Below are 57,671 nucleotides of genomic sequence, written 5' to 3'. Positions count from 1 at the left end.
GGCATTGATAGCACGGTCAACATCTTTGAAATTTCCAGATGGAATCTTAGCGATTACTTCCTCCGTAGCTGGATTTAATACTTTAAGATGTTCGTGATTAAGATGTTCTTCAAACTCCCCGTTTATGAACATTTTTAAAATTTTAACTTCAGTCATAGTAGTTCTCCTTTAAGATATGATTTTAAAAGTAAACGTTATCATTACTTTTTATAAAATTATATCGTAAAAAATTTTAAAAAACAAATATTTTGTTTGTTATTTATTAGATATTTGGTTATTTAAAGTAAAATGATAGTGATTTTAGTAAAAAATTTAGTATATAACTGTAAATAAAAAAACATGTATCATTATTTTTTTGCTTTGTTCTATAATTGTTTATTATTGTATGATTGTATATTTTTTAAAATATTATTATATAGATTATAGTAAAAAATTTTTTGAGCAAAATTGTTACCACAAATATTGTATTTAGTGGTATAATTTAAAAGTAAGAAAAACTAGGAGGTTTAGTAATGAAACAAAATATCGGAGTTATCGGATTATCGGTAATGGGAAGTAATTTAGCGTTAAATATTGCTGATAATGGATTTAAAGTAGCGGTGTTCAATAGAACAACATCTGTTGTTGATAAAATGTTAGAGGAACATCCACATAAAAATGTTGTAGGAAGATATTCTTTACAAGAATTAGTAGATGGATTAGAAAAACCAAGAAAAGTTGTCTTAATGGTAAAAGCAGGTTTTGCTGTTGATAGTCTTATTGATCAACTTACTCCGATCCTAGACAAAGGGGATATTATTATTGACGGAGGTAACTCTTTCTTCAAAGATACACAAAGAAGATATGACTTGCTATTAGAAAAAGGAATTAATTATTTTGGTGTTGGAGTTTCTGGCGGAGAAGAAGGGGCTAGATTTGGTCCTGCTTTAATGCCTGGTGGCGATGAAAAAGCATATGAAGAGATTCGACCAATTTTAGAAGCAATTGCGGCAAAAGTTAATGGAATTCCATGTTGTAGTTATACTTCAACAGGAGGAGCTGGACATTATGTAAAAATGGTTCATAATGGTATTGAGTATGGAGATATGCAACTTATCTCAGAAGCTTACAAAGTCTTAAAACACTTAGGAGGCTTTACTAATGAAGAGTTACAACAAACTTTTGAAGAGTGGAATAAAGGTGAATTAGAATCATACTTAATAGAAATTACAGCCAATATTTTCAAAGTTAAAGAAGAAGATGGAAGTTATTTAGTAGATAAAATTTTAGACAAATCTCAACAAAAAGGTACAGGGAAATGGACTAACGAGCAAGCTATCGATTTAGGAATTGATGTTTCTGTAATTACAGCTGCCCTAAATGGTCGTTATATGTCTAATCTTAAAGAAGAGCGCGTTCGTGCAGAAAAAGAATTCGCTCGTAAACCTTATGCAATTGTTGAAGATAAAGAACATCTTAAAGAGATTGTTCGTGATGCATTATTTATTTCAAAAATTGTTTCTTATGCTCAAGGATTTAAACTTCTTCAAGCTGCAGAAAAAGAATACAACTGGACTTTTGATTATTCACAAATTGCAAAAATTTTCCGCGGTGGATGTATTATTCAAGCAAAAATTCTTCAAAATATTATCGAAGCATACCAAAATAATCCGGAGTTAGCTAACTTAATATTTGATCCATTTTTCAAAAATGTTATTGAAACAAGACAAGACAATTTACGTGAAGTAGCAGCATTAGCTATTACGAATAGATTACCATTAAGTGCTATGACTTCAGCTATTTCTTACTTAGATATTTATACTACTGCTGAAAGTGGAGCTAATTTAATTCAAGCACAACGAGATTACTTCGGAGCGCACACTTTTGAAAGAACAGATAAAGAAGGAAATTATCATTATGACTGGGTTGGGAACAATGAAAAATAAAAGTGCAATTACATTATTTGGTGGGACAGGAGATTTAACTTATAGAAAGTTATTGCCAGCCTTATATAATTTAGATGTTCTAGGAAAATTAGATAAAGAATTCAAAATTATTGTAATTGGTCGTCGTTCATATAGTCAAGAAGATTATATTAATATAGTTCGCGGTTGGGTAAAAGAGCATGCTCGAACTAAGTTTCACGATAATGATTTCCAAAACTATTCTTCAAGAATTATCTACTTTAAGATGGAGATGACCAATATAGAAGATTATAAACTACTACAAGAGTTTTATATAGAACAAGGAATTACAGAACATATTTATTATTATGCTGTTGCTCCATCGTTCTTTATAACTATTACTAATGGATTGAAGAAATATTGTTCAGAAAATAATGCTAAGGTTATAATAGAAAAACCATTTGGAGAAAATCTAGAAAAAGCAGGAGAACTTAATGATAAGTTGGCAGAATTCTTCAGTCAAGAGGAAATTTATCATATAGATCATTATCTAGGAAAAGAAATGATTCAAAACATTTTATCTTTACGTTTCAAAAACATTATTTTCAAAGGTGTTTGGAATAAAGATTTCATAGAAAATGTACAAATTACAGCAGCAGAGGCAGTTGGTGTGGGGACCCGTGCTAGTTATTATGATAAGAGTGGCGCTGTTAAAGATATGGTGCAAAATCATCTATTACAAGTTTTATCGATAGTAGCCATGGAAGAACCGAAGGAAGAAGGAAGTCGTGGAATTCACGATAGTCAATACAATCTTCTTTCTAAATTAGTGCCTATTACTAATGTGAATGATAGTCTAGTGATGGCGCAATATGAAGGTTATTTGGATGAAGAAAATATTTCTAAAGATTCTAAGACTGAGACTTATGCAGCATTAAAATTATTTATTGACAATGAGCGTTGGCAAGGGGTGCCGTTCTTTATTAGAACAGGTAAGAAAATGGGAGGCCGTGAAACTCAGGTTGTTGTTCAATTTAAAGCTGTAGGTGATATCCCTGGTAATGTGTTGATAATTAAGATTCAACCAGATGAAGGTGTTTATTTCCAATTTAATGCGAAAAAACCAGGAACGGAACAAGAACTTCAACAGATTTCTCTAGATTTTTGTCAGAGTTGTATTCTGGAAAATAGAATAAATACACCTGAAGCGTATGAGAGGTTATTAGATGCTTGCTTTAAAGGAGATCGTGCATTATTCTCTCAATGGGATCAAATAGTTGTATCATGGACTTTTGTTAATGATTTATTAGCGAAGTACTATAAACAAGGAGCGCCATTATATACTTACAAACAAGGTTCAATGGGGCCAAAAGAAGCAGATGAATTTGTTGATTGGATAAAATAAAAAGAAAAGATGTGTTACATAAAAGTAATGCATCTTTTTTAGAAAATAAAATGCTTCATTTTGAAGTTTACGCAAAACTATAAGTATAGTATAATAAAATGTGGATAAGATTGATTTAATAAAGAATAGTTAAGGGGATAGCGATGAAGTTACTAGATTCTATGTTAGAGTACAATAAATATTTTGTGAAGTTTGAGGAATATCAAAAATATAAAACAGAAGATAAATATCCTGCTAAAAGGGTGGTAATGTTCACTTGTATGGATACTCGTCTCTTGGAGCTTGCGACAAAATCTCTGAATTTAGCTCCAGGAGATGTTAAGGTAGTGAAAAACGCAGGTGCAATACTCACACATCCGTTTGGGTCAGTTATGCGTAGCTTGATTATGGCTGTTTATATGCTAAAGGCTGATGAGATTATCGTTATGGGGCACCATGACTGTGGTATGCAAAGTATCGATCCTAATTTGGTTTTGGAGAAAATGAAAGAAAGAGGAATATCAAATGAGACTTTAGATATATTACAATATTCAGGCATAGATTTAAACAAATGGTTACATGGTTTTGATGATGTTTTTGAAAGTGTTAGTCATGATGTTAATATGATAATAAATCATCCATTAATGCCAAAGGATATACCAGTGCATGGATTGGTAATCAATCCAGAAGATGGTAAAGTTGAAGTTGTTGTGAATGGTTATAGTAACATGAAAGATTAGTTAAGGAGAGGGTTAGTTTGAAAAAAATATTAATATTAAACACTGGGGGAACGATTTCTATGAGTGAGGATCATACAACAGGAAAAGTTTCTCCGACAGAAAATAATCCTATAAGCATAGGAGAAGGTATTTTTTCTCATATAGCTCACATATATATGGAAAATTTGTATAATCTTCCATCACCTCACATTACAGAATTTGAAATGTTTGAATTAAAACAGCGTATTATGCAAGCTATTGATGAAGGGTATGAAGGTGTCGTAATAACTCATGGAACAGACACTTTAGAAGAGACAGCGTATTATTTAGAATTAACTTTAGATGTTGAGATTCCTGTAGTTATAACAGGTGCGATGCGTTCTAGCAATGAAATAGGTGCAGATGGCTTGGCGAATCTTAGAAGTTCTTTAGTTGTTGCGGTTAGCGACGAAAGTAGCGATAAAGGAGTGCTTGTCGTAATGAATGATGAAGCTCATACAGCAACTTACGTAACTAAAACTCACACTACTAATGTAGCTACATTCCAAACTCCAACTTTTGGGCCTATAGGCTTAGTATCAAAAAATGAAGTTATTTATTTCCAAAAATTACTAAAGGAAGAACATTATGAAGTAAATAGTGTTTCAAAAAAAGTCTATCTTTTAAAAGCATATGCAGGAATGGGTGGGGAATTAATTGACGCTATCCGAAACTTAGGAGCAGATGGTTTAGTTATAGAAGCACTCGGTGCGGGGAATCTTCCGCCTAAAACTTTACCTGCAATAAAACAACTCCTTGATGACAATATTCCTGTGGTTTTCGTTTCTAGAGCGTTTAATGGAGTAACACAAGATGTTTATGACTATGTTGGTGGCGGAAAAAGATTTTGTCAAGATGGCGTTATTTTTACAACAGGATTAAGTGGCCAAAAAGCTCGTATAAAACTTTTGGTTTTATTAGAAGCGAATATAGATAAATGTAAACTAGAAGAATTGTTTTAGTATTTTTACTTTTAAAGTAGGGTTGAATAATTTTAGGAAATGTGTTAGTATAATAAGGAATTTTATAGGGAAAGAGGTTTAATTTTGAAATTCAAATATCATAAATCATATAAAGGTTTTTATTTATTGGATGGTAGCAAGTTTAAGAGACCTTACCAAAAATTAGATGAAGAAAAAACGTTAGAAAACTTAGCTAACAGAGTAGAATTTAAGCAAGATGAAGCTATTGAAATAGAAGATAAATGTGTAGCTTTTCTACAAAAAGAGAAAACTAATGAAGTACCTCAAAAAACTTCTCCATTAGTGAAAGAAAAGAAAGTTTCAAAAATTGATTTTAATAAATTAGAACTTAATTATAAGATACCAAGAATACTTTTGGAAAATTTATACAATGTGATTTCAAAAGATCAATCGTTCTCAGAAGAAGAATTATTATCGATTCTGGCATCAATAGAAAATATTATATTATTAGACGGATTGTTTTTTTCAAAAGTTCAAAAAATATTTTATTATAACGCAGAGGAACTTAATTTAGTTCTTAATAGATATAATTTTTGTAATTTAGATGTAGAAAAATTAAAAAAAGATATTGAACTAAATTATCCTAGTCAGTATATTTCTAATTTACCGGTTGATTATAAGGAATATGAGATGATTTTTGTGTTTTACTTTATAATCTTGGTAGAATTATTATCAATTTTAAAATAAAAAATAAATTTTTTGATGATATTATAATAAAAATCCTTGATTTTTTCAAAAGGGTTTGTTATAATCTAATCAGAAAGTTTATTTTTTTTGGTGTTAGATGGTCAAAAAGTGACCGAGCAGGACGTAAGACGTCCAAACAAATAAATTTTCAATAAATAGGGGAATAAGAAATATGGATATTTTACATTTGTTACATATACAAAGTAGACTTGTACCCGAAATGGTTATGAAATTCAATAGTCGTTATGAATTGTTGATTACAATAAAAATTAATCAACCAGTCGGAAGAAAGACGCTATTAAATTTTATAAATATGACAGAAAGGCAATTACGAACAGAATGTGATATATTATCTGATTTGGGTTTAATTACTAAACACACAACAGGGATGAATATTACGGAAAAAGGAGAAGAATTTCTTTCGGAAGTAAAATCATCTTTAGTAAATGACACGTTTGTTAAAGAAAGAAATCTAATAAAAAAACATTTCTCAATAAGACAAGTTCATGTTGTAGCAGGAGATTTTGTTAGTAGTGAAGTTACTCGAGCAGAGATGACGGAATTACTTTTAGATAAGGTCAATAAACAAATAACCAAAGAATGTGTTATTGGAGTTAGTGGAGGCAGTACAATGTACTATGTGGCTGGAAAAGCTAATGAAACATTTGGTTATAAAAAAAATGTTATTATAACACCTATAAGAGGAGGGTTATCTGTTGTTAATACGGAATATCAGGCAAATGATATTGCGGCAAAAATGGCTAATAACTCCGGACATGATTATCAACTATTGCATGCTCCGGATAACATAGGGAAAAAAGCATTAGAAGAACTCGTAAAAGAGCCTGTTGTAAAAAATGCTCTTGATGTTATAGATAGGACATCTATAATAATCCATAGTATAGGGAATGCTTTTGAAATGGCTCATAGAAGAAAGTCTTCTATGGAGGTTTTGAAAGTGTTGGAAGATAAAAAGGCCGTTTCTGAATCATTTGGTAGTTATTTTGATAAGGACGGAAATGAAATATTTAAAACGTCTACCATAGGTATGAGTTTTAAAGATGTTGATGGCATTAATAATGTCTTTACAATAGTAGGTGGAGAAAAAAAAGCGGATGCAGTATATAGTTATCTATGTACAAAACCCGCCAATGCGACACTAATTATTGATGAGGCTATTTGCAAAAAAATTATAAAAAAGTTAGTATAAATTTTAGGAGGAACTAAAAATGACAGTAAAAGTAGCAATTAACGGATTTGGACGTATCGGAAGATTAGCATTAAGAAGAATTCAAAACGTAGAAGGAATTGAAGTAGTAGCGATTAACGACTTAACACCAGTTAATCAATTAGTACACTTATTAAAATATGATACAACTCAAGGACGCTTTAAAGGTGAAGTTGTAGAGAAAAACGGAAGCTTAGTAGTAAATGGAAAAGAAATCAAAGGATTTGCTAATGCAAACCCAGCTGAATTACCATGGGGAGAATTAGGAATCGATGTAGTATTAGAATGTACTGGTTTCTTCACTTCTAAAGAAAAAGCAGAAGCTCATATTCAAGCAGGAGCTAAAAAAGTTGTTATTTCAGCTCCAGGTGGAAACGATGTTAAAACTATCGTATACAATGTAAACCACGAAACTTTAGATGGAACGGAAACAGTTATCTCAGGTGCTTCATGTACAACTAACTGTTTAGCTCCAATGGCTAAAGCTTTACACGATAACTTTACAGTAGTTGAAGGATTAATGACTACAATTCACGGATATACTGGAGATCAAAATACACTAGACGCTCCTCACCGTGGTGGAGATTTACGTCGTGCTCGTGCAGCAGCTGAAAACATCGTACCTAACACAACTGGTGCTGCTAAAGCAATCGGATTAGTAATTCCAGAATTAAACGGAAAATTAGATGGAGCTGCACAACGTGTACCAGTACCAACAGGTTCATTAACAGAATTAGTAGCAGTAGTTGAAAAAACTGTTACAGCTGAAGAAGTTAATGCTGCAATGCAAGCTGCTTCTAACGAATCATTTGGATACAATGTTGATCCAATCGTTTCTTCAGATATCGTAGGAATCGAATACGGTTCATTATTTGATGCAACACAAACAAAAGTATTAACAGTTGGAGACAAACAATTAGTTAAAGTTGTTTCTTGGTACGACAACGAAATGTCTTACACATCTCAATTAGTAAGAACATTAAAATACTTTGCAGGATTAATAAAATAATCTATAATAGATAATAGGAAGAATAGATAAGATATAAGTTTACTAAACTTATATCTTGTCTCATATATTCTAATAAATTTTTAAAAAGGAGCTTTCCATGAAAAAATCTATCAAAGACTTAGGTAATTTACAAGGGAAAACGGTTTTAATGCGTGTTGATTTCAACGTACCTTTAAAAGATGGAAAAATTACTAACGATAACCGCATTACAGCGGCGTTACCAACAATAGAGTATGCACTGAATCAAGGTGCGAAAGTTGTTGCATTTTCTCATTTAGGACGTGTGAAAGAAGAAGCAGATAAAGCTTCTAAGAGTTTAGCGCCAGTAGCTGTAAGATTATCAGAATTATTAGGTAAAGAAGTAAAATTCATTCCTGAGACTCGTGGAGCTGAATTAGAAGCGGCGATAAAAGGATTAAGAGATGGCGAAATCTTAATGTTCGAAAATACTCGTTTTGAAGATGTAGATGGTAAAAAAGAATCTAAAAATGATCCTGAGCTTGCAAAATACTGGGCTTCACTAGGTGATGTATATGTTAATGATGCTTTCGGGACAGCACACCGTGCCCACGCATCTAACGTTGGTATAGCATCTAATATTGGTGAAGGTAACTCTGCTTCTGGATTTTTAGTTGATAAGGAAATTAAATTTATCGGTGGGGCAGTAGATAATCCAGAGCGTCCGTTGGTAGCAATTTTAGGTGGAGCTAAAGTTTCTGATAAAATTGCTGTTATTGAAAACTTATTAGAAAAAGCGGATAAAGTAATTATCGGTGGAGGTATGGCTTATACTTTCATGAAGGCACAAGGTAAGGAAATTGGTATGTCACTTTGTGAAAATGATAAAGTTGAATATGCTCGTGAACTTATGGCTAAAGCAGGCGATAAACTAGTTTTACCTATTGATACGGTAGTTGTTAAAGAATTTTCTAATGATGCACCTAGTCGTATAGCAGAAAGTGATATTCAAGCAGATGAAGAAGGATTGGATATTGGTCCAAAATCTGTTGAACTATTCAAGAAAACTCTTGAAGGAGCAAAAACAGTAATTTGGAATGGTCCTATGGGTGTCTTTGAAATGCCAAACTTTGCTAAAGGGACTATTGGAGTTTGTGAAGCAATTGCAAACTTAGAAGGTGCTACTACTATTATCGGTGGTGGAGATAGTGCAACAGCTGCTATTTCTTTAGGATATGCTGAAAAATTCTCTCATATCTCAACAGGTGGAGGAGCATCTTTAGAGTATCTTGAAGGGAAAGTATTACCTGGTATCGATTCATTATCAAACAAATAATTTTTTAAAAATTCAAGGAGAGTAACGTTATGTCAAGAATCCCATTTATCGCAGGAAATTGGAAAATGAATTTAACAGTAAAAGAAGCGCGTGAATTTGCTAAAGAAGTTGCAACAAAGGTCCCAGCAGCATCTTCAGTAGAATCAGCTATTTGTGCACCAGCTACTCATTTAGAAGCCTTAGTAGAATTAACTAAAGGTAGTGAATTAGCAATCGGCGCTGAAAACTGTCACTTTGAAAAAAGTGGAGCATTCACAGGAGAAACTTCTCCTTATGTATTAAACGATTTAGGTGTTAAATATGTAATATTAGGTCACTCTGAAAGACGTGAATACTTTGGGGAAACTGATGAATTAATCAACAAAAAAACTATTGCTGCATTCGAAAATGGTTTAGTACCTATCGTATGTTGTGGTGAAACTCTAGAAGAGTATGAAGCTGGAAGAGTGGTAGAAGTTATTACTTCTCAACTACGAGTTGACCTTGCTGGTTTAACAAAAGAGCAAGCGGAGAAACTTGTTGTTGCTTACGAACCAATTTGGGCAATCGGAACTGGAAAATCTGCAACTAAAGAAGATGCACAAAAAATGTGTAAAGCAGTACGTGATATTGTAGAAGGTCTTTACGGAAAAGAAGTTGCTGACAAAGTACGTGTTCAATACGGTGGATCAGTTAAACCTGAGAATGTAAAAGAATACCTAGCTTGCCCAGATGTAGATGGAGCATTAGTAGGTGGAGCATCGCTTAAAGTTGATTCATTCTTAGCGCTTTTAGAAGGCGGAAAGTTAGCTTAATTTTAGCAAAACAAAATAAATTATAGTATAATAAAAGTATAAATTAAATAATAAGGAGAAAGTTAATGTTAGCAAAAACATTTGATATTATCGCAGAAGTATATGCAAGAGAAGTTTTAGATTCACGTGGTAACCCAACTGTAGAAGTTGAAGTAACAACTGAATCAGGAGCATTTGGACGTGCATTAGTACCATCAGGAGCTTCAACAGGTCAATACGAAGCTGTTGAATTACGTGACGGAGATAAAGGACGCTACTTAGGTAAAGGTGTTTCTAAAGCTGTAACTAACGTTAATGAAGAAATCGCACCTTTATTAGAAGGGAAATTTGATATTTTTGATCAAGTAGCTATTGACTACGCTATGATCGAACTTGACGGTACTGAAAACAAAGGACGTCTAGGAGCTAACGCTATTTTAGGTGTATCTTTAGCAGTAGCGCACGCTGCAGCAGATTCATTAGGAGTACCTCTATATAGATATTTAGGAGGAACTAACTCTAAAGAATTACCAACTCCAATGATGAACATCGTTAATGGTGGATCTCACTCAGATGCTCCAATTGCATTCCAAGAGTTCATGATCTTACCAGTAGGAGCACCTACATTTAAAGAAGCATTACGTTGGGGAGCTGAAGTGTTCCACAACTTAGCTAAATTATTACATGCTCGTGGTTTATCAACTGCAGTAGGTGATGAAGGTGGATTCGCTCCAACATTTGAAGGAACTGAAGATGCCGTAGAAACTATCTTAGAAGCTATTAAAGCTGCTGGACTTGAGCCAGGTAAAGATGTATTCTTAGGATTTGACTGTGCGTCATCAGAATTCTACGAAAACGGAGTTTACAACTATGCTAAATTCGAAGGAGAAGGTGGAGCACACCGTACTTCAGCTGAGCAAGTTGATTACTTAGAAGAATTAGTAAATAAATATCCAATTATTACTATCGAAGATGGTATGGATGAAAACGACTGGGATGGATGGGAACTTCTTACTGACCGTATCGGTGACCGCGTACAATTAGTAGGGGATGATTTATTCGTAACAAACACTAAAAAATTATCTCAAGGTATCGAACAAGGTGTTGGTAACTCAATCTTAATTAAAGTTAACCAAATTGGTACTTTAACTGAAACTCTAAACGCTATTGAAATGGCTAAACGTGCTCGTTACACAGCAGTTATTTCTCACCGTTCTGGAGAAACTGAAGATTCAACAATCTCAGATATCGCAGTAGCGACAAATGCTGGACAAATTAAAACAGGTTCTCTTAGCCGTACAGACCGTATTGCTAAATATAACCAATTATTACGTATTGAAGATGAGTTATATGAAACAGCTGAATACCCAGGTGTTCGTGCATTCTACAATATTAAGCGATAATAAATATAAAAAGCTAATGAGTAAAATCATTAGCTTTTTTTATATATTTTACCATGATGAATATATAAGTGTGATTTAAAACTAATATAAAAAGTTGTAAAAAATAAGTTGATTTGTATTAGTAATTAAGATTTTGGATTCTATATTTGACAAAGACACTAAGTATTTATATAATATGTGAGAAAATAATATGAACTAATATCTGAAAATATAGTGAATGTTATTCTTATAAGTAAGTTACTAGTTCAAAGTTATTAGATAAATTAAGAAAGACGGGGATTAATCATGAAAAAAGGTAGTTTGGTATCAAAATTATTTAATAGATACTTTATTGTGGCGTTGAACGGAATGGCGCTAGGGTTGTTTTGTACACTTATAATAGGACTTATTATAAAGCAAATAGCTATAAATTTAAGTGGAGGTGTAGCAACATTTCTAGTAGCTGTATCTACCATAGCTATGGCGCTTACTGGTCCTGTGATAGGGATAGGTGTAGCATATGCGTTAAAAGCCCCTAGATTAGTGGTCTTGGCATCAGGGGTAGTTGGTTTTCTAGGTGCTTTTGGTTCTAATTTAGGGACAAATAGTCTTATTCAGCAAGGGAAATTAGTTATAAGTGGTTCTGGTGACCCATTAGGTGCGTTTATAGCTGTAGTTGTAGCGGCGGAAATCGGGAGGTTAGTTTCTGGAAAAACTAAGATCGATATAATAGTCACACCGTTTGTGACAATTATTATTGGTGGAATAGTTGGTTATTTCACTGGACCATATTTAAAAAATGGAATGACAATGTTAGGGACGTTTATACGAGAAGCTACAGAATTACAACCATTTATAATGGGTATAGTGGTATCTGTTGTAATGGGTATTATATTAACGCTACCTATAAGTTCTGCTGCGTTATCTATTATCTTGGGATTATCGGGAATAGCAGCGGGTGCGTCTACGGTAGGGTGTGCAGCTCAAATGGTTGGATTTGCAGTAATAAGTTTTAAAGCGAATCGTTGGAATGGACTTCTGGCACAAGGACTAGGTACATCTATGCTACAAGTTCCTAATATAATGAGAAAACCGATTATTTGGATTCCGCCGATAGTTGCAAGTGCTATACTTGGTCCAATAGCGACATTAGTATGTAAAATGGAAAACAATCCAGCAGGCGGTGGAATGGGGACTTCAGGGCTTGTAGGGCAACTTATGACATGGCAGACAATGTCAAGTTACACAAATCATGCAGTGTTGTTAGCAGAAATAGTAATGCTTCATTTTATATTGCCAGCGTTATTATCTTATGCTGTATACTATTACATGGAAAAGAAAAATTATGTTAAACCAGAAGACTATAAATTGAATTTATAATCTCTGCTTAAAATATAACTTTAAACATAGTAAAAAGATAGGTATCACATAGATATCTATCTTTTTTGTTTAATAATAGTTAAAAATATTAAACATATATAGTTAACGAGCAATCTAGGTAAAGTTGGATGTATTGTAGATATAAAAAGAAATTTTTAAACTCCTATATTTATTTTTTATATTTTATATAACAAAATAATGGTAAAATAATTTTTAAAATAAGAGTTCTATGTAACATTAATATAGTAGGGAAAATAGAGGATAACTAAATGTATTATTAGATAACTAAAGTCGTCATTATATAATATTAATAAATAATAAGTTTTACAAAAAAGATCTAAAAAATTAAATTAAAACGATTTCATACAAAGGTATTAGAATTAAGATTTATCAAAGAAGAATCCAATAAACGAAGTTTAATGTGTTAATTTTTGTTTCTAAATTATAAACTTAAATATAAGAATATGAATTGTATTACACTTTTATTTGTTTTTGTTCGTTTTGAAGACAAAATTTCGAAAAAAGACACTAAAAGGCTTTGTTGTAGATGCTAATAGTTTGCTAATTGTTCTATTAAAATATGAAAATAATAAAACAGCTACAGAAAAAATGTTGTGACAGAAAGAAATAAAGCCTTTACAAAATAAAAATTATATGTTAATATGTGGTTGACACATTAAATATACAATAAAAAATTAGGAGGTCAGAATGGCAAGTTTATCACTTAAAAAAATATATAAAAAATATGATAATGGATTTTGCGCCGTAACAGACTTTAATTTAGAAGTAGCAGACAAGGAATTTGTTGTATTTGTTGGTCCATCTGGATGTGGTAAGTCTACAACTCTTAGAATGATTGCAGGACTTGAAGATATTACTGAAGGAGAGTTTTATATTGGAGATAAATTAGTTAATGATGTAGAACCAAAAGATAGAGATATCGCGATGGTATTCCAAAGTTATGCTTTATATCCACATATGACTGTTTTCGATAATATGGCTTTTGCGTTAAAACTTAGAAAAGTTCCTAAAGAAGAAATAAAAGCAAAAGTAGAAGAAGCTGCTAAGATTTTAGGATTAGAGGAATTATTAGATAGAAAACCTAAAGCCTTATCAGGTGGACAAAGACAAAGGGTTGCACTTGGACGCGCAATAGTTAGAAGTCCAAAAGTATTCTTAATGGACGAACCTTTATCAAACTTAGATGCTAAGCTTAGAAGTAACATGAGAGCTGAAATCATCAAAATTCACAATACTTTAGGAGCAACAACAATTTATGTAACGCACGACCAAACAGAGGCGATGACAATGGCGGACAGAATTGTAGTAATGAAACAAGGTATTGTTCAACAAGTAGGAAGTCCAAAAGATATTTATGATCACCCAGAAAACCTTTTTGTTGCAGGATTTATCGGTGCGCCAACAATGAACTTTTTAAGAGGAAAAATTGTTGAGCACAATTTCCAAACGAAAGATGGAGGAACTATAGAAATTCCTGAAGGACATTATGCTAGATTAAAAGAATTAGGATATGAAGGTAAAGAAGTTGTTTTAGGTATTAGACCGGAAAACATCTCTAACGATCCGCTAGTTCTTGAAACATATTCACATGCGAAAATAACTTCAAAAGTTATAGTAGCTGAATTATTAGGGTCTGAGTACATTGTCCACACTGATCTTAATGGTGAAAATGTAAAAGCAATTGTGCATTCAAGACAAAATATCAAAATGGGTGATGAAATTACATTCGCTCTTGATATGAACAGAGCGCACTACTTTGATGCAGAAACTGAATTAAGTATTTTAGAATAATTACAGTTTCAAAAAAATATTTTAACTTAGACGTCAAATTTTATAAAAAACAAAAACTTAAGGAGGACTCAAATTATGAGAAAGATAAACAAACTGTTAGTTGCAGCGACTACGACTGCATTAATTCTTACAGGGTGTGTAGGAGGAAAAAAAGAGGAACAAAAAGCAGATCCTAATAAAAAAGTAGAAATTACTTACTGGGATTTCCCTCAATTTACAAAAGATAAAGAATTTACTAAAACAGAGGATTTTGATGCAGCATTAATCAAAGCATTCGAAGCTAAACATCCTAATATTAAAGTAAATTATCAAAAAATTGAATTTACAGATGGACCTGCTAAGATTGAAACAGCAATTCAATCTAAAACTGCTCCAGACGTAATTTACGATGCTCCAGGACGTGTTATCGCTTGGGCAGCAAAAGATTTATTATTACCTCTAGATGATGTAGATAAATCAAAATTAAACGAAGCAGCAGTTAAAGCTTCAAGTTACAAAGATAAACTTTACATGTACCCACAAGGGGTAGCACCATTCTTAATGGGTGTTAACAAAGATTTAACTGACAAACTTGGAGTAACAAACTTACTACCTTTAGACAAACCAGGTAGAAACTGGACAGTAGAAGAATATGAAAAATTCTTAAAAGCTGTTAAAGCAAAAGATCCAAACGTTACACCAGCTTTATTCTATACTAAATCACAAGCAGGAGACCAAGGACCAAGAGCATTTGTTTCTAACCTTTTCAACTCATGGATGACGGACAAAGAGATTTCTAAATACACTATTAACGATGAAAATGGTGTTAAAGGATTAGAGTGGGTTAAAAAAGCTTACGATGAAGGTCTATTAGGACAAGGTGTTGCATTAGAAGCTAAAGATGCATTAGAAGCGTTTAAATCAGGAAGAGCAGCAACTACAATCTTATTCTCTCCAGGTACAGCAGCATCACACGCTAGTGGATTCAACTACAAATTCTTACCTTTCCCTAACAATAGTGGAAAAGCTCAATATGAATATTTAGTAGCTGGACCAGCTATCTTTGATAACGGAGATGCAGATAAAGCAGCAGCAGCTAAGAAATTCGTTGACTTCATGGTTAATGATAAAGATTGGGGTAAACGTACTCTATTAGCTTCTGGTAACTTTTCAGCTAAGAAGGACGAAAAAGGATTATACGATTCAGAAGAACTTAAATTTGCAGAAGGTTTAACAGATCAATTTGGACCTTACTACAACACAATACCTGGATTTGCTAAAATGAGACCTCTATGGTTCAACATGGTTCAAGGTGTGTTAAATGGAAAAACTACACCTAAAGAAGGTTTAGATAAATTTGTAGCAGATGCAAATAAAACTATAAAAGAAGCATTATAATTTGACGATGAAGGGATAGACTTGCTTCTATCCCTTCTTTATATAAAATAATTGATATATTTGAGGAGGTCCTATGAAAGCTATAAAGAAAAAAAGAAAAATAGACTTCAGCGCATATTTGTTTATACTGCCAGTTAGTTTGTTTTTTATAACATTTGTTTTAGTTCCAATGTTGCGTGGATTACAATTGTCATTATATAGTTTTGCCAAAAAGAACCCAGTGTTCGTTGGCTTAAAACACTATTCAGATTTGCTTTTCAGTGGTAATGGAGCAACAATTCATGAACCATTTATGAAATCTCTTATTAATACGGTTATTGTAACAGTAGTGGCAGTACCAATAGTAGTTGTTGTATCGATTTTTGTTGCAGTAACTATTTATAATAAGAGTGCGGTTGTAAGATCGTTCTTCCGTGGAGTATTCTATATTCCTGCTATTTCATCAGTAGTATCAGTAACAGTTGTATGGGCATGGATTTATCACCCAGAATATGGTATTTTAAACTATGTGTTTAAATCTATGCATTTGATTAGTGAAAATGTTGACTGGTTAGGTAACCCTAAAACTGCATTATATGCGATTATAACGATACTTATTACAACATCATTAGGTCAACCAATAATTCTATATGTTGCAGCGCTTGGTAACGTTCCAAAAGAACTATTAGAAGCATCAGAAATTGATGGTGCAACTAAGTGGCAAGTATTTACAAAAATAACTTGGCCTTTAATTAAGCCTACAACATTATATATTGTTGTTGTGACAACAATTAACTCATTCCAGATCTTTGCGTTAATCCAGCTTTTAACAGCAGGAGGACCAAACTATGGAACAAGTACAATCATGTATTTAGTATATGAAGCAGCTATTAAGAATGGTAACCATGGTGTTGCAAGTGCGATGGGTATTATACTTGCAGTTATTATAGGTATAATCTCTATCCTACAATTCAAATTCTTATCTAGCGAAGATGATTAGGAGGAAGAAGCATGAAAAATATTAGTATTTTTAAAATCGTATCTATGATTATATTATTAGGTTTAACGATATTCTTTATCTTCCCGTTTTATTGGATAGCTACAGGATCGTTTAAACTACAAGATGTGGCGATTACTATTCCGCCAGAATGGTGGCCAACATCTCCAACATTAGAAAACTATGGAAAATTATTCACACCAAATACACTAAGATGGTTCTTTAACTCAGTATTTATCTCAGTTATGACAACACTTTTAGTGTGTATAACATCTGCATTAGCAGGGTATGCGTTAGCTAAAAAACAATTCCCAGGGGTGAAAGTAATATTTATGGTATTTGTTGCAGCTATGGCATTACCAAAACAAGTTATTTTAATTCCTTTATTAAACTTAATTACTGAATTTGGTTTAATGAATACTTACTATGCATTAATATTACCAGCAGTAGGATGGCCTTTTGGGGTATTCTTAATGAGACAGTTCTCTCAAGCTATTCCTCGTGAATTACTTGAATCTGCAAGAATTGATGGTTGTGGTGAAGTTAGAACATTTACAAATATTGCATTACCTATTATTAAACCAGGTATAGGGGCATTAGCGATTTTCACATTTATCGCTAGCTGGAACGATTACTTCTCTCAACTTATTTTCTCTAATACACCTGATATGTCAACATTACCACTAGGTCTTGCAGCTTTAGCTCAAGGTCAAGAGTTCTCAAATGACTATGGTTTATTAATGGCAGGGGCATCACTTGCATCTCTACCAATGATAATTGTGTTTATTTGTTTCCAAAATTACTTTACTCAAGGGGTTACTTTGGGAGCCGTGAAAGGATAAGATTATGGATAAAAAAGAATTATATGAATATCTGCGTGGAGAGCTTATAGTTTCTTGTCAAGCATTACCAGGAGAGCCTCTTTATCGTGAAGAAGGTGGAGTAATGTGCCTTATGGCCCAGGCAGCAAAAAATGCTGGGGTAAAAGCTATTCGAGCTCAAGGCATTGTAGATATAAAACAAATAAAAGAACAAACGAATTTACCAGTTATTGGAATAATTAAAAAATCTTATCCAGGGTATGCAACATATATAACAGCTACTATGGATGAAGTAGATAAACTTGTAGAAGCAGGTTCTGATATCATAGCGCTTGATTGTACAAATAGAGAGCGTGGAGATGGAAAAACACCAAGCGAGTTTGTTAAAGAGATAAAAGAAAAATATCCAAACATAGTTCTTATGGCGGATATCTCAAATCTAGAAGAAGCTATTGAAGCAGAAAAAGCAGGGGTAGATTTTGTTGGGACTACAATGAATGGCTACACACCATATACTACAGTATCAAAAAAATTTGATCCTAGTTTAGTAAAAGAAATAGTGAAAAATGTAAAAATACCAGTTATAGCTGAAGGAAAAATTCATGAACCAAAAGAAGCAAAAGCTGCGTTAGAAGCTGGTGCTCATTGCATGGTAGTAGGTGGAGCTATAACAAGGCCCCAAGAAATCACCTCAAGATTTTTAGCGGAGCTTAAATAATGTATATTTTGTATCTACTTGCATATTGGTATACATATAGTAAATGGTATATATTAGGATCATGGTTTATAACGCATATTCTGAATATTGCTTTTAAAAAATTGTGGTTATCTCCACTTTTAATAAATGCTGTGGCCTTAATAGTATTAGCTTTAGGTATATATTTCAAAATGATACAAGGTAAAGAAGTTGGGGCATCGGTTTTAAACGTATATATGCCGGTGGTATTTGCTAGTATTGTAATGAATATAATAGTATATCTATATAGAAGGATAAAACAAAAAATAAAAAGTAGGTAAAGATTAAAACAAGGTACTTATATAACATTTGTTATATAAGTACCTTGTTATTATATAAATAAAATAAAAGTCCTAAAACATATAGTAATAGGACTTTTATTTATACTCTTATTATCGAATTTCTTTGATACGAGCAGCTTTACCACGTAAGTTACGTAGGTAGTATAATTTAGCACGTCTAACTTTACCTTTACGTACAACTTCAATTCTTTCAACTTTTGGAGTGTGAACAGGGAATGTTCTTTCAACCCCAACACCGTTTGAAATTTTACGTACAGTATAAGTAGCAGAGATTCCTCCACCACGACGTTTGATAACTACTCCTTCGAATTGTTGGATACGCTCACGTCCACCTTCAACGATACGAACGTGTACTCTTACTGTATCCCCAGCTTTAAATTCAGGAATGTCTGTTCTTAATTGCGATTTAGTGATCGCTTCAATGATTTTGCTCATTTTTCTTTCTCCTTTTTTTACAAAATGCTCATTACTAATACTTGATTAACAGAGGAACATCGTAATTTAATGTTTTCACATCTTCTCAATTATAACATTTTTTATATCAAATAGCAATAGAAATTATATTATTTTTCTTATAAAAGTGCAGTTTCCCAAGTTTCTTCTTTGAAACCTAATAATAAGATATCATTTTCAAAGTCAAAAGCAAGCGGGCGTTTTATTAACATACCATTATTATGTAATAATTCTAATGCTTCATCAAGTGATAAAGTATCCAGTTTATTTTTAAGATCCAGTTCTTTATATACCAATCCACTTGTATTAAATAGTTTTTTTAGTGGTAAATCAAAAGTCTCAATTATCTTTTTAAAAGTATCAACTGTTGGTGTAGCTTCTTTTACATTAAAGTATGTAGCTTCTATGTTGTGAGTAGTTAATAATTTTTTAGCTTTTTTACATGTTGAGCATGTAGGGTATTCATAAATATAAAGCACAATACAAGCCTCCTTTCAAGTTTTTTTAGTAAATTTAAATTATAGGTCTTTGTTATTATAATACTATTAAATATTCATGTAAAGAAATCTGTTTAAGATGAATTTTTAAATGTTTTTCCTCGGTTTAAAAGCATCTGTCAAGAGGATTAACAGGCTATTATGATATAATATAATAAAGACACAAAGGAGTAAGAGGTATGAGAAAGATAATAGTTAGTGATTTAGTAAAGGAATATGGAGCATCTGATAATAAAGTCATGGCTAATGACAGACTCAGTTTTGAAATAGAAGAAGGTGAGTTTGTCGTTATCCTTGGTCCTAGCGGAGCAGGGAAGAGTACCTTATTAAACATACTAGGTGGAATGGACAGTGCTACTTCTGGAAGTGTGAATGTCTTTGGTAAAGAAATAGTTGGACTTGATGAAAAAGATTTGACTGAATACCGTCGACAAGATATTGGCTTTGTGTTTCAATTTTATAATTTAATACCTAATCTTAGTGTTTTAGAAAATGTAGAATTAGCTAATCAAATAGTAAAAAAATCTAAAGATGCATTAGAGATTTTAAAATTAGTTGGTTTAGAAAACAGGGTTAATAATTTTCCAAGCCAAATTTCTGGAGGAGAGCAACAACGTGTAGCGATAGCGCGTGCGATTGCTAAAAATCCTAAAATATTACTTTGTGATGAGCCTACTGGAGCTTTGGATTATAAAACAGGGAAGAATATTTTAAAAATTTTAAAAGAATATTGCAAAAACGAGAAAAAAACCGTTATAGTAATTACTCATAATAGTTCAATAGCGCAAACAGCGGATAAAGTAATAGAAATTTATGATGCAAAAGTAAAGAGTGTTTTTGTTAATCAAATACCGAAAAATATAGATGAAATTGAGTGGTAGAAGTTATGAGAGCATTAAATAAAGATATAATACGAGAAATTTCAAAAACAAAATCTAAATTTGTATCAATTATGATTATAATGTTTTTAGGTGTTTTTGTTTTTATAGGGCTTAAAGAAACAACACCAGCGATGGTAAATACCTATAATAAGACATTAGAACAACATAATATATATGATTTAAGGGTAACTAATAACTTTGGAATCAATAATGGTGATATTGAAGAAATAAGAAAATTAGAAAATATAGATAAACTAGAAACATATAACAAAAAAAATTATAAGCTAGAAAATAGTACTAATAGTATTGATATAGAGACTCTACCAAAAGAATTAGCTACACCGAAGGTAATTAAGGGGAAATTACCTACAACTAATAATGAGATAGCCGTAGTAGATTCATTGGAAAAAACTTATAAAATTGGCGATACTATAAACTTAGTAGATGATAAAAGCGAAGAAAAAAAATTAAAGAATTATTCATATAAAGTTGTAGGGTATGTCCATGGTGCAGATCATACTGAAGTATCAAGTAATAATCCTACAAATAATAGTTATTTTGGCTATATAAATAGAGAAAATTTTCAATTTGATAATGAAACAGGAGTTAATATAAAGCTAAAAGGTATATCATATAAATATAGCGATAGAAAATATATAGAAGAAGTTAATAAGAGTCGCGATCAACTTATAGATATATTAAAGGAAAGAAAACTAGTTGATGAAAAAAATTATAAGTCTAACACATCTCAAAAAATTAAAGAGAGCGAAGAAAGATTAGCTTCTATAGAAAAGGAATTAGCCTCTAATTTGGAGAGATTAGAACTGTTAAAAAACGTTGATATCCAAAGATATGCTGAACAAAGTTCAAAATTGAATGAAGCGAAAAAACAATTACAAGATAATAAAAAAAAATTGGAAGTTTCTAAAAGGGCATTTGAGGAAACTAATTATCCTAGGTTTAATGTTGAAAATATTAGAGGATTGGTTCATTATGCAGAGTTTATTGATTCAGCAGGAAGTTTATCATTCTTGGCGAATGTCTTTTCAATATTTTTATTTTCAGTATCTGTTTTAGTATCATTGACAACCCTAACTAGAATGGTAGATGAAAATAGAACCAGTATAGGAACATTGAAAGCATTAGGATATTCTAATAGAGATATTTTTAAAAAATATTATATTTACGGCGGAGTGTCAACTGTAATAGGAACAATTCTAGGGATTATTGCAGGGTATTTAGTTATTGTTCCAATAATATATAATTCATATTCGAGATTTTTTACACTGAAAGAACCGTATATAGTTTATAATTTACACATCATAGCCTTAGCATTTTTAATATCTATTTTGTGTATATTATTGGCGGTGTTTATCCCACTTCGGAAAAATCTTAAAGAAAGAAGTGCTTATTTATTACGTCCTAAAGCACCTAGTAGTGGAAGTAGAATATTTTTAGAAAATGTAAGTTTTATTTGGAAGAGGTTATCATTTTTAAGGAAAGTAACCTTTAGAAATATTTTTCGTTATAAAGTTCGTATGTTTATGACTATATTTGGGGTTATGGGGTGTCTGACATTAATGTTTATTGGATTTGCTATTCGTTTTGGTGTTATAGATATTTCTAATGAACAATTTAAAATAATTAATAAAATTGATGTTTTAGCGACGTATAACCCTTATGCAGAAAAAGAAGACATCGATAAGATTTCTAAAGAAATAGGAAGCAATTCTAATGTAGAAAACTTTACGAAGGTCAATGTTCAAAAAGCTACAGTAGAAAAAAATAATGAGGTATTAGATACAGCTCAATTAGTAACCTTAGATAGAAATAATTATAAAGATTATATAACGTTAATGGATAATAGAAGTAATATAGAATTACCTAAAGATTCCATTGTAATAAATGAAAAATTAGCCTATTTATATAATTTATCAGTAGGTGATAATTTCAAAGTTATTATAAATGAAAAAGAATATACATTAAAGATAGGAGCCATTAATAAAAATTATTTTGGGAATATCTTATATATGGATAGAGAATACTTTTCTAAAGTATTTGATAAAACATACTCTGACAATAGTTTTATAATAAAAATGAATAATTCAGATGAAGTAGAAAAAATGGCGAGTAAACTTCAAGATAATCCCTATGTAGTGAATGTGAGTGATAATTCAAAAATCCAAGAAAATCTTGATAATTTTATTAGTGGATTAGATATAATAGTTGTTGTTATGGTCTTATGTTCATTAGCCCTTGCGCTTGTGGTGCTTTATAATTTAATAAATGTTAATGTTTCAGAACGTCAAAGAGAATTATCAACAATTAAAGTTCTTGGTTTTTATCCGCGTGAAGTAACAATTTACGTATTTAGGGAGATATTTTATTTGAGCATAATAGGTATTGTTATTGGTAATTATATAGCGTACAGACTATACTTGAAAATAATATTAGAATTAGCAAGTAGAACTATGATGTTTAGTAGTAGGGTGCCTATTGCAGTATATGCATTATCAACTGGAGTAACATTAGTAATAATAATATTTGTTATGGCTATAATGCATAGAAGATTAAAAAAAGTAAATATGGTAGAATCGCTAAAAGCGATAGAATAGAGGTATATAGTATGGAAATAAGAATTACAGAAAAAGCACAGCAATTTTTAAAAGCACAAAATAAAAAACAAATAATTTGTATCTATTACGAGCAATTTTGCTGAGGTGGTAGAGTAAATAGAACTGTTGAGGTTTCAACAATAGAAAACTTTATTAGAGATACTTATATGAAATATGAGGTTGATGATTTTGAGGTATACATAGATCCTAGGTTGAATTTTGAAAGAGACGAGATAATTATCGATTTAGAGAATTTCTTCTTTTTAAAACGACTAACACAAAAAGGATTATCTATATAAATTAAGAATAAAAGAATTCGAAGAAATAATTATGATTTCTTCGAATTCTTTTTGAATTTATTAGTTTTCAGAAGCTTTAAGTTCTTCTTCTTTTTTATGCTTATCATTATAAACCCTTTGCATAATACCGATAACGATAGATAATGCAAATAAGCACATTAGTCCGATAAATAAGTTACGGACACCACCAGATAATGTTCCGCCTACATAAGAGTAAACGATTGTTGCTGGAAGTTGACCGATCCCTGTTGCAATAAAGAATCTCCAGAATCCCATGTTAGTAAGACCTGCAGCATAACTTACAAAGTCGAATGATACGAATGGTAATAGACGACATATAAGGATAGCTTTATCACCATAACGTTCGAAGAATACGTCTATACTTGCCATAGCTCCTTTACTTGTTAATCTTTCAACAACGTCACGACCAAGTCCTCTCGCAATGTAGAAACATACAGCAGCTCCAACCATAGCTGATGACCAAGAAAGAATAGCTCCAATAACCCAGCCGAAGATTGCAGCATTAGATAAAGTAATTAAGAATGCTGGAATAGGTGCGGCAACAGATTGTAGAACCATAAGGATACTAGAAACAACAGCAGCCCAAGCTCCCCAACCTCGTAAATATTCAATAACTGCATTAGTATCAAATTGTGATAAAGTAGCGAATGCTGTATTAATACCTTGTTTGAAACTTGGAACAGTAAAGTAAACTAAGAAGAAAATAGCAAAAGCAGCAATAGTGATATAACGAGCTGTTTTGCGTTGAGCTTTTTCTTTTTTCAGTTCTTCTGGGTTTACTTCACGAAGGTCACTAAGTTTAACTTCTTTTTCTTTTAAAGCTTTTCTTTCTTCTTTAGTGTAAACTTTTTGGTATTTAGGAAGAGTCATAATAATGTAAATATTGATTAAGTTGACAATTGCTAAACCAATTAAGAAAGGAACTTTTATCTGACTCAAGCTACCAGCGTGTAGTACTTCACGCGCTATATAAAGTAAGGTGGTAGTTTTCCCAGTAATAAGAGCAGCCCCAATAATAATACCTTCTATAATAAAGAATGTGTATTTGCGATTAATACGTTTGAAATATAATCCGGTCATAATTCCATAAACTGTCCAAACAAATATAACAAGAGTTTGGTCGGCTAACATTTCAAATTGAACAAAGAAGAACAATAGAAATGCGAAGAAGTATCCAATTGCGATACCGACACTTGTAAAATAAAATAATAATCTTAAACGTTTCATTAAATCTCTCCTAAGCTTTATTTATACAATAGCCAGAGTATTGATTCAACTCTGACTATTGTTAGGTGTCTATTTTTTTATACTGTAAATAGTTGCGATATATGCTCCATCTTCAGGAAGAACATTGTCAATACCAGTGAATTTAACTTCTTTTCTAGTTTCTACCGCTCCATAAGTATAAGCATCATTAGAGATAATACCTACTGGACAGCTATCTAAACAAGATAAGCAACCAGTGTTTTTTTCTTTAGCCATAGCTAAGTTTCCACCGAAACGGAAGTTGATTTGTTTACCGTTGCTATCTTTTACTACTTCATTTATATCATAGTTTCTTCCAGCACCTTTCCAAGTTACTTCAACTTTTATAGGTGTACCTTCAACGTGAGTAGTAGTAGCATTATTCATAGTCATGTTTTCCCCTGGTTTAGCACCGATTTCGATAAGAGCATTGTAGAAATCTTCAGGTTTAACATATGCAGTGAAAACAGATTTAGCACCATTTGTTCCACTTTGTTCTACAGAGTTGTGGCGAGTAGGTTCATTAAAATATTTACCATTAACTTTAGTAAGAACTGTAACAGTTCCGGCTTCTTTATCAACTTTTAATGGTTTATCTAGTGATACCCCTGCTACAAAGTCAGCTGGTTCATTTGAAGATGATTTGCTACCGCATCCTGCTGCTGTAAAAACTAATCCTGCAGCTATAAAAACTGATAATAATTTTTTAAGTTTCATAATAAAAAGCTCCTCCAAAAATAATAATTTTTATATTTGTATTATAACATTTTAATAAGTTTGTAACAATAAAATATGGGAAAATAACAAGTTTATAGCATACTAAGTTAGAATAAAGAGAAAAGCCAACAATAAATATTTTCTTATAACTATTTGCAGGAAAAGTGATGTATTTATTAAGTTTATTAAAAAAAGATATTAAGTAGAACTTAAATAAAATTATATAAAAATTATATTTAGAAATATAAAAAATAAAATTGACTTTCTAGAAATTAACTGAGAATAAATATCAATTAAAATAAAACTAAAATTTGAGGAAAAGTGTTGTGAATATTAGCGTTTTAAAGTGTATTATGATATAATATTTCAGTTATGGTGAAAAATGAAAAATAAAGAAAGGAGATAGAGTGTGTTAATTCAGCTAAACAATGTAACAAAGAACTTCGTAGTTAATGAAGTTTTTTCTAATGTTAAAATGGAAATCAATGATAAAGATAGAGTTGCTATTGTAGGGCGTAATGGAGCAGGGAAGAGTACATTGCTAAAAATTATTTCTGGTGAAATTGATTTTGATAATGGAGAAAGAACTGTTTCAAAAGATACAACAATAGGTTATTTATCACAAGAATTTATAGTAAGAGAAGATTTATCTATATATGAAGAAATGATAACTTGTTTTAATGAGATTATAGAACTTGAAAAAGAGTTAGAGAAAATATCGCATGAATTAACTTCAGAAAATATAGAAAACAACCCAGGGTTATTAGATAAATATGATAGATTGCAAAATCAAGTTTTAACACATAAAGATTATCATTATAAAAGTAAAATAGATAGTGTTTTGTATGGATTAGATTTTGATAAAGAAGTTTTTGATAAAAAAATAAGTACTTTTTCTGGTGGAGAAAAAACCAGGTTATCAATGGCGAAACTTCTTTTAAGTGAACCAGATTTATTAATATTAGACGAACCGACTAACCATCTTGATATGGAAAATGTTGCATGGTTAGAAAATTATTTATCATCTTACAATGGAGCGATAGTTATAGTTAGTCATGATAGATATTTTATTGATAAGGTGGTCAATGTTGTTTATAATTTAGAATTTGGTAAATTGAAGAAGTATGTAGGAAATTACTCTAATTTCTTACGCCAATATGAAGAAGATTACGAAAAGAATTTAAAAGAATATGTTAGCCAGCAAAAAGATATAAAACGTCTTGAAGAGTTCGTTCAAAAGAATATAGCTAGAGCTTCTACTAGTAAGATGGCAAAAAGTCGCCAAAAAGTCTTGGATAAGATGGAGATTATCGATAATCCTAGAAAAGATGATAAAGCAGCTAATATAGAATTTAGAATTAAAGAACAGAGCGGACGGGATGTACTAATAATTAACGATTTACAGGTTGGTTACGAGGAACAAGTAGGTCAAAAATATAATTTTTCAGTCTATAAAGGAGACAGACTAGCCATTGTAGGAAAAAATGGTATAGGAAAATCTACCTTGATTAAGACTATTGCAAAAAAACAAAAAAAACTTGGTGGAAACATTCAATATGGAAGCAAAGTATCATTAGGTTACTATGATCAAAAACAAGCAGAATTCGAATCATCAAAGACTATTTTAAATGAGCTTTGGGATGAGTATCCTCTTATGAAAGAAGCGGAAGTAAGAACAGTACTAGGGCGCTTCTTATTTAGAGGTGACGATGTTCTTAAAATCGTAAGAGATTTATCAGGTGGTGAAAAAGCTAGATTGGAACTTGCAAAACTAATGCTAGAAAAAAATAACTTATTAATACTAGATGAGCCGACTAACCATCTTGATATAACTAGTAAACAAGTTTTAGAAGAAGCGCTTGAAAACTACGAAGGAACTATTCTTTTTGTCAGCCACGATAGATACTTTATTAATAAAATAGCTAATAAAGTTTTTGATATCACAGAAGAGGGATATAATATATACTTAGGAAATTACGATTACTACTTGGAAAAGCGCGAGCAGGAAAAAATCGCTAAGAGATTAAAAGAAGAAAAAATTGCTGAAGCAGTTGTTAAAGAAGTAAATGATTATGTTCTGAGTAAAGAAGAAAAACGCCGTATAAGGAAGTTAGAGAGAACTCGCGATGAACTTATTGTGCAAATTGACGAATTAGAGAGTAAGATTAAAATAGTTAACGAAGAGTTAATGAAAGAAGAGGTCTATACTGATGCGGTTAAAACGCAGGAATGGAATGGAAAGTTAAAAAAATTAACTTCGGAACTAGAGGAAAAGAATAATTCGTGGCTAGAAATAGAGGAAGAATTAGAAAGTATACAATAAAATATGGAAATAAAAATAACAACATATGTAGATAATGAAAAAGCACTTGAAGAAAAGTATGTAGGAGAATATATAGTAGCAAATACTTATGAAAAAATACAATATATTGACAAAAATAAGAAAAAAATAAAAATTTTTATTGACAAAATGAAAGAAAGTGTTAGTATAGAGAAAGACAATTCAAAAATGTCTATAGAATATAGTCGTAAAAGTAGTGACTATACAACGGTTTATGGCATTATGAAATTAGATACTCAGCTCGTAAAAATAAATAAACTGGCAAGAAATAATCTAGTTATGCATGAGATTATTTATAATATATTTTTTGATCAAGAAAAACAACAAAATAAATTGAAAATATTAGTGAAAAATAGTGGTAATTAAGTAAGGAGGTTACTTTAGTGAAAAACAAAATAGTAGAATTGCTACAAAATTCCTTGAAAACATTGGAAATAGATGGAGTTGATATCTATGTAGAAACACCTAAAAATACTGATAATGGTGATTTTTCTTCTAATGTTGCAATGCAATTAACGAGGGTATTGAGAAAAAATCCACGAGTTATTGCCGAGGAAATAATAGCAAATATTCCTGCAGATGATGCGGTAGAGAAGGTAGAAATTGCAGGACCAGGATTTATTAACTTTTATGTAAAAAAATCAAGTTTAGGAAGTATAATTCAGAAAATTCTAGCAGATGATTGTAAATATGGAGAAAATAATACAGGGCAAGGTAAGAAAGTTCTTTTAGAGTATGTATCTGCTAATCCAACAGGAACTCTTCATGTAGGGCATGCTCGAAATGCCGCATATTCAGATTCATTAGCTAGAATTATGAAAAAATCAGGATATGATATTTCACGTGAATATTATATAAATGACGCAGGAAACCAAATTAATAACTTAGTAATTTCAGCGATAGTTCGTTACAAACAAGCTTTAGGATTAGAAGCGGAAATGCCAGAAGATGCATATCATGGAGAAGATATAAAATTACTAGGACAAAAATTAAAAGATGAATTTTCAGATTCATTACTAGAAAGAGAAGATTTAGAGAGTTTTATTCGTGACTATGCGGTTGCGTATGAAATGGATAATATTAAAAAAGATTTAGGTGATTTTGGTCTAGAGTATGATGTTTATTTTAGTGAAAAATCACTATATGAAGATGGCTTAGTAGATAAAGCTATGGCTTCTTTACGTGAACAAGGATTTGTTTATGAAAAGGATGGAGCTCTTTGGTTAGAGACAACAGCACTAGGAACAGGTGATGATAAAGACCGTGTTCTTATTAAAGCTGATGGTACACTTACATACTTAACAAGTGACATTGCTTACCACAAAAATAAACTAGATCGTGGGTTTGATTTATTAATAGATGTACTTGGAGCTGATCATCATGGTTATATCGCTCGTCTTAAAGCGAGTATTGTTGCGATGGGGTATAAAGCTGATCAGTTAGAAGTTCTTATTATGCAAATGGTGCAACTTTTAAATAATGGTGAAGTAGTTAAGATGAGTAAGAGAACAGGTAAGGCTATTACTCTTCGTGACCTAATTGATGAAGTAGGAGCAGATGCAGCTAGATATTTCTTGGTAATGAGAAGTGCAGATAGTCACTTAGACTTTGATTTTGCTGTGGCTAAGGAACAATCAAGTGATAATCCACTATATTATGTTCAATATGCTCATGCGCGTATTTGTTCAATTTTACGCCAGGCAGCAGAACAAGAAAATTATAATTTAGATAAGTGTGATTATGAGTTGTTAACAGATGAATATTCAGTAGAATTACTAAAAACATTGGCCTATTATCCAGAAATAGTGGCGCAAGCGGCAACTAATTATGAGCCGCACAGAATATGCAACTATTTGCAGAATTTAGCGAGTGCATTCCATAAGTTCTACAATAACAATAAAGTTATAACAGAGAATGCAGAACAAACACAAAGTTATTTAGCGTTAATAACAGCTGTAAAAATAACTTTAAGAAATGCTTTGGAATTAATCGGGGTTTCAGCTCCGGAAAAAATGTAGATATATTTTGATGAAGGGAATTATTTTATAGATGGTAAAATTAAATGAATTAAGCACAGAACAAGTAAAGGCGATGTCATTAGTTGACTTATGCTATGCATATATGGTAGAAGAAAATATTGAAAAATTAAATATTTATGATTTTTTAGATTATATTAAGCCTCTAAGAGGTGTTGATGAAGAAGAATTTTCATCACAAGCAGCGTATTTTTATACAGATTTAAACTTAGATGGACGTTTTATATGTGTAGAAGATGGAAGTTGGAAACTTCGCGACAGTTTATTTGTAGAAGATATTAAAACTTTTGTTGAGCCAAGTGTTCAAAAATTTGAAATTGATGATGAAGAGTTAGAAGAATTAGGAGAAGATGAACAAGAAGATGTTCATGATGAAGTTGATGCTCTTGTAGAAGAGGAAGATATGGAAGAAAATGAAGATGTTTATGATTTTGATAATGATGGAATAGTATCGAAATATAATATCACGAGTGAAGATGAAGAATTTTAAAATTATAAAAGCCCTTAGGGGTTTTTTATAATTTTAAAAGTTAGAAATAGAATCTAAAGTAATTCTTATAAGAAATAAATTATTATAGACAAACAAGCTGGAGACTTATAAAATTTAAAAGTGAAATTATTTTGAAATTAAAAGTCTTTTCAGTTGCTTATACTTGTAATATAGGTTATAATTATTAAAATCAATAAAAGATATAGTAATAATTGTAATACAGATTTTAAGTTTTTTAAGTGAACGACAGTAAGACCCATTTATTTTATTTATTATCTTTGCCAGCAAGAATACGATTGATTATTGATAATAAATTAAAATAAAAGGAGATTGTAACTTATGAAACAAGGTACAGTAAAATGGTTTAACGAAGAAAAAGGATTTGGATTTATCGCAGTAGAAGGTGAAAAAGATGTATTTGTTCACTTCTCTAGTATTCAAAAAGATGGTTTTAAAACTTTAAAAGAAGGCGATAAAGTAGAATTTGAAGTTGAAGATGGTGCACGTGGACCACAAGCAGCTAACGTAGTTGTACTTTAATTTTAGTAGTTATAATAATGAGAAACCCTATTAATTAAATAGGGTTTCTTTTTATAATTTAAAAAGATGTTAAATAGAAATAAAATTGCTAAGTATTTTCATTAGATAGGATTAATATAAAATAAATAGTAAAATATATGTAGAAAGATTATTTTTATTGATTAAGATATTTTGAAACAGATTGATTTTAAAATAGAGATAGTATATAATGAAAGCGTAAACATAATAAAAAATTTAAGGAGGATAATAGTATGGAAAAAACGGGGAAAATGAAACATCCTAAGGGACTTCATCTGGTAAATATCACTACTGTTATGCAAAATTTATATGCTTATGGAATTATAGGATTCCTAATTTTGTTCTTCACAACAGGAACAGCAGAAGGTGGATTAGGTCTTGAAAAAGGATTTGCCGTGACCCTATATGGATATTATGGTGCAGCGGGGTATATGATGGCCCTTCTTGGAGGATGGCTAGCAGATAAATATCTAGGTCTTCAAAAATCTATTATATTAGGAACATTATTCAGCTGCTTTGGTTACATAGCTTTATATTTCTCAACTGGTGCATTATGGACAGTTATTGCCAGCTTAGCATTATTACTTGTTGCAGCGGGGATTGGTAAAGGAAATATTAGTGCTATGGTTGGTGCGCTTTATGAACGTGACCAAGTAACCATGAAGGATGCAGCATATAGTATTTATTATATGGCAATTAATATTGGTAGCTTATTTGGTCCAATTATTTTTGGTTTAGTTACAGATAGTTGGTTTGCAAAAGTAGCTAATGATGGGAAAATCATTTCTTATGGATATCGTGTTGGATTCTTAGTAGCAGCGGCTATTGCATTCTTACAATTTGTAGTATTTGCATTTTTTGCACCTACTTGGATAAAAGATAAAGGTAAATATCCAACAGCAAGTAAAACGGCTAAAAAATCTGTTAACCACCCACTAACTCAAATTGATAAAGATAGAATGAAAGCTATGGCTGTTATGTTCGTATTCTCTACTTTATTCTGGTCAGCTTGGTTCCAAACGCAAACATCATTTGCTATTCTTACTCAAAAAGCAGTAGATAGAACAATTTTCGGATGGACAATTCCAACTCCATGGTTAGTATCATTCAACGGATTGCTATGTGTTATATTAGCTCCAACATTTGGTGCTCTATGGGTAAAACTTAGTAAAACAAAACGTGGTGACTGGGATACAGGTACTAAAATGGGTCTAGGAATGATTATTTCTGGTTTGGCTTTTGTAGTTATGATTTTTGGGTTAAACACAATAAATGGTAATGTGGAAAGTGGATTGAAAATTAATATACTTTATATTTTACTTACTTACGTATTATTAACAGTAGGAGAATTATTCCTATCTCCAATCGGAATGGCGATGTTTAATAAACTTGCTCCAGCTAAATACGCATCATTAGCAATGGGTATTTGGTACCTAACATTCTCATTAGCAAATATTATTTCAGGATATCTTGCAAAACTAACAGTTAGATTAAATTACACACAAGTATTCACATACATCGGTGGAGTTGTAATAGTTTTAGGAGTGATATTAATCTTGCTTAAAGGTTACTTGAATAAATTCATGCATATAGATAAATTAGAAGAAGAAGCTAAAGCTATTGCGGAAGCTGAAAGAGAATAATAAAGTATTAGTATCTTATAAAAATATGAGAGTTAATCTTTAGTTGTTATTCTAGTATATATATAGAAAAATTTAAGGGTGAGCTGTATGTTGATATAGCTCACTCTATTTGAGTAAAATAATTTTATACCTTATAATATAAGTTATTAATGATAAAGGAGAACTTTAAAATGGAAATTAAAAAAATAAATACAGAAAAAGCTCCTAAGGCTATAGGACCATATGTTCAAGCTAATAAAGTGGGAGAACTTATTTTTTGTTCTGGACAACTAGGAATTAATCCTGAAACTGGAAAATTAGTAGATGGTGGTGTGTTAGAAGAAGCTAAACAAGTATTTAAAAATATTCAAGCTATATTAGAAGAAGCGGGAAGTTCAATGAATCATGTTGTAAAAACATTAGTTTTACTAAAAGATATTGCAGATTTTGCAGAAGTTAATAAAGTATACGCTGAACAATTCAATGATGTATTACCTGCAAGATCAGCTTTCCAGGTTGCAGCTTTACCATTAAACGGTAATATAGAAATAGAAGTAATTGCTGTAGAAAAATAAAAAACAATGGTTAGCAGTTTGCTAACCATTGTTTTTTGCATTGTATCTTGCGATAGCTTCATCTATTTGCTCATTAGTGAAATTTGCGATATCACCTTTTAATTCGTTTTCTATAATATTTCTACTCGTACTACCCTCTTGAGTAAATCTAATAGTATTATATGTTTCAGGTACTTGTTGACCTACGATGCGTGGATGGATTTGAGTATTAGGTTTTGAAGAGGTTTTTTTATTACTAGATGCTTCTTTATTTTTTGTGTTCGTATTTTTCTTTTTGCCATCGCGAGTATGTGCAGCTTTATTTTTGTTATTTAAGTCAAGTAAAGTATCACGAATATTACTATAATCAAAATGATATTTGTTGACAATTTTTTCTATTTGTTCATCTAAATTATTCGCTGTTTCATCTAATTCTTCAATTTCATTTTTAGCTTTATTATAGTTTTCTATATTAGTATTAAAATATGCAATGGCTTTGTCAAAAACTTTATTGGTATCTAATTTTTTTGCTTCCTCAAGTAAGTCTTTGGCAAAATCTATATCAGTATTTTTAAGTTGATTATCAATATTTTTCAAATTGCTTGCAATTTCTACTTCTTGATCGATATATTTTAAAGTTTCTTTTGCTTTTTCTGTAGTAAGAGATTCTAACCCTTTTAATCCAGTCGTAAAATCATGATTATCATTTATTAATGCCAAATACTTAGAGTGTTCCTCTTTAAAGTTTTTACTCCCGGAATTAATATAGAAATATGTTCCGCCCACTAGTAAAAATATTGATAAAATCGGGATTAGAATAGAAATAAATTTTTTCAATAATATTGAGGCTCCTTTCTGTTGTCTATATACCCCTTATTTTATACTGTTTAAGAAGAAAAATCAAGATAGAGTGTTTCTCTGTTTAAAATTCTTGAAATCGAATAGTCAAAATCTATAGTAATATCTTGACAATGTGGTAAGTTTGGTATAATATATTTAAATATACTGTGACAATTTATAAAGTAAAAAGAATGTTATTTCATGTTTTTATGAAAGAGAGTCTAATCCTTGGGCTGGAAGATTGGATATGAATGATTGAAGTAAGAAACACTTTTTATAAAATTGAAGAAGATTTTAATGAGATATCAGTATTCTGATATAAATTAGGGTGGCACCACGAAGTTAGCAATCGTCCCATGTAGTCAAATGACTATGAGGGGCGATTTTTATATTAGAGTACGTTAATAGAACAAGTAATTAAGTAATGAGAGGAGCTTTAATATGGTAATATCGATGCCTAGAGGAACTCAAGATATTTTGCCTGAGGAAAGTAGAAAATGGCAATATATTGAAGAAAAATTAAGAAAAATAAGTAGTGATTTTTGTTATGAAGAAATAAGAACGCCAATGTTTGAGTCTACTGAACTTTTTAGTAGAGGTGTTGGGGATACAACAGATATAGTCCAAAAAGAAATGTATACTTTTATGGATAAAAGTGATCGATCTTTAACTTTGAGACCAGAAGGAACTGCAGGGACAGTCCGCTCTTATATAGAAAATAAACTTTTTGCACAAACAATTCAACCGCAAAAATTATACTACATAGGACCAATGTTTAGATATGAAAGAAAACAAAAAGGGCGTTACCGTCAATTTGTTCAATATGGAGTTGAAGTTATAGGGGATGAAAGTCCAAAAATTGATGCGGAGGTTATTAGTTTAGCTTATAACATATATAAAATGTTTGGAATTGAAAATATTAAAGTGAGTATTAATTCACTTGGGAATCCAGAAGAACGTAGGGCATATAATGAGGCATTAATTAAGCATTTTGAACCTAGAATTCATGAATTTGATGAAGACTGTAATAATCGACTTTATAAAAATCCAATGAGAATATTGGATTGTAAAGTAGATGCTAATCATGAACTTGTAAAAACAGCGCCTAGGTTATTAGAGTATTTAGGAGAAGAATCAAAAGCTTATTTTGCAGAAGTACTTAGACATCTAGATGCGCTAGGTGTTAAGTACGAAATAGATCATAATTTAGTTCGTGGACTGGATTACTATACGCATACAGCATTTGAGATTATGATAGATAACCCAGAAGTAGAGTTGAAAACTCTTTGTGGTGGTGGCCGTTATAATGGCTTAGTTAAATTATTGGATGGTCCAGAAGATAAAAAAGGTATCGGATTTGCTTTAAGTATAGAAAGATTATTGCTTGCGTTAGAGAGTGAGAACATCACACTTCCTATCGATGATACAATTGACTTATTTGTTGTATCAATGGGAGAAAAAGCTGGTGATGCAGCGGTAAAACTTACGAATGATTTGCGCTTAGCAGGATACAAAGCTCAAAATGATTATTTCGATAAGAAAATGAAAGCGCAGATGAAGATTGCTGATCGTTACAAAGCGAAACTTTCTATAATAATAGGAGAAAGTGAATTAGAAAATGATGAATATGTTGTAAAAGATATGGAATCATTTAATCAAAAAACTGTGAAAAGAGAAAATATTATAAAATATTTAGAAGAAAAGCTGAGAGGAGAAAAGTAATGAGTGCATACGGAAGAACAGAATATGCAGGACGTATTGATGAAAAATATGTTGGGAAGAAAGTAGTAGTAAAAGGTTGGGTAAGTAAGCGTCGGGACCTAGGTAATTTAATTTTTATAGATGTAAGAGATAGAATGGGTGTAGTGCAATGTGTCTTTTCTGGTGAAAAAAATAATGAATTACATGAACTTGCTTCTACACTAAGAAATGAATTTGTTATTTCTATTGAAGGAGAAGTTGTATTAAGAAATGAAAACACAGTAAATGATAAAATTGCAACTGGTAAAGTAGAAATTATTGCTGATAAATTAGAAATATTATCAAAAGCAAAAACTCTACCATTCGTATTAGATGATGCTTCATTATCTAGTGAAGAGTTACGTCTAAAATATCGTTACTTAGATTTAAGAAGAACGGAACTTGCTGAAGTATTACACTTACGTTCAAAAATTACTAAAGCAACAAGAGACTATTTAGATAATAATATGTTTGTTGATGTCGAAACACCTATTTTAACAAAATCTACTCCTGAGGGAGCGCGTGATTATCTTGTTCCAAGTAGGGTTCATCCAGGTGAGTTTTACGCTTTACCACAGTCACCACAATTATTTAAGCAATTATTAATGGTAGCAGGATTTGACAGATACTATCAAGTTGCTCGTTGTTTCCGTGATGAAGATTTACGTGCTGATAGACAACCAGACTTTACTCAAATTGATATGGAAATGAGTTTTATGTCGCAAGAAGAAATTCTTACTATGATTGAAGGCCTTATTGCACATGTTATGAAAGAAGTAAAAGGAATTGATGTCGTAACGCCATTCCCAAGATTAGATTACGAAGAAGCAATGGAAAGATTTGGTAGTGATAAACCAGATACTCGTTTTGGAATGGAATTAAAAGATGTTAGTGATTTAGTTAAAAACTTAGACTTCAAAGTATTCTCTAATGCAGTTGAGCAAGGTGGAGCTGTTAAGTGTATCGTAGCAAAAGGATGTGCGGAGCAGTATTCAAGAAAAGATATAGATGCATTAGGTAAATATGTAGCTAACTATGGCGCTAAAGGATTAGCTTGGGTGAAAGTAACAGAAGAAGGATTAAATGGAGCGATTGCAAAATTTTTCACAGATGAAGTTGCTCAAGAATTAGTAGTGCGTGTTGATGCAGAAGTAGGAGATATTATTCTATTTGCAGCTGATAGCAAAAAAGTATGTTACGCATCTTTAGGGGCATTACGTCAAAAACTTGCAGCTGATTTAGACTTAATTGATAAAGATAAATACAATTATCTATGGGTTGTGAATTGGCCTTTATTAGAATATGATGAAGAACGTGGGAAATACAGTGCAGCTCACCATCCATTCACAATGCCAAAAATAGAAGATGTAGAGTTATTAGGAACTGCTCCAGAAAAAGCTTATGCCCAAGCATATGATATAGTCTTAAATGGCTATGAACTTGGGGGAGGAAGTATCCGTATTTACGATAAAGACGTTCAATCATCAATGTTCAAAGCGTTAGGATTTAGTGAAGAAGAAGCGAAATCTCAATTTGGTTTCTTATTAGATGCCTTTGAATATGGAGTTCCACCACATGGAGGGTGTGCATTAGGGTTAGATAGATTTGTAATGTTACTTGCAGGCCGTGATAATTTACGAGATACTATTGCGTTCCCTAAAACAGCAGCAGCTGCAGATCCAATGACTCAAGCTCCATCACCAGTAGACTTAGAACAATTATTAGAGCTTAACATTGCGTTATTAAGAAAATAATAAATTTAAGACAAGGGAGCAGGTAGAATATATTTCATTTTACCTGCTCTTTAATTTAAAAAGTTTCACATTATTATAGAAAGAATTTCATTTGTTTTTAAAAATCGAACAATCGATTATTTATATAGTGTAAATGTTAAGAAAAAAGAAGAAACGACCTTGACAAAGGGAAAAGTAGATGATAGAATAGAAAAGTCTTGAAGAAAGACGAAGTCATTTTAAAATAAGTTAAAAAAAGTTTAAAAAAACTATTGACAAAAAAAAATAAAAATGATAAGATATAAAAGTTGCTAACGCAACAAACTTGAACATTGAAAACTAAACGAATTAAGTCAACGTTAATTCCAAAAAGGACAGTTTTGAAAAGAAACTATAAAACTTTTTAAAGAGCTAATCAAGCTAAACAATTATTTGGAGAGTTTGATCCTGGCTCAGGACGAACGCTGGCGGCGTGCCTAATACATGCAAGTCGAGCGAAGTTTTTCTGGTGCTTGCACTAGAAAAACTTAGCGGCGAACGGGTGAGTAACACGTAAAGAACCTGCCTCATAGACTGGGACAACTATTGGAAACGATAGCTAATACCGGATAACAGTATTTCTCGCATGAGAGATATTTAAAAGTTGGTTATGCTAACACTATGAGATGGCTTTGCGGTGCATTAGCTAGTTGGTGGGGTAAAGGCCCACCAAGGCGACGATGCATAGCCGACCTGAGAGGGTGATCGGCCACACTGGGACTGAGACACGGCCCAGACTCCTACGGGAGGCAGCAGTAGGGAATCTTCCGCAATGGGCGAAAGCCTGACGGAGCAACGCCGCGTGAGTGAAGAAGGATTTCGGTTCGTAAAGCTCTGTTGTTAGGGAAGAATGGATATGTAGTAACTATACATGTAAGAGACGGTACCTAACCAGAAAGCCACGGCTAACTACGTGCCAGCAGCCGCGGTAATACGTAGGTGGCAAGCGTTGTCCGGAATTATTGGGCGTAAAGCGCGCGCAGGTGGTTTAATAAGTCTGATGTGAAAGCCCACGGCTCAACCGTGGAGGGTCATTGGAAACTGTTAAACTTGAGTGCAGGAGAGAAAAGTGGAATTCCTAGTGTAGCGGTGAAATGCGTAGAGATTAGGAGGAACACCAGTGGCGAAGGCGGCTTTTTGGCCTGTAACTGACACTGAGGCGCGAAAGCGTGGGGAGCAAACAGGATTAGATACCCTGGTAGTCCACGCCGTAAACGATGAGTGCTAAGTGTTGGTCTCATAAGAGATCAGTGCTGCAGCTAACGCATTAAGCACTCCGCCTGGGGAGTACGACCGCAAGGTTGAAACTCAAAGGAATTGACGGGGACCCGCACAAGCGGTGGAGCATGTGGTTTAATTCGAAGCAACGCGAAGAACCTTACCAAGTCTTGACATACTGTGAGGACACAAGAGATTGTGTTGTTCTGACCTTTGGTTAGACACAGATACAGGTGGTGCATGGTTGTCGTCAGCTCGTGTCGTGAGATGTTGGGTTAAGTCCCGCAACGAGCGCAACCCTTATATCTAGTTGCCAGCAGTAAGATGGGGACTCTAGATAGACTGCCAGTGATAAACTGGAGGAAGGTGGGGATGACGTCAAATCATCATGCCCCTTATGACTTGGGCTACACACGTGCTACAATGGATAGGAACAAAGAGAAGCGAGCTCGCGAGAGTCAGCCAACCTCATAAAACTATTCTCAGTTCGGATTGTAGTCTGCAACTCGACTACATGAAGCTGGAATCGCTAGTAATCGCGAATCAGAATGTCGCGGTGAATACGTTCCCGGGTCTTGTACACACCGCCCGTCACACCACGAGAGTTTGTAACACCCGAAGACGGTGGCCTAACCTTTAAGGAGGGAGCCGGTCACGGTGGGACAGATGATTGGGGTGAAGTCGTAACAAGGTAGCCGTATCGGAAGGTGCGGCTGGATCACCTCCTTTCTAAGGATAAGGAATACGTTGGCAATTCGTTTAGTTTTGAGTGTTCAAGGAATACTCAAGCACAATGAAAACTGAATATATATATTAGATCAAAGATAATTTTCTATAAGTAAAGAAACAGATTTACAAAACCGAGAAAAAAGTAAGTAAGTTGAAAAACTTATTCACAAGAGTTCAAGGAAGAAGAACGAAGCGTAAAAGCTACACACGATTAAGTAGTAAAGGGCGCACGGAGGATGCCTTGGCACTAGGAGCCGAAGAAGGACGTGACAAACGACGAAACGCTACGGGGAGCTGTAAGTAAGCAAAGATCCGTAGATATCCGAATGGGGGAACCCACCGCTTTTAAAAGGGCGGTACGCGAAAGCGAGGTAACGCAGGGAACTGAAACATCTAAGTACCTGCAGGAAGAGAAAGAAAAATCGATTTCCTAAGTAGCGGCGAGCGAAAGGGAAAGAGCCCAAACCAATGTGCATGCATATTGGGGTTGTAGGACTCTCAACAAAGCGTATGACGAAGTATAGTAGAACAATTTGGAAAGATAGACCATAGAAGGTAAAAGTCCTGTATACGAAATGCTAAGTTGGCGTGAGAGAGCACCTGAGTACGGCGGAACACGAGGAATTCCGTCGGAATCTACCAGGACCATCTGGTAAGGCTAAATACTACCTAGTGACCGATAGTGAACCAGTACCGTGAGGGAAAGGTGAAAAGAACCCCGGGAGGGGAGTGAAAGAGAACCTGAAACCGTGTGCTTACAAGTAGTCAGAGCCCTTTAGGGGGTGATGGCGTGCCTTTTGTAGAATGAACCGGCGAGTTACTTTATCATGCGAGGTTAAGTGGAAGACATGGAGCCGAAGCGAAAGCGAGTCTTAATAGGGCGAAATAGTATGATGGAGTAGACCCGAAACCAAGTGATCTACCCATGACCAGGTTGAAGTTTAGGTAACACTGAATGGAGGACCGAACCAGGACACGTTGAAAAGTGTTTGGATGAGCTGTGGGTAGCGGAGAAATTCCAATCGAACTTGGAAATAGCTGGTTCTCTCCGAAATAGCTTTAGGGCTAGCCTCGTTGTGAGTTTACTGGAGGTAGAGCACTGTTTGGACTAGGGGCCCATCCCGGGTTACCGAATTCAGACAAACTCCGAATGCCAGATAAATATCAACGGGAGTCAGACTGCGGGTGATAAGGTTCGTAGTCGAAAGGGAAACAGCCCAGACCGCCAGCTAAGGTCCCAAATTGTATGTTAAGTGGAAAAGGATGTGATGATGCACAGACAACCAGGATGTTGGCTTAGAAGCAGCCACCATTTAAAGAGTGCGTAATAGCTCACTGGTCGAGTGACATCGCGCCGAAAATGTACCGGGGCTAAACATACAACCGAAGCTGCGGATATAACTAATGTTATATGGTAGGAGAGCGTTCTAACATCATAGAAGCTGAGCTGGAAGGCGAGGTGGAGAGGTTAGAAGTGAGAATGCCGGTGTGAGTAGCGAAAGATAGGTGAGAATCCTATCCACCGAAAGACTAAGGTTTCCAGAGGAAGGCTCGTCCGCTCTGGGTAAGTCGGGACCTAAGGTGAAGCCGATAGGTGAAGCCGATGGACAACAGGTAGAAATTCCTGTACCACCAAATATCGATTGAGAGAAGTGGGGACAGAGGAGGCTAATTGATCGTCCTGATGGAATAGGACGTCTAAGCACAAAGGTTGAGTAGTAGGCAAATCCGCTGCTCATAAGACTGAAGTGTGATGGGGAGCGAAATTAAAGTAGCGAAGTCAATGAAGCCAAACTCTCAAGAAAAGCCGCTATCGAGATAAGAGGTGCCCGTACCGCAAACCGACACAGGTAGTTGGGAAGAGAATTCTAAGGTGAGCGAGAGAACCATCGTTAAGGAACTCGGCAAAATGACCCCGTAACTTCGGGAGAAGGGGTGCCTACGAGAGTAGGCCGCAGTGAATAGGCCCAAGCGACTGTTTAACAAAAACACAGGTCTCTGCAAAACCGAAAGGTGAAGTATAGGGGCTGACGCCTGCCCGGTGCTGGAAGGTTAAGAGGAGTGCTTAGGAGAAATCCGAAGGTATGAATTGAAGCCCCAGTAAACGGCGGCCGTAACTATAACGGTCCTAAGGTAGCGAAATTCCTTGTCGGGTAAGTTCCGACCCGCACGAAAGGCGTAACGATTTGGGCACTGTCTCAACGATGGACTCGGTGAAATCATAGTACCTGTGAAGATGCAGGTTACCCGCGACAGGACGGAAAGACCCCATGGAGCTTTACTGTAGCTTGATATTGAATTTTGATGCAGTATGTACAGGATAGGTAGGAGCCTAAGAATCATGCACGCCAGTGTATGAGGAGGCGCTGTTGGGATACTACCCTTGCTGTATTGAAATTCTAACCCTCGGCAAAGACCGGGAGACAGTGTCAGGTGGGCAGTTTGACTGGGGCGGTCGCCTCCCAAAGAGTAACGGAGGCGTTCAAAGGTTCCCTCAGAATGGTTGGAAATCATTTGCAGAGTGTAAAGGCACAAGGGAGCTTGACTGTGAGACTTACAAGTCGAGCAGGTGCGAAAGCAGGACTTAGTGATCCGGTGGTTCCGCATGGAAGGGCCATCGCTCAACGGATAAAAGCTACCCTGGGGATAACAGGCTTATCTCCCCCAAGAGTCCACATCGACGGGGAGGTTTGGCACCTCGATGTCGGCTCATCGCATCCTGGGGCTGTAGTCGGTCCCAAGGGTTGGGCTGTTCGCCCATTAAAGCGGTACGCGAGCTGGGTTCAGAACGTCGTGAGACAGTTCGGTCCCTATCCGTCGTGGGCGTAGGAAATTTGAGAGGAGCTGTCCTTAGTACGAGAGGACCGGGATGGACGTATCAATGGTGTACCAGTTGTCACGCCAGTGGCATAGCTGGGTAGCTAAATACGGAAGGGATAAGAGCTGAAAGCATCTAAGCATGAAGCCCCCCTCGAGATGAGATTTCCCACGGATATTAAGACCCCTTGAAGACGACAAGGAGAATAGGTTAGGAGTGTAAGTGTGGTAACACATGTAGCTGACTAAAACTAATAGGTCGAGGACTTAATCAAGTGAAGTTCTGAAAAATTTGTTGACAAGAGAAGAAAAGATGATATAATATATGTATGAAGTTTTCGTCTGGTGGCGATAGCGAAGAGGACACACCTGTACCCATACCGAACACAGAAGTTAAGCTCTTTAGCGTCGAATGTAGTTGGGTTTACGCCCTGCAAGACTAGAACGTTGCCAGGCTTTTGAAGTCTTTAGCAAATGCTTTAGACTTATTATTCCACAGTAGCTCAGTTGGTAGTAGCATCTGACTGTTAATCAGAGGGTCGCAGGTTCGAGTCCTGCCTGTGGAGCCATTTTTTGGCCCGTTGGTCAAGTGGTTAAGACACCGCCCTTTCACGGCGGTAACACGGGTTCGAATCCCGTACGGGTCACCATTTGAACGGAGGTTTAGCTCAGCTGGGAGAGCACTTGCCTTACAAGCAAGGGGTCAGCGGTTCGATCCCGTTAACCTCCACCATTTTAATAGTCGGGAAGATAGCGAAGAGGCTAAACGCGGCGGACTGTAAATCCGCTCCTTAGGGTTCAGTGGTTCGAATCCACTTCTTCCCACCATTCTTTTATAACATTGGGATATAGCCAAGCGGTAAGGCAACGGACTTTGACTCCGTCATTCCCCTGGTTCGAATCCAGGTATCCCAGCCATGAGCCATTAGCTCAGTTGGTAGAGCATTTGACTTTTAATCAAAGGGTCGAAGGTTCGAGTCCTTCATGGCTCATTTATTATATAAAAGGCTTAACAGCCTTTTATATTTTTTGGCCCGTTGGTCAAGTGGTTAAGACACCGCCCTTTCACGGCGGTAACACGGGTTCGAATCCCGTACGGGTCATCTTGACTTGAAAGCTACAATTAATTTTGTGGCTTTTTCTATTTATTAAGTTCTTTTGCAGTAAAGCTAAGTGGAAGTACTTCTTCAAAGAAGTTATAAACCTCATATGAATTGTTAGCTGTACCTAGTATTAGCTCGAAGTCATTATCAGCGAATTCAGCTATTACTTGACGACATACTCCACATGGTGGGCAGTAATTTTCTAGATTACCATTTGGGCCACCTACTACTGCTATTTTCTTGAATTTTGTCACACCTTCACTTACTGCTTTGAATATAGCTGTACGCTCAGCACAGTTAGTAGGGGAGTAACTAGCATTTTCTATATTACAACCTGTGTATATTTTTCCATTATCAGCTAAGATAGCAGCCCCAACTTTAAAGTTAGAATAAGGAACATAAGCAAAATTAGTGGCTTCAATAGCGGCTTCAACTAATTTTGTATTTATGTCTTTATGAAGATGTGGATTTTCTTCTTGTAGAATTTTTGTTACTGTATCAGCAACACCACTTTCTAAATTTGGTTTATCCGTAATATATCTTGATATTTTTTTTAATTCAGGAACGGCATTCTCCATGGCAACACTATATTTTACTAATTTAAGCATTGATTCATCGTTAAGATTATCACCTATAGCAAGTATATTATCGAGTGGTATAGCGTATATCTCAGATATTTGTTTAAGGGCATGCCCTTTTGTAGCATTTTTATCCATAATTTCTATGTTGTTTGGCCCAGATGAGGTTACAGTTATATTTGTATTATCTGCTAATAATTCTTTTGCTTTTTTTAGTTTTTCTAAGTCGTTAGAAATTCCTATAACTTTAATAGGTGGGTTATCTTTTTTATTGAAGAATAATTCAATATCATCTACTTCAGTAACGTGGCCTGCTTTTAGTTTTTCATCCGCTACCTTTCGTAGATATTCGATATTAGGTGTTTGACCTGTAGCTCTAATTAAATCAGCATAACCTTGAATATCAGTCTCTATACTGTTTGTATAAATAGTATTTTTTGTATATAGTTGAAAGTTTATATCTAAGCTTTTAAGTACAGATGTAGTGTAGTATAAATCCTTTAGCGCGATTGGAGTTATACTAATAAGGTTACCATTTTTATCATAAACTATACCACCATTAAAACTAATGACATCACAATCTATATTTTTTTCATTTAATGAAGGAAGAGCCTCATAGTAAGCGCGCCCCGTAGCGACTATAAATATAATATTATTTTCTTGAGCATAGTTTATTAAGTCAACATTTTCTTGAGAAATTCTATGTTCATTATCTAGCAGTGTTCCATCCATATCGCTAGCAATTAATTTTATCATAAATTGTATTAGAAATGATAATAGCCATTTCTATCTCCTTTCATAATGTATAATTAGATTATATCATAACCACAGATTTATTGTAAGAGTAATTGAAAATATTTACTTAGAGATTAATTTCTATTATAATTGAAAGTTTTGTGATAATATAAAGAGTAATTAGATTATTTATAGAAAGTGATATAGTATGAAAATAAAAGAAATTATTAAAGAAAATAATTTAGAAGAATTATTTTCTAAAGTGAAAATCGGTTTAGAAAAAGAGGGACAAAGAGTTCTTAAAGACGGAACTATATCGAAAACTCCTCACCCAAAAATTTTTGGTCACAGACATGATCATCCATATATCCAAACTGATTTTGCAGAATCTCAATTAGAATTAATTACAACACCAGAGAATAGCGAAAAAGACGTTATAAGAATTTTAAACGCAATTCATGAAGTGGTATTAAAAAATTTACCAGAAGATGAATATATTTGGTCATTAAGTATGCCAAGTATTTTGCCGAACGAGGAAGATATACAAGTAGCTCAGTTTGCTAATGAATGGGATATAAGATATAGGGAATATCTTGTAGAAAAGTATGGAAAATACAAGCAAATGGTTTCAGGAATTCACTATAATTTTCAAATAGATGATGAGCTTATGAAAAAAATTTCTGAAATAACGAATACCCCTTTAGTTGAAGTTAAGAATAGTGTTTACATGAAACTTGCAAGACAATTTCTTCGCTATCAGTGGTTGTTAGTATATTTATATGGAGCTTCTCCTATGGCAGAGTCTAAGTACTTTTCAGATGATAAGAAACCTGGAGAGTTTGTTCGTAGTTTAAGAACAAGCCAATATGGTTATGTGAATGAACAGGATATTGTTGTCTCGTATAATAGTTTGGAAGATTATATAAAAGATTTAACAGGATATGTAAAAAATAAAAAACTTATTGCTGAAAAAGAGTTTTACTCTAGTGTAAGATTCAGAGGTGAGGATACTGTAGCAAAATTTCCTGAAAAAGGTATTAAATATATCGAATTTAGGCTATTTGACTTAAATCCTTTTGCACCATTTGGTATTTTAGAAAAAGATGTAAGGTTTATCCATTTATTTTTAAAAACTTTAGTTTGGATAGAAGAAGCTGATAGAAATAATTCTCAAAAGATAGGTTATGAATATAGTGAAAGAACAGCGTTATCTCATCCATTGTTGCAGTCAGAATATTTAGAAGAAGGATTGTGGATTCTTAAACAAATGAAAGAATTAGCAGAAGAACTTTGTTTACCAGAATCCGATAAGCTACTTATCGAAGAAAAAGAGAATGAGCTTAAGGATCCATCGATGACTATTGCAGCTCAACTAATAAAAAGATATCAAGAAACTGATAGTGTTACTGTAGGTATGGAGTTAGCCAAACAATATAAAAAAGAAGCATTAAAAGAAAATTATTCATTAAATGCCTATGCCAATATGGAACTTTCTACACAAGCTGTAATAGAAGATGCGATAAAAATAGGCCTAAAAGTTCAAGTAATAGATGAGAATGATCAATTTCTTCGTATAGAGTACAAAGATAAGGTAGAATATGTAAAAAATGGAAACATGACAAGTAAAGATAGTTATATTTCTCCATTAATAATGGAAAATAAAGTTGTTACCAAAAAAATATTAGGTGAGCAAGGTTTTAGAGTTCCGAGAGGCTACGAAGTTTCAAGTTTGGCGGAGGCTGTACAAGTATTTAATTATGTAAAAAATAAACCAATAGTGATAAAACCTAAAAGCACAAATTTTGGGTTAGGTATTTCTATCTTTAAACATGGGACTTCATCTTTGGATGATTATTCTAACGCTATTAAATTTGCTTTAAAAGAAGATAAAGATATATTAATTGAAGAATTTATAGAAGGAACAGAGTATAGGTTTTTTGTTATAGAAGGAAAAACTCATGCAGTTCTTTTAAGAGTTCCAGCTAATGTAAAAGGAGATGGACAACATACAATTAGAGAATTGGTTGAAATAAAAAATAAAAACCCTCTTCGAGGTGATGCTAAAAAAACACCATTAAAAAAAATAGAATTAGGTGAGATAGAAAAATTGCAATTAAGAGAGCAAGGTTTTAGTTTTGAGACAGTTCTAAGAAACGGAGAGATAGCATATCTTCGAGAAAACTCTAATATAAGTACAGGAGGAGATTCTATTGATATGACAGATGAAGTTCATCAAAGCTATAAAGAACTCGCTGTTAAGATAACGGGTGCTATGATGGCAAAAGTTTGTGGAGTTGATTTAATAATTCCTGACATTAAAGAAGAGATAACTAGAGAAAATTATGGGGTAATAGAAGCAAACTTTAATCCTATGATGATGATGCATATTTATCCACATCAAGGAAAAAGTAGAAGATTATCATTGGATATATTAAAAATGCTTTTTCCTGAAAAATTTTAAAAAATTATAATTATCTATATCAAATAGTACTATTATATTCAGATATGAGCAGAAAAACTCATATCTGAATTTTTATATTTTGAAAAAATGTAAATATTATTTTCTTAAGAAAAATTATGAAATATAAAGAAGTCGAATGAACAATAAAAAGTAGTTATAAGAAAAACAAAGGCACAATAATATAAGGCTTTTACGTAAAGGAACAAGTATAAATATATTTTAAATCTAAAAAAACAACATAAGAAATCGTATTCAATGTTTCTATTTAAAAAATACAAACATTTACAAACGTAGTATTAAATGATATAATCGAGTAGTATGCAAAAGGTATACACGTCATATTAAATATTTTTTATTATTATAAAGGAGGTACTAAGATGGTAGGAATTATCATCGCAAGTCACGGTGAATTTGCAGCTGGTATTAAACAGTCTGGAACTATGATTTTTGGAGAACAAGAAAAAGTAGAATCAGTTGTATTTATGCCGAGTGAGGGACCAGAAGACTTGCAAAGAAAACTTCAAGAAGCTATTGCTAAAGTAGAATCTGAAGAAATTCTTTTCCTTGTAGATCTTTGGGGTGGAAGTCCATTCAACCAAGCGAATAAATTATTCGAAGAAGCTCCAGAGAAAAGAGCTATTGTAGCAGGGCTTAACTTACCAATGTTAATTGAAGCGTACGCAAGTCGTTTCACTATGACAACTGCACATGAAATAGCTAAGGCAATTACTGCAACAGCTATCGATGGGGTGAAAGTTCGTCCAGAAGAACTTCAGCCAGAAGCAGCTGCTCCAGTAGTAGCGCAAGCTGCACCTCAAGGAACTATCCCTGAAGGAACAGTTTTAGGAGATGGGAAAATTAAATTTGTATTAGCACGTATTGATACACGTTTATTACATGGACAAGTTGCTACTAACTGGACAAAAGCAACACAGCCAAACAGAATTATTGTAGTTTCTGATACAGTATCAAAAGATGAACTACGTAAAAAACTTATTGAGCAAGCAGCTCCTCCAGGAGTACGTGCTCACGTAATTCCATTAAATAAACTTGTAGAAGTTTATAATGATCCACGTTTTGGTGATACAAAAGCATTATTATTATTTGAAACACCACAAGATGCTCTTGCAGTTATTGAAAAAGGAGTAGAGATTCCTGAATTAAACGTAGGATCTATGGCACACTCTGTTGGTAAAGTTCAAATCAACAATGTATTATCAGTAGATCAAGATGACGTTGAAACATACAAAAAACTTCGTGATTTAGGTGTTAAATTTGATGTAAGAAAAGTATCTAACGACTCACCATCAGATTTATTTAAACTTATTGAAGCTAAAGCTAGCGAAGGTTTAAAATTATAATTATATAGTATTTAAATTAGGAGGACACAATGGATTTTAGTATTCTATCAGTCGTTTTAGTCCTTGTTGTTGCTTTCTTAGCAGGGATGGAAGGTATCTTAGACCAATTCCAATTCCACCAACCAATTATTGCATGTTCATTAGTTGGATTAGCAACAGGACATTTAACAGAATGTATTATTTTAGGTGGGGCTCTACAATTATTAGCACTTGGATGGGCTAATATTGGGGCAGCCGTTGCTCCTGACGCAGCACTTGCATCAGTAGCATCAGCTATTATTTTCGTAAAAGCGGGAGACTTCTCTTTAGAAGGACGTAATATCGCTATTGCAGCAGCTATTACACTTGCAACAGTAGGATTAGTACTTACTATGATAGTTCGTACGTTATCAGTAGTTATCGTTCACCAAGCTGACCGTGCAGCAGAAAACGGAAACTTCCGTGGAGTTGAATTCTGGCACTATGTAGCACTTGCAGCTCAAGGGTTACGTATCGCTATCCCATCAGGATTATTAATGTTTATTCCTTCAGAAGCAGTTCAAAAAGGATTAGGATCATTACCAGCATGGTTTACTGGTGGTATGACAGTTGGTGGTGGAATGGTAGTTGCGGTAGGTTTCGCAATGGTAATCAACTTAATGGCAACTAAAGAAGTATGGCCTTTCTTCTTCTTAGGATTTGCATTAGCACCATTAAAAGAACTTACATTAATCGCAACTGGTATCATTGGATTAGTAATTGCAATTGTATACTTAAACCTTTCAGATAACAACAAAGGTGGAGGAAGAGGAAACTCTTCATCAGGTGACCCACTAGGGGACATTTTAAACAACTATTAATAAGGAGGAACTAGAAATGTCAGAGAAAAAAATTACATTAAGTAAAAAAGATCGTCGTAGCGTTATGTTACGTTCTCAGTTCCTTCAAGGTTCATGGAACTATGAACGTATGCAAAATGGTGGTTGGGCTTATTCTTTAATCCCAGCATTGAAAAAATTATATCCAAATAAAGAAGATGCAACAGCAGCTCTAAAACGTCACTTAGAGTTCTTTAACACACACCCATATATTGCAGCACCAATCTTAGGGGTAACACTTGCTCTTGAAGAAGATAAAGCAAATGGAGCTGATATCGATGATTCAGCAATCCAAGGTGTTAAAGTTGGTATGATGGGACCTTTAGCAGGTATTGGGGATCCAGTATTCTGGTTCACAGTACGTCCAATCTTAGGAGCTATCGCAGCATCACTTGCAACAGGTGGTTCTATTATTGCACCATTATTCTTCTTTATCGCATGGAACGCAATCCGTATAGGATTCTTATGGTATACACAAGAACTTGGATACAAAAAAGGAGCAGAAATTACAAGCGACCTTTCAGGTGGTATCTTACAAAAAATTACTAAAGGTGCTTCAATCCTTGGTATGTTCGTAATGGGTATTTTAGTTCAACGTTGGACTAATATTAGCTTCCCAATGGTAATCTCTAAGGTTCAATTAGCTGATGAAGCATATATTCACTTCCCAGGCGAAAAAGAACACGTTACAGGTGGAGTATTACAAGATATTGTAACAAAAGCAGCAAGTGGTAAATTCTCATTGTCACCGGAAAAAGTTACAACATTACAAGATAACTTAAACCAACTTATTCCTGGTTTTGCAGCGTTACTATTAACATTCGTATGTATGTGGTTATTAAAACGTAAAGTAAGCCCAGTACTTATTATCTTTGGATTATTTGCACTAGGTATTTTAGCTCGTGTAGCAAAAATAATGTAATAATCTTTGTAAGCTGGAGCAAAAGTTCCAACTTACTTTTTTAATTAAAAAATATATAGTATAATAAACTATGAAAAGCAATTAGCATAAGGAGGTGTTATAGTGGTAAAATCAATGAATACTAAAGTAATTTATACAACAAAGGCAAATAGTATGACAGGTTCTATTGGTAATAAACATGGAGATATTATGGTCGGAGATAAGGCTTTTGAATTTTATAATCATAGAAATCCAGAAGACTATATCCAAATTCCATGGAAGGAAATTGAGCGTGTTCGTGCGCAAATGTTTTTTAGAGATAGGTATATAAGAGGATTTTTTATTGATACAAAAAATTCGGGAAGTTTTAATTTTATTGTCAAAAATGCAGGTAAATGCCTTAAAGAGATGAGAACTTTTGTCGGGAATGACAATATAGTACGTAATAAACCTTTGTTCTCATTGAAAAAATTATTTAGAAGAAATAAATAAAAATTGGTTTAAACTCATGAGAAAAATTATGGTTTAACCAATTTTTTTATTCTTCTATTTAATAAATGATCCAGTAATAACTAAAACGATAAATATGGATATAGTAAATAAAATTTCCATAAAGAACTCCTTTTTATAGTTTAAATTTTCTCATATAGTATAATATAACATTGTATAATTTTGTAACAAAAAAGCAATTTAAAAAGAAGATAATAAAAAAATATTTTAAAACAATTATCTTTGAAAAAAAGATTGAAAAATAAAGAAAAACAAATGAAAACGTTTAGTATCAGTAATTAAAACTTGAATTTCTCTATTGAATATATTACTATAATAGTAGTAATTAAATATATAATAAAAGGAAAAATATAATAATGAAAGAAGTATCATTACAATCTCCCACAAGGAGACAGGGCGTTATTATGTTTGCATTGTTAATATGTGCTTATATAATATTTGCAACAAATTGGGTAGCAGGATCAAATTTATCAAAACAAATTACAGATCATTATTTTAATGGTGAAAAAGTATCCCCTATAATATCGGAGATAGTGAACTATACTATAACTATAGCTCGTATTATCGCTAATTTATTAGCTGCATATATTTTGATAAAATTACACCCGAAGAAGGCAGCGATATTTGCCTTATTCTGTTTATGTTTTTCATTTTTTGCAATTTTTAGTCATAATTATTGGCTATATACTATTTCGAGGATGATTATGGCGCTCGGTGGATCGATGATTATGGTATTTATCAACACTTATGTTGCAAAGTTTATACCTAACGATAAAAAAATATTAACAAGCGCGATTATAACAGCATCATATAATTTTGGAGCAGCGGTTGTTGCGATTTTATTTTTAGTTTTTAAAGAACATTTTATAGATGATTGGCGCTACACTATGATTGGATTTAGTATTTTTAGTATTATTATATTTATAATATGGTTAGCAGTTGCAAAAGATTTTGAACCAACGATAACTTGGAAACACCCTAACTATTTTGTTTATAAATTATTAATAGAATCAAAAGAAGTAGCAGAAGATGAAGAATTAAAAGAATACACTTATGCTGATGGTTTTAGAGATAAATTTATTTACTTCTTTTCTCTTGGGTTTGGAGGATTTCTATTTTTATATGTAATGCCTCTGGTATCATTACCAAGAGTAGTAGCAGAACATTCTCATAATGGGAATTTCAAACCAGAATTTATGATTTTAATGGTGACTGTAGGGGGGATAGTAGGAACATTATCAAATATACTAATTACTAGAAAATTTGATTTCAGAAGGAAGCCATTCTTAGTTTTACATGGTGTTCTGATGATAGGATTTATGGCTATTGGGTTATATGTTGTATCAACTAATGCTATACTTTCTTACATCATGTTTGCATTATCAGGATTTGTGATGTATTCTCAGTATCCGGTTTATCTAAATTACCCTTATGAACTTCCAAAAATGAATTCTCAAAAATTAACTATTATGTTTGGAATGTTTTGGGCGTTTGGATATGCTATTTACACGTTATTTAATTTTATATGGAGTTTAATTTTAAATCATTTTGGGTATGTATCATCAATTTCGTTTTATTTAGTAGGAAGTGTTATTTATATAATTTCTGTATTTGCGTTTCCAGAAACTAGAACAAAAAGAAAATAATTTATTAGAAGAGATGAGATATGTAATGACTTTAAAGCGAATAGATAAGAAAAGACCATAGAACTAAATGTTCCATGGTCTTTTCTTATCTATCATCGCCGTGTATTCTTATTTTTAGTAGTTCTGCTAGAGTTTGAATTTCTATTTTGGGTAGTTGCAGGATTACTACTATTGTTACTATTATTTGTAGATCTAGTAGAGCTTGCTAATGAATCAAACATTGTAGTTAATGCAGAACGACTATCACGCTGACGAGTAGCTATAGCTGCTTGATAAACAGCATCTTTATCAGTTCCAGCATACATATAATCAGTCTCTGTATTTCTATCTTTGGCATACTCTACACCATTTTTTGTTGCTATTCCTGCAGGTTTTTCGAAAGGCGCAGGTGCTTTGTTGTCAGATGCTTTTTTCATAACATCTGCCATTATAACTTGAGTTGTTTGTGCTTGATTAGAAGAAAGTGCTTTTGCTGCAGAATCAACTACGTCTGCTCCTTGCCATACAGAAACTGTATATTCTGTCGTATAACCTACCATCCAGCTATCTTTTGTAGAGTTTGTGACGTCTATTCCAAAGGTTCTTTGTGCACTTTCATCAAAGGTAGTTGAACCAGACTTACCAGCCATATCAAAGTTTGCTACTTTACCATTAGGGGACGTACCATGGCTAGTAAGTACGCCTTTTAAGACATTAGTCATAAGATAAGCTGTTTCTTCCGACATAGCTTTTGTAGCTTTATCACGCATACTAGGAAGTTCTTTTCCATTAGCATTAAATACTTTAACAATAGTTGAAGGTTTGTTGTAATAACCTTTATTACCGAAACTTGCAAAAGCTCCGGCCATTTGTAACGGTGATACTCCATCAACATTCCCCCCAATAGCAGTAGTAGGTTCATCTTTTGAAACAGGAATTCCTATCTTTTCTGCAAAATGTTTAGCACGTTCATACTCAACTGTTTCGAAAGCACGAACTGCGGGAACGTTATAAGACCAAGATACAGCTCTATTCATTGAAACATTTCCGTGATATAATCTATCCCAGTTTTGAATAAAGAAATTAGTACCAGCAATTTGATATGGACTATCAGAAAATGTTGTTTGTGAGTCCCAACCATAATATTCTATACCAGGAGCGTAGTCAATCAAGGGTTTAATAGCCGATCCTGGTTGTACTTTTGCATCGACTGCGTAATTATAACCACCAGCTTTATAGTTTTTTCCACCCCCAATAGCTTCGATAAGACCTGTTTTAGTATTAAGAACAGCTATGGCTGCTTGAGAAGCGTGAGGTTTCATTGGAGAACGTTGATTGTCTAACATGTCTTGAACATAGATTTGTAGTTCAGAATTCAAGTTTGTGTAGATTTTTAACCCAAGTGATAGGGGATCACTTACATTTTCAAAGTTTTTATTTTGTTTTAGTTCTTTTGTTATTTCGTCAATATAAGCAGCATACTTAGGATTATAAGTGTGCTGATTTGCTCTATCTTCTTTTGATTTTTTAACTAATCCGTCAGTAATAGGAGTCTTAATATATTCATTATATTGATCTTCTGTGATTTTATCATTATTTAACATAGCATATAAAACTATATCACGACGATTTTTAGCTTGTTCAGGATAATCATAAGGATTATATTGATTTGGTTGTTGAGGTATACCAGCAAGAAGAGCTAATTGAGGAACAGTAAGTTCATTAAGCTCCTTATTATAAAAGTATTTAGAAGCAGTTTTTATACCATATTGACCGTCTGAGTAATAAATTTTATTTAAATACATTTCTAAAATATCATCTTTAGAATATTTATTTTCTAATTTTAATGATAAATATGCTTCTTGAATTTTTCTTTCCATAGTTTTTTCTGAAGTAAGAAGAGAGTGTTTGATAACTTGTTGAGTTATTGTACTAGCTCCTTCACGAGCAGAATTGGAACGTAAATTAACAAGGACAGCTTTAGCCAGACGTTTTGGATCAATACCAATATGTGAATAAAATCTTGAATCCTCAACTGATAAAACAGCATCTTTAATATTCTCTGGAACATCTGATACTGATACATAGTCACGTTTTTCAGCTCCAACAGTTGCTATTAAGTTTAAGTTTTTATCATATATTTCTGACGATAATGGATCTTGGAGCGTTGCTTTTGTAATATCAGGTATATCTTTTAGTTGGATTGCTAAAAAGCCTAGTACTACAAAAAACAAAATGAAACATATCGTGAAAAATATTGAACTTATATATTTAAACAAAGTTTTCATATTAGAAACTCACTTTCATTAGTTTTTATAACATCTAAATAATCTAATCTTATTTTATAGTGAAATGATAGTTCGAATGCAGTATCTTCGAATTCACTAAGTTTAATCGATTTTCGGCCACCATTCTCAGCTCTTGTTAGGTAATACAAAAACTTTTTGAAGGGTAAAATAAATGTACGATTATTTTTTTTGAAACGAACAATTATAAATGTAATTCCACCTTGTCTTAATATTTTATCCATATGATCAATTTGATGTTTATGGATATTGTTAAGAGAAAATGAAGTAGTGGAATTAGTTTCTTTAGCCTCGAAATCAATATATTTCCCAAGCCACAGGCCGTTATAGTCTGTTGTAGAAGGAATTTTATAAAATGCTTTAGTAATCATAGCACTTTTTCTATTTGGATAGTTTACTTCTACTATTTGAATTGGAATAGGTTTTTTATGAACAACTGCAATATTATTATTTAAGTAATATTTGTTCGCGAAATTTATGTCATCCTCAAGCTCCATTCCTCGATTAGCATAGTTAGTTTTTTGAACAAATGTATTCTTTTTATTAGGATAATTAAACATATATCCCTCCAAATTTTAAGAAGTTATCTTATATATTATACTATATTATGAACTAAATTTAAAATAGTTATTATTGAAATAAATAATTTTATTTTGAATATTAGAATAAATTTTTTTAAAAGAGTAGTTTTATGTAAAAAAAACTATATTTTATGTTATAATAAAAGTAATTTTAAAAATGAGAGGTGGTATTGTTATGAGACAATCAAGAACGTTTATTCCAACAACAAGAGAAGTACCATCCTCTGCAGAGGCAATCAGTCATAAGTTGCTTATTAAGGCGGGGATGGTGAAGCAGGTATCTGCGGGAGTTTACACTTACCTTCCCTTAGCTACTAAAGTAATTCAAAATATTGAAAGAGTAATAAGAGAAGAACATGATAAAATTGGTGCGGTAGAACTGTTAATGCCATTATTGCAATCAGAAGATTATTGGAAAGAATCTGGTCGCTGGTACAAAATGGGCGATGAACTTATGCGTCTTAAAGACAGAAAAGGGGCAGGATATGCACTTAGCCCAACAGCTGAAGAAATTATCTGTCAAACTGTAAATAATATGCTGACTTCGTATAAACAGCTACCAATGAATTTATATCAAATTCAAACTAAATTCCGTGATGAAATGCGTCCGCGTTTAGGATTACTTCGTGGTAAAGAGTTTATTATGAAGGATGGATATTCATTCCATGATTCACCAGAATCTTTACGTGAAACGTATTTAGATTATTATAATGCGTATAGCAATATATTTGACCGTTTTGAACTGAAATATCGTGCAGTAAAGGCTGATTCAGGAAATATTGGAGGAAGTTATACTCATGAGTTTCAGGCTTTAGCAGAAATTGGAGAAGATACAATTGCTTATACTGAAGAGAGTGATTACGCGGCTAACATAGAAACAGCTGCGGTAGTAGAACAAAACTACACAATGCCTTCAGGATTTGAGAAAAAAGAACGTGAACTTCTTGAAACTCCAGATCAACAAACAATTGATGATATTGCAGCATACTGTGGAGTTGAAGTTAATCGTGCGATGAAAGCATTAGCTCTAAAAGCTGATGGAGAATTTTATCTAGTTCTTATGCGTGGTAATGACCAACTTAATGATATTAAATTCATGAAAGCAACTGGAACTTCTGAAGTTGAAATGGCAACTGAACAAGAAATTGAAGAAGTTATGGGAAGTGTTGTAGGTTATATGGGTCCATTTGGTATTAAAAATTGTAAAGTAATCGGAGACAATGCGATTAAATATATGTATAATCACAGTTGTGGAGCTAACAAAAAAGGATACCACTACATTAATGTAAATCCTGGTGACTATGAAGTCGATGCTTATTATGATCTTCGTATGATTGAAGAAGGAGATATTGCAGAGGATTTATCAGGAAAAATTAAATTTGCTAAAGGTATTGAAGTAGGTCAAGTTTTCGAGCTTGGAAAAGGATATTCTGAAGCGATGAATATTACATATTTAGATGCAAATGGACGTGCTAATCATTTTTACATGGGATGTTATGGTATAGGTGTTAGCCGTGTAATTTCTGCAATTATCGAGCAACATAATGATGAAAAAGGTATTATTTGGCCAAAAGAAGTAGCTCCATTTCAAGTACACTTAGTTTGCGTTGATGTGAAAAAACAAGAACAATTAGAACTTAGTGAAAAACTTTATGCTGAATTGACTTCAGCAGGATATACAGTTCTTTATGATGATCGTGCAGAACGTGCAGGGGTTAAATTCAACGATGCTGATTTAATTGGTATTCCACTTCAAGTTGTTGTAGGTAAAAAAGCTACTGAGGGAATTGTTGAAGTTAAGGAAAGAAAAACTTTAGAAAAAGTTGATACATCAATAACAGAAGTATTAGCTAAGGTAGAACAATTTTATAAATAAAAAATAATAAGGTAAAAAAAATACCGACTAAAATAAGTTTAATTAAAACCTATTTTTAGTTGGTATTTTATAGTATAATAGGAGATGTATTTTGTAATAGAATTAAAATAAATTTAGGAGGAATTATGAGTAAAGAACATTTTTCTCTGTTAGTGAAAACACTTGAATTAGAAAAGAAATTGGCAAATGAAAATTTTACTAATTTTTCTTTAGACAATATTGAAAAAGATAATAAAAATAAAATGTGGACTTTTAACTTTAGTGGTAGAAGTTTGCCTTCTTCAGAAGAATTTGCATTATTTATTCAAAAATTAAGAGAAAGTTTTCAAGGAGAGTACCTTGTTAAATATTGTTTAAATATTGAGAAGAAAGTATCTATTGAGGAAATAAAAGAGTATTGGAAATTTGTAATATTAGAGAACTTTTCTGAGCTAGCTCCAGTATTATTGGAGAGTATTTTATTCAGTAAGATTGATGTTAAGGATAATATTTTATCTCTTAATATTATGGCTCCATCTATTTGGAATAATTTTATAAATGAGAAAAA

The 57,671-nt window shown here is 33.0% G+C and carries 46 protein-coding genes, 7 tRNA genes and 3 rRNA genes (2 of these 56 only partly in view); 47 read left to right on the top strand and 9 right to left on the bottom strand.

The features are described 5' to 3' along the window. A protein-coding gene (gene aldA / locus DQN46_RS07200) for an aldehyde dehydrogenase (RefSeq protein ID WP_111743534.1) crosses the window boundary here: on the bottom strand, positions 1-156 show its beginning. It extends 1,296 nt beyond the left edge of the window; only the first 156 of its 1,452 coding nucleotides appear in the window; the start codon lies at positions 154-156; the stop codon falls past the left edge of the window. A gap of 356 nt (positions 157-512) precedes the next feature. Here aldA and gnd point away from each other — a divergent pair, with 356 nt between their 5' ends. The 17 genes from gnd (at position 513) to DQN46_RS07115 (ending at position 18,764) form a co-directional block, all read left to right on the top strand. After that, positions 513-1,925, top strand: coding sequence for a decarboxylating NADP(+)-dependent phosphogluconate dehydrogenase (gene gnd / locus DQN46_RS07195; RefSeq protein WP_004633429.1), 1,413 nt, complete (start codon positions 513-515; stop codon positions 1,923-1,925). Continuing rightward, entirely contained in the window at positions 1,897-3,288 is a 1,392-nt protein-coding gene (zwf, locus tag DQN46_RS07190) for a glucose-6-phosphate dehydrogenase (protein ID WP_111743533.1), read from the top strand. Before gnd ends, zwf begins: the two co-directional genes overlap by 29 nt. Before the next feature lie 143 nt (positions 3,289-3,431). Further along, entirely contained in the window at positions 3,432-4,007 is a 576-nt protein-coding gene (locus tag DQN46_RS07185; protein ID WP_111743532.1) for a beta-class carbonic anhydrase, read from the top strand. A 17-nt stretch (positions 4,008-4,024) separates the two neighbouring features. Continuing rightward, entirely contained in the window at positions 4,025-4,987 is a 963-nt protein-coding gene (locus DQN46_RS07180) for an asparaginase (protein WP_111743531.1), read from the top strand. Between the two features lie 84 nt (positions 4,988-5,071). Further along, positions 5,072-5,695: an exonuclease SbcC gene (locus DQN46_RS07175; protein WP_111743530.1), complete on the top strand. Its 624-nt coding sequence runs from the start codon at positions 5,072-5,074 to the stop codon at positions 5,693-5,695. A 172-nt stretch (positions 5,696-5,867) separates the two neighbouring features. Continuing rightward, positions 5,868-6,905 carry a sugar-binding transcriptional regulator gene (locus DQN46_RS07170; RefSeq protein WP_111743529.1) on the top strand — a complete coding sequence of 346 codons (1,038 nt, stop codon included), beginning with the start codon at positions 5,868-5,870 and terminating at the stop codon, positions 6,903-6,905. 19 nt (positions 6,906-6,924) lie between these two features. After that, positions 6,925-7,932 carry a type I glyceraldehyde-3-phosphate dehydrogenase gene (gene gap, locus DQN46_RS07165; protein WP_111743528.1) on the top strand — a complete coding sequence of 336 codons (1,008 nt, stop codon included), beginning with the start codon at positions 6,925-6,927 and terminating at the stop codon, positions 7,930-7,932. A gap of 97 nt (positions 7,933-8,029) precedes the next feature. Then, positions 8,030-9,226 (top strand): phosphoglycerate kinase, encoded by a 1,197-nt coding sequence (locus DQN46_RS07160; RefSeq protein WP_111743527.1) that lies wholly within the window; start codon positions 8,030-8,032, stop codon positions 9,224-9,226. 29 nt (positions 9,227-9,255) lie between these two features. After that, positions 9,256-10,020: a triose-phosphate isomerase gene (gene tpiA / locus DQN46_RS07155; protein WP_111743526.1), complete on the top strand. Its 765-nt coding sequence runs from the start codon at positions 9,256-9,258 to the stop codon at positions 10,018-10,020. A gap of 65 nt (positions 10,021-10,085) precedes the next feature. Then, positions 10,086-11,402 carry a phosphopyruvate hydratase gene (gene eno, locus DQN46_RS07150; RefSeq protein ID WP_111743525.1) on the top strand — a complete coding sequence of 439 codons (1,317 nt, stop codon included), beginning with the start codon at positions 10,086-10,088 and terminating at the stop codon, positions 11,400-11,402. A gap of 285 nt (positions 11,403-11,687) precedes the next feature. After that, positions 11,688-12,761 (top strand): PTS sugar transporter subunit IIC, encoded by a 1,074-nt coding sequence (locus DQN46_RS07145; protein WP_111743524.1) that lies wholly within the window; start codon positions 11,688-11,690, stop codon positions 12,759-12,761. Between the two features lie 708 nt (positions 12,762-13,469). Further along, on the top strand, positions 13,470-14,573 hold the full coding sequence (locus DQN46_RS07140; protein ID WP_004633410.1) for an ABC transporter ATP-binding protein: 1,104 nt from the start codon (positions 13,470-13,472) through the stop codon (positions 14,571-14,573). Between the two features lie 75 nt (positions 14,574-14,648). Then, positions 14,649-15,950 carry an ABC transporter substrate-binding protein gene (locus DQN46_RS07135; protein WP_111743523.1) on the top strand — a complete coding sequence of 434 codons (1,302 nt, stop codon included), beginning with the start codon at positions 14,649-14,651 and terminating at the stop codon, positions 15,948-15,950. Between the two features lie 73 nt (positions 15,951-16,023). After that, a complete protein-coding gene (locus tag DQN46_RS07130; RefSeq protein ID WP_004633405.1) occupies positions 16,024-16,929 on the top strand; it encodes a carbohydrate ABC transporter permease in 906 nt (301 codons plus the stop codon). An 11-nt stretch (positions 16,930-16,940) separates the two neighbouring features. Further along, positions 16,941-17,768, top strand: a complete 828-nt coding sequence (locus DQN46_RS07125) for a carbohydrate ABC transporter permease (RefSeq protein ID WP_004633403.1) — start codon at positions 16,941-16,943, stop codon at positions 17,766-17,768. Between the two features lie 4 nt (positions 17,769-17,772). Next, positions 17,773-18,465 (top strand): N-acetylmannosamine-6-phosphate 2-epimerase, encoded by a 693-nt coding sequence (locus DQN46_RS07120; protein ID WP_004633401.1) that lies wholly within the window; start codon positions 17,773-17,775, stop codon positions 18,463-18,465. Beyond that, positions 18,465-18,764, top strand: a complete 300-nt coding sequence (locus DQN46_RS07115) for a hypothetical protein (protein WP_111743522.1) — start codon at positions 18,465-18,467, stop codon at positions 18,762-18,764. The genes DQN46_RS07120 and DQN46_RS07115 overlap by 1 nt, the downstream gene beginning before the upstream one ends. A gap of 111 nt (positions 18,765-18,875) precedes the next feature. On the opposite strand, the gene rplS is transcribed toward DQN46_RS07115, so the two are convergent. Together rplS and DQN46_RS07105 are read right to left on the bottom strand one after the other, a co-directional pair. Continuing rightward, positions 18,876-19,220, bottom strand: a complete 345-nt coding sequence (gene rplS, locus DQN46_RS07110) for a 50S ribosomal protein L19 (protein WP_004633397.1) — start codon at positions 19,218-19,220, stop codon at positions 18,876-18,878. 137 nt (positions 19,221-19,357) lie between these two features. Beyond that, positions 19,358-19,717 (bottom strand): Spx/MgsR family RNA polymerase-binding regulatory protein, encoded by a 360-nt coding sequence (locus DQN46_RS07105; RefSeq protein WP_004633395.1) that lies wholly within the window; start codon positions 19,715-19,717, stop codon positions 19,358-19,360. A 197-nt stretch (positions 19,718-19,914) separates the two neighbouring features. Here DQN46_RS07105 and DQN46_RS07100 point away from each other — a divergent pair, with 197 nt between their 5' ends. From DQN46_RS07100 to DQN46_RS08850, 3 genes are all read left to right on the top strand, one after another. Beyond that, positions 19,915-20,616, top strand: a complete 702-nt coding sequence (locus tag DQN46_RS07100; RefSeq protein WP_004633394.1) for an ABC transporter ATP-binding protein — start codon at positions 19,915-19,917, stop codon at positions 20,614-20,616. A gap of 5 nt (positions 20,617-20,621) precedes the next feature. After that, positions 20,622-23,231, top strand: a complete 2,610-nt coding sequence (locus tag DQN46_RS07095; protein WP_111743745.1) for an ABC transporter permease — start codon at positions 20,622-20,624, stop codon at positions 23,229-23,231. A gap of 167 nt (positions 23,232-23,398) precedes the next feature. Then, positions 23,399-23,530, top strand: coding sequence for a hypothetical protein (locus DQN46_RS08850; protein WP_263433187.1), 132 nt, complete (start codon positions 23,399-23,401; stop codon positions 23,528-23,530). A 60-nt stretch (positions 23,531-23,590) separates the two neighbouring features. Here DQN46_RS08850 and DQN46_RS07090 read toward each other — a convergent pair whose 3' ends face one another. Then, positions 23,591-24,778, bottom strand: a complete 1,188-nt coding sequence (locus tag DQN46_RS07090) for a TVP38/TMEM64 family protein (protein ID WP_004633389.1) — start codon at positions 24,776-24,778, stop codon at positions 23,591-23,593. A gap of 69 nt (positions 24,779-24,847) precedes the next feature. Then, positions 24,848-25,513 carry a YdjY domain-containing protein gene (locus DQN46_RS07085; protein ID WP_111743521.1) on the bottom strand — a complete coding sequence of 222 codons (666 nt, stop codon included), beginning with the start codon at positions 25,511-25,513 and terminating at the stop codon, positions 24,848-24,850. Positions 25,514-25,922: 409 nt separating this feature from the next. Here DQN46_RS07085 and DQN46_RS07080 point away from each other — a divergent pair, with 409 nt between their 5' ends. The 7 genes from DQN46_RS07080 to DQN46_RS07050 all read left to right on the top strand — a co-directional run bounded on the left by DQN46_RS07080 (position 25,923) and on the right by DQN46_RS07050 (position 33,135). Next, positions 25,923-27,836, top strand: coding sequence for an ABC-F family ATP-binding cassette domain-containing protein (locus tag DQN46_RS07080; RefSeq protein ID WP_111743520.1), 1,914 nt, complete (start codon positions 25,923-25,925; stop codon positions 27,834-27,836). Positions 27,837-27,839: 3 nt separating this feature from the next. Next, positions 27,840-28,220, top strand: a complete 381-nt coding sequence (locus DQN46_RS07075; protein WP_111743519.1) for a hypothetical protein — start codon at positions 27,840-27,842, stop codon at positions 28,218-28,220. A gap of 17 nt (positions 28,221-28,237) precedes the next feature. Continuing rightward, positions 28,238-29,872 (top strand): arginine--tRNA ligase, encoded by a 1,635-nt coding sequence (gene argS / locus DQN46_RS07070; protein ID WP_111743518.1) that lies wholly within the window; start codon positions 28,238-28,240, stop codon positions 29,870-29,872. 31 nt (positions 29,873-29,903) lie between these two features. Further along, positions 29,904-30,380 carry a DNA-directed RNA polymerase subunit delta gene (gene rpoE / locus DQN46_RS07065; RefSeq protein ID WP_111743517.1) on the top strand — a complete coding sequence of 159 codons (477 nt, stop codon included), beginning with the start codon at positions 29,904-29,906 and terminating at the stop codon, positions 30,378-30,380. A 339-nt stretch (positions 30,381-30,719) separates the two neighbouring features. Beyond that, entirely contained in the window at positions 30,720-30,920 is a 201-nt protein-coding gene (locus DQN46_RS07060) for a cold-shock protein (RefSeq protein ID WP_004633377.1), read from the top strand. A gap of 251 nt (positions 30,921-31,171) precedes the next feature. Then, the gene (locus DQN46_RS07055; RefSeq protein ID WP_111743516.1) at positions 31,172-32,581 is read left to right on the top strand and encodes a peptide MFS transporter; all 1,410 of its coding nucleotides are present in this window, start codon (positions 31,172-31,174) and stop codon (positions 32,579-32,581) included. A 170-nt stretch (positions 32,582-32,751) separates the two neighbouring features. After that, positions 32,752-33,135: a RidA family protein gene (locus DQN46_RS07050; RefSeq protein WP_111743515.1), complete on the top strand. Its 384-nt coding sequence runs from the start codon at positions 32,752-32,754 to the stop codon at positions 33,133-33,135. Between the two features lie 21 nt (positions 33,136-33,156). Here the strand turns inward: DQN46_RS07050 and DQN46_RS07045 are convergent, their stop codons facing one another. Then, positions 33,157-33,951, bottom strand: a complete 795-nt coding sequence (locus DQN46_RS07045) for a hypothetical protein (RefSeq protein ID WP_111743514.1) — start codon at positions 33,949-33,951, stop codon at positions 33,157-33,159. 444 nt (positions 33,952-34,395) lie between these two features. On the opposite strand from DQN46_RS07045, the gene hisS reads away from it, so the two are divergent. From hisS to DQN46_RS06980, 12 genes are all read left to right on the top strand, one after another. After that, positions 34,396-35,676 (top strand): histidine--tRNA ligase, encoded by a 1,281-nt coding sequence (gene hisS / locus DQN46_RS07040; RefSeq protein WP_111743513.1) that lies wholly within the window; start codon positions 34,396-34,398, stop codon positions 35,674-35,676. Then, entirely contained in the window at positions 35,676-37,448 is a 1,773-nt protein-coding gene (aspS, locus tag DQN46_RS07035) for an aspartate--tRNA ligase (RefSeq protein ID WP_111743512.1), read from the top strand. The genes hisS and aspS overlap by 1 nt, the downstream gene beginning before the upstream one ends. Positions 37,449-37,856: 408 nt before the next feature. Next, positions 37,857-39,413 (top strand): 16S ribosomal RNA (locus DQN46_RS07025). 209 nt (positions 39,414-39,622) lie between these two features. Further along, positions 39,623-42,505, top strand: a 23S ribosomal RNA gene (locus tag DQN46_RS07020). A 66-nt stretch (positions 42,506-42,571) separates the two neighbouring features. Continuing rightward, a 5S ribosomal RNA gene (gene rrf, locus DQN46_RS07015) occupies positions 42,572-42,686 on the top strand. The 16S, 23S and 5S rRNA genes sit together here with 7 tRNA genes alongside, the layout of an rRNA operon. 36 nt (positions 42,687-42,722) lie before the next feature. Continuing rightward, positions 42,723-42,799 (top strand) — tRNA-Asn (locus DQN46_RS07010). A 6-nt stretch (positions 42,800-42,805) separates the two neighbouring features. Continuing rightward, positions 42,806-42,880: transfer RNA gene (locus DQN46_RS07005), tRNA-Glu, on the top strand. A 7-nt stretch (positions 42,881-42,887) separates the two neighbouring features. After that, positions 42,888-42,963: transfer RNA gene (locus tag DQN46_RS07000), tRNA-Val, on the top strand. Positions 42,964-42,974: 11 nt separating this feature from the next. After that, a tRNA-Tyr gene (locus DQN46_RS06995) sits at positions 42,975-43,058 on the top strand. A gap of 14 nt (positions 43,059-43,072) precedes the next feature. Beyond that, a tRNA-Gln gene (locus DQN46_RS06990) sits at positions 43,073-43,148 on the top strand. Between the two features lies 1 nt (position 43,149). Then, positions 43,150-43,222 (top strand) — tRNA-Lys (locus tag DQN46_RS06985). A 39-nt stretch (positions 43,223-43,261) separates the two neighbouring features. Further along, positions 43,262-43,333, top strand: a tRNA-Glu gene (locus DQN46_RS06980). A gap of 38 nt (positions 43,334-43,371) precedes the next feature. Here the strand turns inward: DQN46_RS06980 and DQN46_RS06975 are convergent. After that, positions 43,372-44,667 (bottom strand): cytidine deaminase, encoded by a 1,296-nt coding sequence (locus DQN46_RS06975; protein WP_111743510.1) that lies wholly within the window; start codon positions 44,665-44,667, stop codon positions 43,372-43,374. Positions 44,668-44,854: 187 nt separating this feature from the next. On the opposite strand from DQN46_RS06975, the gene gshAB reads away from it, so the two are divergent. The 6 genes from gshAB to DQN46_RS06945 all read left to right on the top strand — a co-directional run bounded on the left by gshAB (position 44,855) and on the right by DQN46_RS06945 (position 52,382). Then, complete coding sequence (gene gshAB, locus DQN46_RS06970; protein ID WP_111743509.1) at positions 44,855-47,107, top strand: bifunctional glutamate--cysteine ligase GshA/glutathione synthetase GshB; 2,253 nt, start codon at positions 44,855-44,857, stop codon at positions 47,105-47,107. A gap of 377 nt (positions 47,108-47,484) precedes the next feature. Further along, positions 47,485-48,468 carry a mannose/fructose/sorbose PTS transporter subunit IIA gene (locus DQN46_RS06965; RefSeq protein WP_004632815.1) on the top strand — a complete coding sequence of 328 codons (984 nt, stop codon included), beginning with the start codon at positions 47,485-47,487 and terminating at the stop codon, positions 48,466-48,468. A 29-nt stretch (positions 48,469-48,497) separates the two neighbouring features. Beyond that, positions 48,498-49,307, top strand: a complete 810-nt coding sequence (locus DQN46_RS06960; RefSeq protein WP_111743508.1) for a mannose/fructose/sorbose family PTS transporter subunit IIC — start codon at positions 48,498-48,500, stop codon at positions 49,305-49,307. A 16-nt stretch (positions 49,308-49,323) separates the two neighbouring features. Next, on the top strand, positions 49,324-50,247 hold the full coding sequence (locus DQN46_RS06955; RefSeq protein ID WP_111743507.1) for a PTS system mannose/fructose/sorbose family transporter subunit IID: 924 nt from the start codon (positions 49,324-49,326) through the stop codon (positions 50,245-50,247). A gap of 102 nt (positions 50,248-50,349) precedes the next feature. Continuing rightward, positions 50,350-50,718 (top strand): DUF956 family protein, encoded by a 369-nt coding sequence (locus DQN46_RS06950; protein WP_111743506.1) that lies wholly within the window; start codon positions 50,350-50,352, stop codon positions 50,716-50,718. Positions 50,719-51,140: 422 nt separating this feature from the next. After that, entirely contained in the window at positions 51,141-52,382 is a 1,242-nt protein-coding gene (locus DQN46_RS06945) for an MFS transporter (RefSeq protein WP_111743505.1), read from the top strand. Between the two features lie 92 nt (positions 52,383-52,474). Here the strand turns inward: DQN46_RS06945 and DQN46_RS06940 are convergent, their stop codons facing one another. Further along, complete coding sequence (locus tag DQN46_RS06940; protein ID WP_231941204.1) at positions 52,475-54,595, bottom strand: transglycosylase domain-containing protein; 2,121 nt, start codon at positions 54,593-54,595, stop codon at positions 52,475-52,477. Between the two features lie 50 nt (positions 54,596-54,645). Beyond that, positions 54,646-55,227, bottom strand: a complete 582-nt coding sequence (recU, locus tag DQN46_RS06935; RefSeq protein WP_111743503.1) for a Holliday junction resolvase RecU — start codon at positions 55,225-55,227, stop codon at positions 54,646-54,648. A 196-nt stretch (positions 55,228-55,423) separates the two neighbouring features. Between recU and DQN46_RS06930 the strand changes: the two genes are divergently transcribed. Further along, positions 55,424-57,124: a proline--tRNA ligase gene (locus tag DQN46_RS06930; protein WP_111743502.1), complete on the top strand. Its 1,701-nt coding sequence runs from the start codon at positions 55,424-55,426 to the stop codon at positions 57,122-57,124. A gap of 125 nt (positions 57,125-57,249) precedes the next feature. Continuing rightward, positions 57,250-57,671: the 5' portion of a PolC-type DNA polymerase III gene (locus tag DQN46_RS06925; RefSeq protein ID WP_111743501.1), read on the top strand. 3,919 nt of this gene lie beyond the right edge of the window; only the first 422 of its 4,341 coding nucleotides appear in the window; its start codon is at positions 57,250-57,252; the stop codon falls past the right edge of the window.

The sequence above is a fragment of the Gemella morbillorum genome (assembly GCF_900476045.1).
Taxonomy (GTDB): domain Bacteria; phylum Bacillota; class Bacilli; order Staphylococcales; family Gemellaceae; genus Gemella; species Gemella morbillorum.
This window is presented reverse-complemented; position numbering and strand designations above follow the sequence as displayed.

What these genes read in the sequence shown, in the direction of transcription:
- DQN46_RS07170 (WP_111743529.1), top strand. Translation starts at nt 5,868, where the DNA reads ATGGATATTTTACATTTGTTACATATACAAAGTAGACTTGTACCCGAA.
- DQN46_RS07075 (WP_111743519.1), top strand. Translation starts at nt 27,840, where the DNA reads ATGGAAATAAAAATAACAACATATGTAGATAATGAAAAAGCACTTGAA.
- DQN46_RS06960 (WP_111743508.1), top strand. Translation starts at nt 48,498, where the DNA reads ATGGATTTTAGTATTCTATCAGTCGTTTTAGTCCTTGTTGTTGCTTTC.
- DQN46_RS06975 (WP_111743510.1), bottom strand. Translation starts at nt 44,667, where the DNA reads ATGATAAAATTAATTGCTAGCGATATGGATGGAACACTGCTAGATAAT.
- DQN46_RS07130 (WP_004633405.1), top strand. Translation starts at nt 16,024, where the DNA reads ATGAAAGCTATAAAGAAAAAAAGAAAAATAGACTTCAGCGCATATTTG.
- DQN46_RS07060 (WP_004633377.1), top strand. Translation starts at nt 30,720, where the DNA reads ATGAAACAAGGTACAGTAAAATGGTTTAACGAAGAAAAAGGATTTGGA.
- rplS (WP_004633397.1), bottom strand. Translation starts at nt 19,220, where the DNA reads ATGAGCAAAATCATTGAAGCGATCACTAAATCGCAATTAAGAACAGAC.
- DQN46_RS07140 (WP_004633410.1), top strand. Translation starts at nt 13,470, where the DNA reads ATGGCAAGTTTATCACTTAAAAAAATATATAAAAAATATGATAATGGA.
- DQN46_RS07145 (WP_111743524.1), top strand. Translation starts at nt 11,688, where the DNA reads ATGAAAAAAGGTAGTTTGGTATCAAAATTATTTAATAGATACTTTATT.
- DQN46_RS06955 (WP_111743507.1), top strand. Translation starts at nt 49,324, where the DNA reads ATGTCAGAGAAAAAAATTACATTAAGTAAAAAAGATCGTCGTAGCGTT.
- DQN46_RS07120 (WP_004633401.1), top strand. Translation starts at nt 17,773, where the DNA reads ATGGATAAAAAAGAATTATATGAATATCTGCGTGGAGAGCTTATAGTT.
- DQN46_RS07095 (WP_111743745.1), top strand. Translation starts at nt 20,622, where the DNA reads ATGAGAGCATTAAATAAAGATATAATACGAGAAATTTCAAAAACAAAA.
- DQN46_RS07100 (WP_004633394.1), top strand. Translation starts at nt 19,915, where the DNA reads ATGAGAAAGATAATAGTTAGTGATTTAGTAAAGGAATATGGAGCATCT.
- gnd (WP_004633429.1), top strand. Translation starts at nt 513, where the DNA reads ATGAAACAAAATATCGGAGTTATCGGATTATCGGTAATGGGAAGTAAT.
- DQN46_RS06930 (WP_111743502.1), top strand. Translation starts at nt 55,424, where the DNA reads ATGAGACAATCAAGAACGTTTATTCCAACAACAAGAGAAGTACCATCC.
- DQN46_RS07160 (WP_111743527.1), top strand. Translation starts at nt 8,030, where the DNA reads ATGAAAAAATCTATCAAAGACTTAGGTAATTTACAAGGGAAAACGGTT.
- DQN46_RS07135 (WP_111743523.1), top strand. Translation starts at nt 14,649, where the DNA reads ATGAGAAAGATAAACAAACTGTTAGTTGCAGCGACTACGACTGCATTA.
- gshAB (WP_111743509.1), top strand. Translation starts at nt 44,855, where the DNA reads ATGAAAATAAAAGAAATTATTAAAGAAAATAATTTAGAAGAATTATTT.
- recU (WP_111743503.1), bottom strand. Translation starts at nt 55,227, where the DNA reads ATGTTTAATTATCCTAATAAAAAGAATACATTTGTTCAAAAAACTAAC.
- eno (WP_111743525.1), top strand. Translation starts at nt 10,086, where the DNA reads ATGTTAGCAAAAACATTTGATATTATCGCAGAAGTATATGCAAGAGAA.
- DQN46_RS07185 (WP_111743532.1), top strand. Translation starts at nt 3,432, where the DNA reads ATGAAGTTACTAGATTCTATGTTAGAGTACAATAAATATTTTGTGAAG.
- aspS (WP_111743512.1), top strand. Translation starts at nt 35,676, where the DNA reads ATGAGTGCATACGGAAGAACAGAATATGCAGGACGTATTGATGAAAAA.
- DQN46_RS06945 (WP_111743505.1), top strand. Translation starts at nt 51,141, where the DNA reads ATGTTTGCATTGTTAATATGTGCTTATATAATATTTGCAACAAATTGG.
- DQN46_RS07125 (WP_004633403.1), top strand. Translation starts at nt 16,941, where the DNA reads ATGAAAAATATTAGTATTTTTAAAATCGTATCTATGATTATATTATTA.
- DQN46_RS06965 (WP_004632815.1), top strand. Translation starts at nt 47,485, where the DNA reads ATGGTAGGAATTATCATCGCAAGTCACGGTGAATTTGCAGCTGGTATT.
- DQN46_RS08850 (WP_263433187.1), top strand. Translation starts at nt 23,399, where the DNA reads ATGAAATATGAGGTTGATGATTTTGAGGTATACATAGATCCTAGGTTG.
- tpiA (WP_111743526.1), top strand. Translation starts at nt 9,256, where the DNA reads ATGTCAAGAATCCCATTTATCGCAGGAAATTGGAAAATGAATTTAACA.
- DQN46_RS07085 (WP_111743521.1), bottom strand. Translation starts at nt 25,513, where the DNA reads ATGAAACTTAAAAAATTATTATCAGTTTTTATAGCTGCAGGATTAGTT.
- DQN46_RS07050 (WP_111743515.1), top strand. Translation starts at nt 32,752, where the DNA reads ATGGAAATTAAAAAAATAAATACAGAAAAAGCTCCTAAGGCTATAGGA.
- rpoE (WP_111743517.1), top strand. Translation starts at nt 29,904, where the DNA reads ATGGTAAAATTAAATGAATTAAGCACAGAACAAGTAAAGGCGATGTCA.
- DQN46_RS07090 (WP_004633389.1), bottom strand. Translation starts at nt 24,778, where the DNA reads ATGAAACGTTTAAGATTATTATTTTATTTTACAAGTGTCGGTATCGCA.
- gap (WP_111743528.1), top strand. Translation starts at nt 6,925, where the DNA reads ATGACAGTAAAAGTAGCAATTAACGGATTTGGACGTATCGGAAGATTA.
- DQN46_RS07115 (WP_111743522.1), top strand. Translation starts at nt 18,465, where the DNA reads ATGTATATTTTGTATCTACTTGCATATTGGTATACATATAGTAAATGG.
- hisS (WP_111743513.1), top strand. Translation starts at nt 34,396, where the DNA reads ATGGTAATATCGATGCCTAGAGGAACTCAAGATATTTTGCCTGAGGAA.
- zwf (WP_111743533.1), top strand. Translation starts at nt 1,897, where the DNA reads ATGACTGGGTTGGGAACAATGAAAAATAAAAGTGCAATTACATTATTT.
- DQN46_RS07055 (WP_111743516.1), top strand. Translation starts at nt 31,172, where the DNA reads ATGGAAAAAACGGGGAAAATGAAACATCCTAAGGGACTTCATCTGGTA.